Annotated in this window: 62 protein-coding genes and 1 pseudogene (1 of these 63 running past the window's edge); 33 read left to right on the top strand and 30 right to left on the bottom strand. The window is 55.7% G+C overall.

All coding sequences use genetic code 11. The features are described 5' to 3' along the window. Positions 1–436 precede the first annotated feature (436 nt). Positions 437–646, top strand: a complete 210-nt coding sequence (locus tag ACFQDM_RS12375; RefSeq protein WP_377379484.1) for a SlyX family protein — start codon at positions 437–439, stop codon at positions 644–646. Positions 647–659: 13 nt separating this feature from the next. Here ACFQDM_RS12375 and ACFQDM_RS12380 read toward each other — a convergent pair whose 3' ends face one another. Beyond that, entirely contained in the window at positions 660–2579 is a 1920-nt protein-coding gene (locus ACFQDM_RS12380) for an acyltransferase family protein (protein ID WP_377379808.1), read from the bottom strand. A gap of 165 nt (positions 2580–2744) precedes the next feature. After that, complete coding sequence (locus ACFQDM_RS12385; protein ID WP_377379486.1) at positions 2745–3014, bottom strand: DksA/TraR family C4-type zinc finger protein; 270 nt, start codon at positions 3012–3014, stop codon at positions 2745–2747. Positions 3015–3131: 117 nt separating this feature from the next. Between ACFQDM_RS12385 and ACFQDM_RS12390 the strand changes: the two genes are divergently transcribed. Both ACFQDM_RS12390 and ACFQDM_RS12395 read left to right on the top strand, forming a co-directional pair. Continuing rightward, the gene (locus ACFQDM_RS12390) at positions 3132–3461 is read left to right on the top strand and encodes a hypothetical protein (RefSeq protein WP_377379488.1); all 330 of its coding nucleotides are present in this window, start codon (positions 3132–3134) and stop codon (positions 3459–3461) included. 73 nt (positions 3462–3534) lie between these two features. Continuing rightward, positions 3535–4017: a DUF411 domain-containing protein gene (locus tag ACFQDM_RS12395; protein ID WP_377379490.1), complete on the top strand. Its 483-nt coding sequence runs from the start codon at positions 3535–3537 to the stop codon at positions 4015–4017. 12 nt (positions 4018–4029) lie between these two features. Here ACFQDM_RS12395 and ACFQDM_RS12400 read toward each other — a convergent pair whose 3' ends face one another. Continuing rightward, positions 4030–4656, bottom strand: coding sequence for a hypothetical protein (locus ACFQDM_RS12400; RefSeq protein WP_377379492.1), 627 nt, complete (start codon positions 4654–4656; stop codon positions 4030–4032). A gap of 205 nt (positions 4657–4861) precedes the next feature. On the opposite strand from ACFQDM_RS12400, the gene ACFQDM_RS12405 reads away from it, so the two are divergent. Next, on the top strand, positions 4862–5629 hold the full coding sequence (locus ACFQDM_RS12405) for a hypothetical protein (RefSeq protein ID WP_377379494.1): 768 nt from the start codon (positions 4862–4864) through the stop codon (positions 5627–5629). A 59-nt stretch (positions 5630–5688) separates the two neighbouring features. Here the strand turns inward: ACFQDM_RS12405 and ACFQDM_RS12410 are convergent, their stop codons facing one another. The 3 genes from ACFQDM_RS12410 to htpX all read right to left on the bottom strand — a co-directional run bounded on the left by ACFQDM_RS12410 (position 5689) and on the right by htpX (position 7682). Continuing rightward, complete coding sequence (locus tag ACFQDM_RS12410) at positions 5689–6063, bottom strand: DUF4168 domain-containing protein (RefSeq protein ID WP_377379496.1); 375 nt, start codon at positions 6061–6063, stop codon at positions 5689–5691. Between the two features lie 204 nt (positions 6064–6267). Beyond that, positions 6268–6636 (bottom strand): YkgJ family cysteine cluster protein, encoded by a 369-nt coding sequence (locus tag ACFQDM_RS12415; protein WP_377379498.1) that lies wholly within the window; start codon positions 6634–6636, stop codon positions 6268–6270. Between the two features lie 113 nt (positions 6637–6749). Continuing rightward, entirely contained in the window at positions 6750–7682 is a 933-nt protein-coding gene (gene htpX, locus ACFQDM_RS12420; RefSeq protein ID WP_377379810.1) for a zinc metalloprotease HtpX, read from the bottom strand. 273 nt (positions 7683–7955) lie between these two features. On the opposite strand from htpX, the gene ACFQDM_RS12425 reads away from it, so the two are divergent. Further along, positions 7956–8252: an acyl carrier protein gene (locus ACFQDM_RS12425; protein WP_377379500.1), complete on the top strand. Its 297-nt coding sequence runs from the start codon at positions 7956–7958 to the stop codon at positions 8250–8252. A gap of 29 nt (positions 8253–8281) precedes the next feature. Here the strand turns inward: ACFQDM_RS12425 and ACFQDM_RS12430 are convergent, their stop codons facing one another. Further along, on the bottom strand, positions 8282–9241 hold the full coding sequence (locus ACFQDM_RS12430; protein ID WP_377379502.1) for an AEC family transporter: 960 nt from the start codon (positions 9239–9241) through the stop codon (positions 8282–8284). Between the two features lie 217 nt (positions 9242–9458). Then, positions 9459–10013, bottom strand: coding sequence for a hypothetical protein (locus ACFQDM_RS12435; protein WP_377379504.1), 555 nt, complete (start codon positions 10011–10013; stop codon positions 9459–9461). A gap of 86 nt (positions 10014–10099) precedes the next feature. Here ACFQDM_RS12435 and ACFQDM_RS12440 point away from each other — a divergent pair, with 86 nt between their 5' ends. Both ACFQDM_RS12440 and ACFQDM_RS12445 read left to right on the top strand, forming a co-directional pair. Next, positions 10100–10879: a hypothetical protein gene (locus tag ACFQDM_RS12440; protein ID WP_377379506.1), complete on the top strand. Its 780-nt coding sequence runs from the start codon at positions 10100–10102 to the stop codon at positions 10877–10879. A 47-nt stretch (positions 10880–10926) separates the two neighbouring features. Continuing rightward, positions 10927–11373 (top strand): YaiI/YqxD family protein, encoded by a 447-nt coding sequence (locus ACFQDM_RS12445; RefSeq protein ID WP_377379508.1) that lies wholly within the window; start codon positions 10927–10929, stop codon positions 11371–11373. Positions 11374–11377: 4 nt separating this feature from the next. Here the strand turns inward: ACFQDM_RS12445 and ACFQDM_RS12450 are convergent, their stop codons facing one another. Continuing rightward, positions 11378–12208, bottom strand: coding sequence for a flagellin (locus ACFQDM_RS12450; RefSeq protein ID WP_377379510.1), 831 nt, complete (start codon positions 12206–12208; stop codon positions 11378–11380). 187 nt (positions 12209–12395) lie between these two features. Further along, positions 12396–13073 (bottom strand): nitroreductase, encoded by a 678-nt coding sequence (locus ACFQDM_RS12455; protein ID WP_377379512.1) that lies wholly within the window; start codon positions 13071–13073, stop codon positions 12396–12398. A gap of 177 nt (positions 13074–13250) precedes the next feature. Here ACFQDM_RS12455 and ACFQDM_RS12460 point away from each other — a divergent pair, with 177 nt between their 5' ends. The 3 genes from ACFQDM_RS12460 to ACFQDM_RS12470 all read left to right on the top strand — a co-directional run bounded on the left by ACFQDM_RS12460 (position 13251) and on the right by ACFQDM_RS12470 (position 15214). Continuing rightward, entirely contained in the window at positions 13251–13787 is a 537-nt protein-coding gene (locus ACFQDM_RS12460; protein WP_377379514.1) for a hypothetical protein, read from the top strand. A 4-nt stretch (positions 13788–13791) separates the two neighbouring features. Beyond that, complete coding sequence (locus tag ACFQDM_RS12465; protein WP_377379516.1) at positions 13792–14745, top strand: NAD(P)/FAD-dependent oxidoreductase; 954 nt, start codon at positions 13792–13794, stop codon at positions 14743–14745. Positions 14746–14833: 88 nt separating this feature from the next. Beyond that, positions 14834–15214 (top strand): RcnB family protein, encoded by a 381-nt coding sequence (locus ACFQDM_RS12470; protein WP_377379518.1) that lies wholly within the window; start codon positions 14834–14836, stop codon positions 15212–15214. Positions 15215–15351: 137 nt separating this feature from the next. Here the strand turns inward: ACFQDM_RS12470 and ACFQDM_RS12475 are convergent, their stop codons facing one another. Further along, entirely contained in the window at positions 15352–15681 is a 330-nt protein-coding gene (locus ACFQDM_RS12475) for a hypothetical protein (RefSeq protein WP_377379520.1), read from the bottom strand. A gap of 362 nt (positions 15682–16043) precedes the next feature. Next, positions 16044–16496, bottom strand: coding sequence for a DUF1573 domain-containing protein (locus ACFQDM_RS12480; protein WP_377379522.1), 453 nt, complete (start codon positions 16494–16496; stop codon positions 16044–16046). Between the two features lie 155 nt (positions 16497–16651). On the opposite strand from ACFQDM_RS12480, the gene ACFQDM_RS12485 reads away from it, so the two are divergent. Then, the gene (locus ACFQDM_RS12485; RefSeq protein WP_377379524.1) at positions 16652–17089 is read left to right on the top strand and encodes a hypothetical protein; all 438 of its coding nucleotides are present in this window, start codon (positions 16652–16654) and stop codon (positions 17087–17089) included. A gap of 50 nt (positions 17090–17139) precedes the next feature. Then, complete coding sequence (locus ACFQDM_RS12490) at positions 17140–17730, top strand: thymidine kinase (RefSeq protein ID WP_377379526.1); 591 nt, start codon at positions 17140–17142, stop codon at positions 17728–17730. 1 nt (position 17731) lies between these two features. Here ACFQDM_RS12490 and ACFQDM_RS12495 read toward each other — a convergent pair whose 3' ends face one another. Then, positions 17732–18715: an alpha/beta hydrolase gene (locus ACFQDM_RS12495; protein ID WP_377379528.1), complete on the bottom strand. Its 984-nt coding sequence runs from the start codon at positions 18713–18715 to the stop codon at positions 17732–17734. A gap of 75 nt (positions 18716–18790) precedes the next feature. On the opposite strand from ACFQDM_RS12495, the gene ACFQDM_RS12500 reads away from it, so the two are divergent. Then, the gene (locus ACFQDM_RS12500; protein ID WP_377379530.1) at positions 18791–19444 is read left to right on the top strand and encodes a 2-hydroxychromene-2-carboxylate isomerase; all 654 of its coding nucleotides are present in this window, start codon (positions 18791–18793) and stop codon (positions 19442–19444) included. On the opposite strand, the gene ACFQDM_RS12505 is transcribed toward ACFQDM_RS12500, so the two are convergent. The 4 genes from ACFQDM_RS12505 to ACFQDM_RS12520 form a co-directional block, all read right to left on the bottom strand. Next, entirely contained in the window at positions 19441–20157 is a 717-nt protein-coding gene (locus ACFQDM_RS12505; protein ID WP_377379532.1) for a helix-turn-helix transcriptional regulator, read from the bottom strand. The two genes, ACFQDM_RS12500 and ACFQDM_RS12505, sit on opposite strands and share 4 nt — an antisense overlap. Positions 20158–20283: 126 nt before the next feature. Continuing rightward, the gene (gene infC, locus ACFQDM_RS12510; protein WP_377379534.1) at positions 20284–20808 is read right to left on the bottom strand and encodes a translation initiation factor IF-3; all 525 of its coding nucleotides are present in this window, start codon (positions 20806–20808) and stop codon (positions 20284–20286) included. A 75-nt stretch (positions 20809–20883) separates the two neighbouring features. Beyond that, complete coding sequence (locus tag ACFQDM_RS12515; RefSeq protein ID WP_377379535.1) at positions 20884–21897, bottom strand: glycosyltransferase family 9 protein; 1014 nt, start codon at positions 21895–21897, stop codon at positions 20884–20886. 10 nt (positions 21898–21907) lie between these two features. Next, positions 21908–23056, bottom strand: a complete 1149-nt coding sequence (locus tag ACFQDM_RS12520; protein WP_377379537.1) for a glycosyltransferase family 4 protein — start codon at positions 23054–23056, stop codon at positions 21908–21910. 41 nt (positions 23057–23097) lie between these two features. On the opposite strand from ACFQDM_RS12520, the gene ACFQDM_RS12525 reads away from it, so the two are divergent. Beyond that, entirely contained in the window at positions 23098–23847 is a 750-nt protein-coding gene (locus ACFQDM_RS12525) for an alpha/beta hydrolase (RefSeq protein WP_377379539.1), read from the top strand. Between the two features lie 51 nt (positions 23848–23898). Here ACFQDM_RS12525 and ACFQDM_RS12530 read toward each other — a convergent pair whose 3' ends face one another. Then, a complete protein-coding gene (locus ACFQDM_RS12530; RefSeq protein ID WP_377379541.1) occupies positions 23899–24912 on the bottom strand; it encodes a lipid A deacylase LpxR family protein in 1014 nt (337 codons plus the stop codon). A 126-nt stretch (positions 24913–25038) separates the two neighbouring features. Beyond that, positions 25039–26205, bottom strand: a complete 1167-nt coding sequence (locus ACFQDM_RS12535; RefSeq protein WP_377379543.1) for an alpha/beta fold hydrolase — start codon at positions 26203–26205, stop codon at positions 25039–25041. 105 nt (positions 26206–26310) lie between these two features. Between ACFQDM_RS12535 and ACFQDM_RS12540 the strand changes: the two genes are divergently transcribed. Together ACFQDM_RS12540 and ACFQDM_RS12545 are read left to right on the top strand one after the other, a co-directional pair. Then, a complete protein-coding gene (locus ACFQDM_RS12540) occupies positions 26311–27276 on the top strand; it encodes a glutathione S-transferase family protein (protein WP_377379545.1) in 966 nt (321 codons plus the stop codon). Positions 27277–27278: 2 nt separating this feature from the next. Next, complete coding sequence (locus ACFQDM_RS12545) at positions 27279–28127, top strand: pirin family protein (protein ID WP_377379547.1); 849 nt, start codon at positions 27279–27281, stop codon at positions 28125–28127. Between the two features lie 5 nt (positions 28128–28132). Here the strand turns inward: ACFQDM_RS12545 and ACFQDM_RS12550 are convergent, their stop codons facing one another. The 3 genes and pseudogenes from ACFQDM_RS12550 to secA form a co-directional block, all read right to left on the bottom strand. Continuing rightward, a complete protein-coding gene (locus ACFQDM_RS12550) occupies positions 28133–28756 on the bottom strand; it encodes a DUF1989 domain-containing protein (protein WP_377379548.1) in 624 nt (207 codons plus the stop codon). Further along, positions 28753–29439, bottom strand: a complete 687-nt coding sequence (gene gntA / locus ACFQDM_RS12555; RefSeq protein WP_377379550.1) for a guanitoxin biosynthesis heme-dependent pre-guanitoxin N-hydroxylase GntA — start codon at positions 29437–29439, stop codon at positions 28753–28755. Before gntA ends, ACFQDM_RS12550 begins: the two co-directional genes overlap by 4 nt. 182 nt (positions 29440–29621) lie before the next feature. Next, positions 29622–32126, bottom strand: a pseudogene (gene secA / locus ACFQDM_RS12560) (preprotein translocase subunit SecA); the annotation flags it as partial. Positions 32127–32291: 165 nt separating this feature from the next. On the opposite strand from secA, the gene ACFQDM_RS12565 reads away from it, so the two are divergent. From ACFQDM_RS12565 to ACFQDM_RS12580, 4 genes are read left to right on the top strand one after another with little or no spacing between them, the layout of a single operon-like run. Continuing rightward, the gene (locus ACFQDM_RS12565) at positions 32292–33278 is read left to right on the top strand and encodes a peptidylprolyl isomerase (RefSeq protein WP_377379554.1); all 987 of its coding nucleotides are present in this window, start codon (positions 32292–32294) and stop codon (positions 33276–33278) included. Beyond that, complete coding sequence (gene argJ / locus ACFQDM_RS12570) at positions 33275–34510, top strand: bifunctional glutamate N-acetyltransferase/amino-acid acetyltransferase ArgJ (protein ID WP_377379556.1); 1236 nt, start codon at positions 33275–33277, stop codon at positions 34508–34510. Before ACFQDM_RS12565 ends, argJ begins: the two co-directional genes overlap by 4 nt. A 43-nt stretch (positions 34511–34553) precedes the next feature. Further along, the gene (locus tag ACFQDM_RS12575) at positions 34554–34979 is read left to right on the top strand and encodes a (deoxy)nucleoside triphosphate pyrophosphohydrolase (RefSeq protein ID WP_377379558.1); all 426 of its coding nucleotides are present in this window, start codon (positions 34554–34556) and stop codon (positions 34977–34979) included. Between the two features lie 3 nt (positions 34980–34982). After that, positions 34983–35177: a Flp family type IVb pilin gene (locus ACFQDM_RS12580; protein ID WP_377379560.1), complete on the top strand. Its 195-nt coding sequence runs from the start codon at positions 34983–34985 to the stop codon at positions 35175–35177. Between the two features lie 2 nt (positions 35178–35179). Here ACFQDM_RS12580 and ACFQDM_RS12585 read toward each other — a convergent pair whose 3' ends face one another. After that, positions 35180–36082, bottom strand: a complete 903-nt coding sequence (locus ACFQDM_RS12585) for a methyltransferase domain-containing protein (protein ID WP_377379562.1) — start codon at positions 36080–36082, stop codon at positions 35180–35182. Between the two features lie 54 nt (positions 36083–36136). Here ACFQDM_RS12585 and ACFQDM_RS12590 point away from each other — a divergent pair, with 54 nt between their 5' ends. The 4 genes from ACFQDM_RS12590 (at position 36137) to ACFQDM_RS12605 (ending at position 37857) form a co-directional block, all read left to right on the top strand. Next, positions 36137–36868, top strand: a complete 732-nt coding sequence (locus ACFQDM_RS12590; RefSeq protein ID WP_377379564.1) for a ComF family protein — start codon at positions 36137–36139, stop codon at positions 36866–36868. 22 nt (positions 36869–36890) lie between these two features. Beyond that, positions 36891–37151, top strand: a complete 261-nt coding sequence (gene grxC / locus ACFQDM_RS12595) for a glutaredoxin 3 (RefSeq protein ID WP_377379566.1) — start codon at positions 36891–36893, stop codon at positions 37149–37151. 9 nt (positions 37152–37160) lie between these two features. After that, positions 37161–37601: a DUF1178 family protein gene (locus ACFQDM_RS12600; protein ID WP_377379568.1), complete on the top strand. Its 441-nt coding sequence runs from the start codon at positions 37161–37163 to the stop codon at positions 37599–37601. Between the two features lie 130 nt (positions 37602–37731). Continuing rightward, positions 37732–37857 (top strand): entericidin A/B family lipoprotein, encoded by a 126-nt coding sequence (locus ACFQDM_RS12605; protein ID WP_377379812.1) that lies wholly within the window; start codon positions 37732–37734, stop codon positions 37855–37857. Positions 37858–37937: 80 nt separating this feature from the next. Here ACFQDM_RS12605 and ACFQDM_RS12610 read toward each other — a convergent pair whose 3' ends face one another. Together ACFQDM_RS12610 and ACFQDM_RS12615 are read right to left on the bottom strand one after the other, a co-directional pair. Beyond that, positions 37938–38129 (bottom strand): GcrA family cell cycle regulator, encoded by a 192-nt coding sequence (locus tag ACFQDM_RS12610; protein ID WP_377379814.1) that lies wholly within the window; start codon positions 38127–38129, stop codon positions 37938–37940. 500 nt (positions 38130–38629) lie between these two features. Beyond that, entirely contained in the window at positions 38630–39529 is a 900-nt protein-coding gene (locus ACFQDM_RS12615; protein WP_377379570.1) for a hypothetical protein, read from the bottom strand. Positions 39530–39681: 152 nt separating this feature from the next. Here ACFQDM_RS12615 and ACFQDM_RS12620 point away from each other — a divergent pair, with 152 nt between their 5' ends. Then, positions 39682–39804, top strand: a complete 123-nt coding sequence (locus ACFQDM_RS12620) for an entericidin A/B family lipoprotein (protein ID WP_377379572.1) — start codon at positions 39682–39684, stop codon at positions 39802–39804. Positions 39805–39885: 81 nt separating this feature from the next. Here the strand turns inward: ACFQDM_RS12620 and ACFQDM_RS12625 are convergent, their stop codons facing one another. Then, a complete protein-coding gene (locus ACFQDM_RS12625; RefSeq protein ID WP_377379574.1) occupies positions 39886–40425 on the bottom strand; it encodes a GcrA family cell cycle regulator in 540 nt (179 codons plus the stop codon). 270 nt (positions 40426–40695) lie between these two features. Here ACFQDM_RS12625 and ACFQDM_RS12630 point away from each other — a divergent pair, with 270 nt between their 5' ends. Further along, complete coding sequence (locus tag ACFQDM_RS12630; protein ID WP_377379576.1) at positions 40696–41535, top strand: ABC transporter permease; 840 nt, start codon at positions 40696–40698, stop codon at positions 41533–41535. A gap of 61 nt (positions 41536–41596) precedes the next feature. Here the strand turns inward: ACFQDM_RS12630 and ACFQDM_RS12635 are convergent, their stop codons facing one another. Next, a complete protein-coding gene (locus ACFQDM_RS12635) occupies positions 41597–42418 on the bottom strand; it encodes a crotonase/enoyl-CoA hydratase family protein (protein WP_377379578.1) in 822 nt (273 codons plus the stop codon). A 105-nt stretch (positions 42419–42523) separates the two neighbouring features. Further along, complete coding sequence (locus tag ACFQDM_RS12640; RefSeq protein ID WP_377379580.1) at positions 42524–42934, bottom strand: DUF805 domain-containing protein; 411 nt, start codon at positions 42932–42934, stop codon at positions 42524–42526. A 210-nt stretch (positions 42935–43144) separates the two neighbouring features. On the opposite strand from ACFQDM_RS12640, the gene ACFQDM_RS12645 reads away from it, so the two are divergent. Genes ACFQDM_RS12645 through hslO form a run of 3 tightly spaced genes read left to right on the top strand, consistent with a single transcriptional unit; the run spans position 43145 to position 46196 of the window. After that, complete coding sequence (locus ACFQDM_RS12645) at positions 43145–44335, top strand: aspartate aminotransferase family protein (protein WP_377379582.1); 1191 nt, start codon at positions 43145–43147, stop codon at positions 44333–44335. Beyond that, complete coding sequence (gene argF, locus ACFQDM_RS12650; protein WP_377379584.1) at positions 44332–45252, top strand: ornithine carbamoyltransferase; 921 nt, start codon at positions 44332–44334, stop codon at positions 45250–45252. Before ACFQDM_RS12645 ends, argF begins: the two co-directional genes overlap by 4 nt. Beyond that, positions 45234–46196, top strand: coding sequence for an Hsp33 family molecular chaperone HslO (gene hslO / locus ACFQDM_RS12655; RefSeq protein WP_377379585.1), 963 nt, complete (start codon positions 45234–45236; stop codon positions 46194–46196). Before argF ends, hslO begins: the two co-directional genes overlap by 19 nt. A gap of 55 nt (positions 46197–46251) precedes the next feature. Here hslO and ACFQDM_RS12660 read toward each other — a convergent pair whose 3' ends face one another. Next, positions 46252–47355, bottom strand: a complete 1104-nt coding sequence (locus ACFQDM_RS12660) for a sugar-transfer associated ATP-grasp domain-containing protein (RefSeq protein WP_377379587.1) — start codon at positions 47353–47355, stop codon at positions 46252–46254. A 165-nt stretch (positions 47356–47520) separates the two neighbouring features. Further along, positions 47521–48765 carry an FAD-dependent oxidoreductase gene (locus ACFQDM_RS12665; RefSeq protein WP_377379589.1) on the bottom strand — a complete coding sequence of 415 codons (1245 nt, stop codon included), beginning with the start codon at positions 48763–48765 and terminating at the stop codon, positions 47521–47523. 131 nt (positions 48766–48896) lie between these two features. On the opposite strand from ACFQDM_RS12665, the gene ACFQDM_RS12670 reads away from it, so the two are divergent. The 4 genes from ACFQDM_RS12670 to queG form a co-directional block, all read left to right on the top strand. Next, positions 48897–50162, top strand: a complete 1266-nt coding sequence (locus ACFQDM_RS12670; RefSeq protein WP_377379590.1) for a putative DNA modification/repair radical SAM protein — start codon at positions 48897–48899, stop codon at positions 50160–50162. Continuing rightward, on the top strand, positions 50159–51622 hold the full coding sequence (locus ACFQDM_RS12675) for a UdgX family uracil-DNA binding protein (protein ID WP_377379592.1): 1464 nt from the start codon (positions 50159–50161) through the stop codon (positions 51620–51622). The genes ACFQDM_RS12670 and ACFQDM_RS12675 overlap by 4 nt, the downstream gene beginning before the upstream one ends. A gap of 77 nt (positions 51623–51699) precedes the next feature. Beyond that, positions 51700–52377 carry a glutathione S-transferase family protein gene (locus tag ACFQDM_RS12680; RefSeq protein WP_377379594.1) on the top strand — a complete coding sequence of 226 codons (678 nt, stop codon included), beginning with the start codon at positions 51700–51702 and terminating at the stop codon, positions 52375–52377. Beyond that, positions 52358–53303: the 5' portion of a tRNA epoxyqueuosine(34) reductase QueG gene (gene queG / locus ACFQDM_RS12685; RefSeq protein WP_377379596.1), read on the top strand. The gene runs 173 nt beyond the window's last position; the window shows 946 of its 1119 coding nt (coding positions 1–946); the start codon lies at positions 52358–52360; its stop codon lies off the right edge, out of view. The genes ACFQDM_RS12680 and queG overlap by 20 nt, the downstream gene beginning before the upstream one ends.

Consider the following 53303-nt stretch of genomic DNA (forward strand, 5'->3'; position numbering starts at 1 on the left):
GGGCCCTGGCCCACCGGGATGGGGGTTGGTGGGCCAGGGCCCACCCGACTGGGCGCACAATCCCTGGCCGCCGCCGATACCTTCGGTCGGTAACCTTCTTCTCACGGCCTGAGCGCCCCAATCTTCTCCAGATCTACACACCCCCATTTGCGCGGCAGAGACCCCTCTGCGGCGATAATTGTGTTGGGGTTTTTGTGTTTTTTATTCTGCTCGCCTTTGCGATTCGCCTACCGCTCACCCCGGCTGCGCCCGACCTTTGGTCGTTGGGTGCGCCACACAACAGCCCTGAGCGGGTTCTATGTGAACCGAAGGTTCACGAGAACAAACAAAAATGACCGCGTAGGCGCAGCGCGACCGAACCGCAGGTGAGGACCAGGCGCGAGCAAAGCAAAACCAGACATTGCGTCCGTTCGTCGGCAGGCGTATTTCCCTCATCATGACCGATACATCTCGCATTGACGAACTTGAAATCCGCATGGCCCATCAGGAACAGACCATTGAGGATCTGAACGGTGCCATTACGGCGCAGTGGAAGATCATTGACCGGCTGGAACGTCAGGTGTCGCGGCTGATCGATCGCCTTGCCGAGGCAGAGGGCGCGATGGGCGAAGCCCCGCCTGCCCATCAGCCCCCGCCGCATTATTAGGTCTGGTTCGGGGCTACTCGGTTTCGCTGATTTCCTCTTCCAGCATGCCGTTCGCGCGCATGTTTTTCAGCATGAAAATGGCGCCGTCTTTCGTGAAGTGGCCATAGTCATGCTGCATCGGACTGTTTTCCGGCGTGACATAGGTGCAGCCGGTTCGCTCGCACATGAGGTCGAAAGGTGAGTAGTATTCACCGCCTGCCGCTGCGGTCTGTTCTGCGAGGATCTCATTGACGCGGGCAGAGCTGTTGCGGGCTTCTGTGGTTAGGATGATGCTCTCCCGGCCGCCTGCTTCAGCAGATTTGACGAGCAGAAGCGGCAGCTTGTCTTCATAAAGAGGCCCGCGTCCAAGGATGATGACCTTGTCGACGTATTGCTTCAGATACTCGACGGTTACCCCGACGCGTTCTGCAGATTCTTCATTCCAGCGAGCCGACAGGATCGCGATATCGAAGTTTCCATCCGGGATGCGTGTATCGAACAGGTCTTCATTGAACTGAACGCAATCGTCGCGTCCACGGATCGGCAGAACGGGAATGCAGCCGGAAGCGACCATGTGTGAGAACTGGATTTCCGGGAACACAGCTTCCAGTCCGCGCTCCCAATGCTGCGCGAAGCTGTCACCGAACACGATGGCGCGTGGTCGTCCATCCGAAGCCTTGAGGCAGTCTTCATAATTGAAGTCGGCGAGGACCGATGAGCTTCGTTGATAGCATTTGTTCGTGCCGCCGCGTTGTGAGCTGCTGGTGATGAAAGAGAGATAGTGTTCCGCATCGACTGAGATTTCTTTGCCGAAGCCGTTTGATTTTGTCAGCGCAAATCCGGCGCCGCTGCAGATCGCCATCGCGCCAACGGATATGGCAACGACTTTCAGATTGCTTCTACTGTCAGATGCGGTCGCTTTGGCCTGTCGTGCGCGCCGGAAGGGTTGTTCGATGATGAAATAGGAAATCGCTGACAGTGCGATTGAGGCGACAAGAATGACTGCCGACTCAAGATGATCAGGCGGCGCGCCGAAATTATAGCTTCGAAAGAAAACAATGACCGGCCAGTGGATCAGGTAAAGCGAATAGGACCATTTCCCGATCCAGACGAGTGGCGATAATGACAAGGCTCGGCCGACCAGCGACTGATCAGACTTTGCCCAGAGGAGAAGCGCCGTGCCGGCGCAGGGTACCATCGCGACCCAGCCCGGAAATGCCATGGCGCTCGTCAGGAAAAGAAAACTGAGACCGATCAGGGCAAGGCCGACAAGGTCCATGATCAGGGCTTTCACGCGTCCCATTGCAGGTGCGAAACCGACCAGCGCACCGAGCGCCAGTTCCCAGACGCGGGTCGGAAGCATGTAGAATGCGGCTGCGCTGTTCTGGGGTGTGAGATAAATGCTGAATCCGTAGCTGAGCAGGGCACCAATCGCGAGTACGATCAGGCTGGTGCTCAGGAATTTTCGCGGTGCAAATTTTGAAATCCCGAAAAGGAGAAGTGGCCAGAACAGATAAAACTGTTCTTCAACGGCCAGGGACCAAGTGTGCAACATGGGCTGAGTGTGAGCCGCTGGCGCAAAATAGTCTGAGTGCTGCAAAAAATAGAAGTTCGATAGCCCGAAGGCCGCAAACATGGACTGATCGCCAAGTCGAACAAGGTCATTCGGCGTGTAAATGAAATACCCCGCGACCAAGCCTGCGATCAGCGTAACCAGCAGGGCGGGAAGAATACGCCGGAAGCGCCGACTGTAAAAACCGACGAGGGAAAACGATTGCGTCTGAATATGCTTGACGAGAATTTTCGTGATCAGGAAGCCCGAGATCACAAAGAAAATATCGACGCCGACAAAACCTCCGGGGAGATAGTTTGCATTCAGATGATAAAGAAAAACAGATAAGACGGCGACGGATCTCAGGCCATCAATGTCACGCCGGTAGGTAATCGCGTTCATCAAATGAGTCTCAAAAAATTAAAAACCAGGGCAGCAAAAGACACACGCAGTAGATGTAAAGGTGCGCAGGCTGTTAACGCATGACCACTTTTGGTTTTCAAGCGTCGAGGTTCATAATCTTGAGAAACAGCAGATCAAATGACAAAGGTTGAGCGCTCTTTTTGCCTACTTCATCTGGCTGCCTTTGGAGCCGCGCCGGTTGATGCCGCCGCGGTCCATATCCGCGCCATCGCGGCCTTCCTGACAGGCGACGCAGAGTTTCACGCCGGGGACGAGCTCACGTCGCCGTTCCGGGATTTCTTCTTCGCATTCAATGCAGTATTTCGCACTCTCGCCGGTTGGGCCGCGGCGTGCTTTCAGCCGTGCCAGCTCATCGGCAATGCTAGCTTCGATTTGTTCACTTACCGCGCCATCGCGCGTCCAGCCACCAGCCATTGCTGTCGGCTCCTTTCAGATTTTGTCATTCGGGTTCAGCAAGAGACATAGAAAGCCATTGCGTGGATTTCAAACAGAGCGCGCGAAAGTCGCGCCTGAAGGATTGACGGATCGGCGATGAGCGCGTGCTATCTGATCATGTCAAAACTGCCTCTGATCTGTTCTGTGTTGATGGTCACCTCCCTGCTTGCGGCCTGTGAGGATCCGGGCATGCGGGTCGGCGGCCCATGTCGCTATGAAGAGAGCCTGGTCGAGGGGATTGTGGCGCGTCATGAAGGGGCTGGATTCGTTCTGCAAACGGCCGATGGCGAGCTCTTTGTCGCGGATGGCAATTTATACAACGTGCCAGAGGTCGGTGATAAGGTGACGCTTCGCCGTCAATTGATCGTCAGTGGCACCTGCACGCCGGAGATTTTCTCGGTCGTTGAGCCGGATGTGGCTGAGTAAACATCTGGACGGCGCGTCGGCGCGCTATTAGCGTTGCGCACGTCAAACAGGTTCAGAAAAACAAAGGTCTGTCATGTCTGTTTCATTCCTGCGCCGCGTCATCCTTGCGCCTTTTCTGGCAGCTCTGATCGCAGCTTCCAGCCCGCTTGCAGCTCTGGCGCAGACCGTCACCGTGCACAAAACGCCCTGGTGCGGCTGCTGTACGAAATGGGTCGATCATCTCCGTGATCATGGCTTTGACGTGATTGTGCGCGAGAAAGAAGACCTCGCGCCTGTTCGTGCCGAGCTGGGCGTTCCGGACGACTTGATGAGCTGTCATACCGGAGAGGTGGATGGCTATGCGCTGGAAGGACATGTTCCTGCCGATCAGGTGAAGCGATTGCTGGCGGAACGACCTGAGGCGCTGGGGCTTTCCGTACCGGGCATGCCCATGGGCTCGCCGGGGATGGAAACTCCTTATCCTCCGGATACCTATGATGTGGTCGTCTTCACCACCGATGGGGCTGAAACCTATGCCACCTATACAGGCGGCAATATGGTCAGTCTCGCAGACTAAGGTCGCTACCCGTCAGGCTGGCGCACAGGCAAAACCGCTTGTATGGCCCGCCGTCTTTGTGGTGCCGCGCAGAAGGTATCCTTCCTCCATTTCCTCGTCGGGTATGACATCAAAGGCCAGTTCGATCGGGCCTGGATCATTGATCTCCAGACCTTCCGGCAGATTGTCCGGTGGGTGAATGGCGCTGGCGCTCGAGATGACATTGAGCTCGCTGTCCGTCGCGTCGGTCATGACGCTGACCTTGTATTCGATGACGAGATTGATGACGTCATCGCCAACGGGAATTGGGGTGGTTTCCAGCAGAATGGCGCCTTCAGAGTCGGGATTTGCGATCAGATGGGAGGGAACAATGTCTTCATCCGCATCGTCGAGCCCATAGGTGAGGCAGTTCCAGCCCTCTTCGGAAAAGAGCGCTTCTGAGCGAAACTCTGCTTCCGTCGTGAAGAAATCGAATGCCGCGCCGAGGCCGATGATGTCATCAAGGCTGTCATCATCGGCAAACGGGTTTTCGAAGACATCGCTTTCGGCGAGCGGGTTTTCATAGTCTGCGAAAGGCTCAGCCTGTTGGGCCACAGCGGCTGGCAGTGCTGAAAGCAGCAGGCATGCGCCGGTGACAGCAAGTGTCCTGATCGTGAGCATTGTTTGTCCCCCATAATCCCCGGCCCCATAATCCTCGGCCAAGATTAGCATATTTCAAAAGTAAAGGGAGATGCCGCGAACGTCATCCCCGATTTGGGGGAAGGGCGGGCTGTGTGCTTGGGGCGTTTGTTGACAGAAAAGCGAAAACCAATTCTGGTTTTCAAAAAAGTATGCTGGCGCTGCCATTCACCCGGGGAGGTAGGTTTTGCTCAAGACGGTCATCAGTGTGTTGCTGGCAATGGCAATGCTCGCCATTGCGATTGTCATCTGGGCCTATATATCCCGATTTGGCATGACGCTGTCGTTAAGCCATCAGGAATGGTCTGAGTTTGGGGACTTTTTCGGCGGTACGATCGGAACAGTTCTGGCTTTTGTGTCTCTGCTGGCGCTGCTGGTGACGATCTATCTGCAGAATCTAGAATTGCGTGCCACGCGTGATGAACTGGCCGAAACCCGGCTGATACATGAGCAGCAGGCAGACAGCCTGAATGAACAGGTCGAAATCGCAAAGAATGAAGCGAAGGCCAATCTGACCTTTTCCATGCTGGAACGCTGGGCATCTGCAACGACGCGGGAATTGCGATCTGAAGCCTGGGATGAGCTGGAAGCGTCATACGGATTTGACGATACGCCGATTTCTCTGGCCGATCTTGGTGCCCGGAACCCGAAAGCGCTGACTGGATTGCTTGAGGTTTGTCAGTTCATCTCTGACCTCAACAAGATGATTCATCTCAAGCGGGTCGATGAAACGCTCGTCTTCACCATGTTCTTCAATTCCCTTTATCCCTGGTTTGAGTTCATACCGAGAATTGAGGTGTCAAAGCGCGCGGCATCGTCCAGGGCGCTGTCATATTCAAGCCGGGTGGAAGACTGGTACGAAACCTGGGTGTTCTCCTTGCAGCCATGGTTCGAACGTCTGGCTGCTGAACAGGGAGGTGAGGTGCGGTCGCCTTCAGATCACGGTCAGACATGAAAGCAGCTCCGCACAAGGCGGAGCTGCCTGGATGGAGGGCGATTTGGGATTCGGGGGAATTAGCCTTCCATCTCAGCCTGAAGCTTCTGGGCAAGGGCTGGATCAGCCTGCGCCAGACGGATGATCTCTGTATAGCGTTCCGGCGTCATGCCTTCATCCTGGATGGCCGAGACCATTTTTTTCTCGGTTTTCATCTGGATTTCGGCCTGTTTCTCTTTGGTATCGACACCCTGGAGTTCGCCTTGCATTTCGACCGCGATGACATTCACCTTGTCATTGGCTGCGACGAATTTCGTGATCTCTGCATCGGTCACCGGAGCGATCTGAGGCTGCATTTGTTCGGTCGGCGCCGTTTGTTGCGCGACAGCGGGGACGGTTGCGAGCGCAGCGACGGCGGAAACGGACGCGATGGCTTTAAGCATAAGGTTTTTCATAATATTCCTCTGTGTTTGCCAATAATTACTTTGTTAGACAAACATAAGGGTGGGGGTCATCTCAACCGATTCAAATTAAACCTGATACATGTGTCTCGTTTGTAATAAATGCATGAAGTATCATCATCGAATAATTTGTTTTATTCGCTGATTAATTTATCTAATACGAAATTAGCGTGATTTGATACTTTGTGTGAGCCGCACTTAGACCGCTGCGGTCGGTTGAATATCAGCTCCGGTCTGCAGGTCAGCCAAGGTCGCTCTGGCAAGAAAGGCTTCACCAAGAATGCCATTGGCGCGGCGCGCCTTGATGCATTCGAAACTGCCGGCCCGAAACGCGCGGCAGGCTTCTGGTCGGTCTTCGTAAACGCCGCATACGGCCTTTCCGGCACCAAGTTGCAAATGCGCGCAATGTCCGCAGTCAAACCGGACATAGGTGGCGTCATTTTCAGTGAAGAGGCTTTCGGCCGGGAGCGTGCGGTTGGCGTCCCAGTTGAGAAGCGACAGATATCGCGGGTTGCGGCTGAAGCAGCAAGCGCCGCAGGTCACGCAGTCAAACGAGGTGTTTGTCATGTCCAGAGAAGAGGCTCCGCCGCTCGGATACAAACGCATGTATCGGTCAGCGGCGGCGCTCAATAATGCGAGAATTCAGTTCTCGCAAGCAGAATTAAATGTCTGCGATCTGCCTAGCCCCAGGGGCCTTTCCGGCGTGACTGACGCGCAGCGGCCCAGGGCGAAACAACGGTTTCCGGTTCGGTGGCCATTGGGGTGGCTGACGTGCTGCCCTTGAGTGCCATCAGAGCCTCAATCCGGTTTTGCGTCGCCGGGTGGGTGGAGAACAGATTGTCTCCGCGTTGTCCGGCGAGCGGATTGACGATGAACATGTGTGCCATCGCCTGGTTCTCTTCGGTGTGCTGGTCGGGCATCAGCTCAGCCTGTCCGGAGATTTTGGCCAGCGCGCGTGCCAGTGGCTCCGGATCACCAAGGATCTCAGCGCCTGTCTTGTCTGCCTCGTATTCGCGGGCCCGGCTAATGGCCATCTGAACGACACTGGCCGCGATGGGGGCAAGAATGGCGATCAGAATGCCGACAATGAGCCCGCCGCGTTCGCGTCCGCCAAAGAAGAGCGCAAAGTTTGCGAGCAGGCCAATGGCACCGGCAATCGTTGCGGTCACCGTCATGGTCAGCGTGTCACGGTTCTTGATGTGGGCCAGCTCATGCGCCATCACGCCGGCAATCTCGTCGCGATTGAGCATATTCAGGAGGCCGGTCGTGGCGACAACCGCCGCATTGTCCGGGTTCCGGCCGGTCGCAAACGCGTTGGGCTGGTCCATTTCGACAATGTAGATTTTTGGTTCAGGCAATCCGGCACGCTGAGCAAGCGCGCGCGTATCCTGAAGATAGGCCGAGACTTTGGGATTGTTCTGAAAATCAGCCGCCGGTTTGGCGCGATAGCTTTTCAGAACAATGCTGTCAGAGTTCCAATAGCTGAAAACATTCAGGCCAACGGCAATCACAAACGCAATCGCCATGCCTGGTATGCCGCCGACCAGATAGCCAATCGCTCCGAAAAGCGCCGTCATGGCGGCGAGCAGCATGAAGGTCTTGGTATGGTTCAACAATGGCATTGGGGGTCTGTGCTCCTTTCAGCTGATCCCGCGAAAACACTTCAGAGCATGTAGGAACTTATTGAATAACGAAAAGAGGTGTTGCTGCGGATCTCAGGCAACGAACGCATCATCGGGCGCGTTAGCTGAGCTGGGAAGAATTTCCCGCTCATTGCATGTGCAGAAGAATGAAATGTTTTGTTATTTGCGTTTCACTGGGTGTTAATGCCTGTTTGTGCATGATTTTTTGAGTTGGGATGAATAGATCACGCAAAGGATCGAAACATGCAGTCCGTATTCAGAGTATCCGCATTCCTGGCGATCTGTGCAGTACTATCTCCATCGGTCACCGCTGATCCGATCGACAATGAAGTGATGGGCGTTATCGCGCAGGAGCTCAATCTGCCATCTGAATCCATCCTGCCTCTGGACGATCTGAAAGCAGATCTCGGTGCCGATGAGCTCGATCTCGTCGAAATTCATCAGGAACTGGAAGAGGTTTTCGGCATTTCCATTTCCAAACAGGAGTTCGAAAGCTGCGAAACGGTCGGTGATCTGGTCCACGTCATCACGGACATGTAGGGCTCGACCTGCTGATATTCTCGGGTTCTTCAGCCCGGAGAGATGCCAATCCAGCTGAGATAGGCCGAAATCGTCGCAATCGATAAAATGGTCGTCACAAGCACGGTCTGCCCGGTCAGCCTGGCTTCGCGTCCATAGAATTCTGCGAGCATGAAAGAGCCGGTCCCGGTCGGGAGCGCTGCGATCAGCACGGCGGCGTGCACAGCAAATTCAGGCAGGCCCAGCAGGGGGGCGGCAATCAACCAGGTGATCAGAGGCTGCCCGATCAGTTTCAGGCCTGACAAGGTCGCCATGACAGGCCATTGCTGTGCTGGTTTCTGACCGCCTGCCTCTGTCGTTCCGGCCAGAAACAGCCCGAGCGCGATCAGGGCACATGGAGACGCCGCACTGCCGAGGAAGTCCAGATAGACTTCAATCGGTGTTGGCAGGGTCCAGCCTGTGATCAGAACGATGGCGCCGGCAAAAGGTGCAATCAGCAAAGGATTGGTGAGGAGCGCGCGTGCGGTCTTGCGGGCGACATCCATTGGACCGGCACCTTCCTGAGTGCTGCTTTCAATCAGCACGATGGCGACGGCGAATATGGCGCAAACGGTAATGATGGTCGCGATCAGTGTCGGCGGCAAACCGGCCTCGCCAAACGCGGCAAGCATGAGCGGAAAGCCCATATAGCCGGTATTGGCGTAACTGGCGTTCAGGCCATCAATGGCGGCATCGGCAAGCCGGGCGCTCTGAACCAGACGGAGCGTCAGCGTGGCGAGATAGATGATCAGGCATCCGCCACCGAAGGCAAGAATAAAGCCGGGCTGCCATAGTTCATCGAAACTGGCATTGGCAACAATGTCGAACAGCAGGGCGGGGAGGGCGAGATAGACAACGAAACGGTTCAACTCCCGAGTAGCCTGTGGGCCTAACGCCCCCAGGCGCCTGGCAAGCCAGCCGGTGAAGATCAGTGCAAATATTGGAAGAACAATTGAGAGCGTTGCGAGCATAACTCAGTCCGAAACAGGTTTAGCTGCGCTTGTAAGGGATGAACTGAAATATATCCAATCAATGGCGGTATTTATTGTGCGCATTTGCATGAAATTGCCTGAGGCGAGCGCTCCGAAAATTAAACTTTTCGCGTTAGCGTGTTCAGACAGGGGGAAGACCGAAACAGATCCTGTGTGCTCACGCCCTGACTGCTGAGGTGGTCGGGGCGGGCACGTTTCACCGTGACATGCGAAACCCGAGGCTTGCCGCCAACCAGATGGTGGTGAAAACAGCCGTTGCGGCGAAGGTATCCCAGGGCCAGAGCGCGCCACCATCTCCGAGATTGAGGGCAATCGCCGTGGTCCCGATCCCTGTCTGAATGACGGCCATGATCAACAGTGTTGCGGACATTCCGCCCGCGCGGAAGCGGCTTGCAACCATGCCGACCAGACCGATCAGAAGCACAATACCAAACAACAGGTTTGCAGGGTTCCCGGCACTGCCAATCACACCAATCGCGCCATTGATCCATATCAGCAGAAGACTGCCAGCCAGGGTCAGAAGAAAGGCGGCTCGATAGAGCGGGTGCCGGTTTAACCGTATGGCCAGCCAGATACCCAGGACAAGTGTGCCGATCAGAGCGGCGGCAAAGGCGAAATCTGCTGTGGACCAGTTCATGGGATGGCTCTTCTTCTCGGCTGGCTGTGCGCCGATGGTGACGATATTTGCGCTCTGAAGAAAGCAATCAATTCCGGCTTTGCCTGTTCTGAGAGGACACTCGCCTTGTGACATTTCAGACATTGCGAATTCGTCTGAGCCATATCGGCTCGTTTCTGCGCCTTCCTTGTCAGGACACTTTCGTCTGAGAGGAGAGGGACATGAAGAAATCTTATCTAAGCGCAATCGCGCTATTGAGCAGCGTTTCGCTGGCGCCAGGCGCTCTGGCGGATGATGGCTGGTATGGTGCGTTCGGTGCGGGTGTCGGTCATCAGGAGCTCGATAGCGACGAGGACTCAATCGGCGTCGATACGTATTTTGGCGAGGCCGTGATCATCGCGCCGATCAGCGGAAATCTGGCGTTTCAGCTGGATGCAAATTATTCCAGCGTCTCTGACGACGATTTTACAGGAGATGTCTGGACGGCGAGTGGGCATCTGATCTGGCGCGGCGATGGCTATGCTGCCGGTGGTTATGTGGGTTTGATCGAGGCGGACGAGGTTTCAAGCTGGGTCGCGGGCGGTGAATATGCGGCGTTCTTTGGTCCTGCAACATTTGCGCTCGGCGCTGGCTATGGCCAGATCGACGTTGAGGAAGAGACCGCAGACCTTTATGGCGTCACAGGTGAAGTGCGATATTTCACGTATGAGAATTTGCGCTTCGATGGCCGACTTGGCTGGCAGCAAGCGTCTGAGGGCGGGCTGGATGAGACCATCCTGACCTATGGTGTTGGCGGCGAGTGGAAGCCGACAACAGGGCCGGTGAGCGTGTTCGCCAGCTATGATCGTCTGGATCTGCAGGACTTTGATGCAAGCGTGGACACTTACAGCATTGGTCTTCGGGTGCTCTTCGGGCCGGGTGACACACTCATGCTGCGAGACCGGGAAGGCACGACGTTCCGCCCATTCGGCGGGTTTGAGTCGATTGCGGGTAGTCTGTAGCGGCGTTTTTCATTCCCATGTTGCCCGCTCATGCTAAGAGCGGGCGCATGATCATTTATGTTGATGCTGATGCCTGTCCTGTAAAGGACGAGGTTTACAAGGTTGCCGAGCGCCATGGCGCGCAGGTGTTTGTCGTTTCGAACAGCTTCCTGCAGGTACCGCGCCTGCCTTTCATCCGTCAGCAGGTTGTTGAGGCAGGGCCGGATGAAGCTGACAACTGGATTGCCGAACGGGCCGATCCGCAATCAGTTGTGATCACGGCCGATATTCTGCTGGCGGAACGGTGTCTCGAAAACGATGCAAAAGTGCTGCAGCCAAATGGCAAGGCCTACACCGCGGCGAATATTGCATCTGCCATTGCGACCCGTGCTCTGATGGAGCAATTGCGGTCGACCGGAGAACAGGTTGGCGGTTCACGGCCCTTCAATGCGCGTGATCGGTCTGCCTTTCTGCAGGCCTTGCATGAAGTGTGCACACGGCTGAAAAAAGCCTGATCGCTTACTGACCGAACAGGCGGGCCGCGAAGGTCGGAATCTGGTTTGCGATGTTCAGAGCCTGTACGCGCAATTGCTGCTTGGTCTGAGCCGCCTGAAGGCGGGCGGCCTCTTTGCCGAGGTCAGCATCGACCAGATTGCCCAGATTTTTGGCCAGAACGTCAGAGGTGTTGACCGCCAGTGTGCGGGTTGTCTCCATTGTTCGGATGCGACCACCAAAATGGTTCGTGATCAGGTTCTGGGCATCAAGCGTATCCTTGATGCGTTCCAGCGCTTCTCTCGCGGCTTCGAGCGGATCGATCACGGTCGTGGCTGTGACCGAACTGTCCGAGCCGCCAACGCGTAGGTCAAACCCCTGCATGGAGACGGAATGGCCGCCATTCACATCGGTCACCGGATAGATGCCAGTCGCTGAGCCATCAATCAGGTTGATACCGTTGAATTGCGCATTGCGAACCACGGTGTCGATCTGGTTGCGCAGCACCGTAAAGTCCTCATTGAGGATGGAGCGGCCGCGCGAATCCATGGCTGGGTCTGCCGCTTCCAGTGCTTTCTCTTTCATCTCAAGGAGCAAGTCATTCAGAGCTTCGGTTGCGCTCAGGGCCACTTCACCGGTGGAGATTGCTGTATCGAGTGAGTCTGTCACGGCGCCCCAGCCGGAAATATCCGACCGCAGGGTCTGTGCCATACCGTAAATCGCGCCATTATCCCTGGCGCCATTGATCTTGCGGCCTGTGTTCATGCGCGCCTGAATGTCCTCAAGCTCTGGTTTGGAGCTGTTGAGCTGACGTAGCGCATGCATCGCCGAACGGTTCGTGATGACGCTGATGGACATGAGTCTCACCTGCACCTTTCTGGTCTTTTCGTCGCCTTCTGGCGTTTCTGATGAGCCCTGCTGGGCATTTATCGCGTCAGAATAGCGAAAGACTTTGAAAGCAAAATTTCTGGTGCAGGTGAAATATTGAATTCTGGATCAGCAAGCTGTTAGGGTTAACTGCCGACAACCATAATGAGGTGCCGGGTTAGTCCTCAAACCCCAGGAACACGGCCGCGTCATCGACGCTTTTGCGGTTGGAGACGACGGCATTTGCCGGGAAGCTGTCATCGGGCCAGCCCATGGCGACACAGGTCTGGATCACCTGGTCATCCGGGATTTTAGCGTGTTCGCGAACAACCGGGCTCTGCATGATGCCTTGTGAGTTGATGACGCAGCCAAGTCCTTTCGACCAGGCGGTGTTCACGAGACAGTTCACGACGCCGCCGCAATCGAACGGCGCAATGTCGCTTCCCTGAATGGATTTGTCATATGTCACAACGATGGAAACCGGGGCATCAAACTGACGGAAGCCGCGCAACACCCAATCGGTGCGCTTTTCCTTGTCATGTCGCTCAATACCCATGGCACCAAAGAGCTGCTTGGCGATCTCGATCTGACGTTCGCGATGTTCGCCTTCATAGCCGGGGCCCATGCGAAACTCTCTAGAATCCGGCACGCCTGCGAGGTTGCGTTCGACATTGCCGGCACGGATTTTGTCGAGCACATCACCCGCAACCACATAGAAGTTCCAGGGCTGTGTGTTCAGCGAGGTCGGCGCGCGCATGGCGATTTCCAGAATTTCGCGGATGAGCGCTTTCGGTACCGGCTTCTTCTGATACCCGCGAATGCTGCGTCGTGTCCGGACAACTTCTTCGAAATCCATAAGCGTTTCCTCTGCTCGAATTCTGTTTTGCGCGATTGTGCATTCTTCCACTCCATTGCCTAGCCGTCTCGTAACGAGATGCAGTGAGCTTTGTCCGGCTTTTCTTAGGCACGGCGTGAACATGTGCAGAGGCGCGGGCCGCATTCGGGCTGCGATAGAAAGTGGAAGGGAAAAACTATGTTCAAACACAAACGACGGACACTTCTAGTGGGGGCTGCCCTGCTGTCGGCTGGCACGGCATATGCGCAGGTGGAGATGAAAGCCCAGGGCGCGGTTCAGGTGCAGCTTAAAAACGCTGAAAAACTGGAAGGCATGACCGGTGAAAAGCTGCGTGCAGCGCTTCTCGAGAACCTGAGCATCACAGCGAAGGGTGATGTTGGAGTTGCGCGTCTGTATGTTGCGCGCGTCGCAGATGGAGAAATTGCGGATCTGTTTGCGTCCGACAAATTCAAGGCGTTTCCGGGTGATAACTTCTTTCCCGGCGACAGTTTCTTCCCGGGCGATATGTATTTTCCAGGTGAAATGCTATTTCCAGGCGAGATGCAGTTTCCGGGAGAAATGCTCTACCCGGGCAAGGACCGCAAAGGCGCTCTGGTCGAAGGGGCGATGAAAGCGGCCAAGCTTGCTGAAGTGAAGTCAGGCTGGTTCATCATCGTCATTGGCGAAGGCGAGCGCGCGACAGCGAGCGGCGTGATGTTGCCAGCGAAGGGCTGAACCCATGCCGGTTGCACTTGTGATAGGTGCCGGAATTGCCGGGCTGGCGACAGCCTGGCAATTTGTGGAAGCGGGATGGCAGGTGCGGGTTTTTGACCGGGCCATTGAGGCAAACCTGGCTGCGCGGCCAGCGTTTGAGCATGCGCATCTGATCGCTGCAGATCACATTCATGCACTGGTCGGGCAATTCCCGTGCGGTGGGCAGACTGGGGTGGTTTGCGCTCGGGCCGTTTATCAGCGCTTGCTGGCGCAATGCCGGGCTGCATCCATCGCGTTCCATGATTCGACACGCTTGCAGCATATTGACTGGGACGCGCGCTCCATCTGTGTGCAGCGGGATGTTTCTGTTCAGGATTACGGGTTTGATCTGCTGATTGATGCGAGTGGATCACGGCGGGCAACGCTCCGGCATTTGCCGCATAGCGCAGAGCCTGACCTTGAGAGCCTGGAGTCGCCAGCATTCTATATGTCTCTGAATGTGCGCGCGGATGATTTTACAGGACAATCTGTCATCGCGGACACGCCGGATGCCCGATATTTTCTGTATGAACAGGGAGGCGGTATCCGGCTGACAATCGCGCAGACATGTTCTGGTGGGGATCAAGCCGATGCGGCAGCTTTGGTGAAGCGGGCCGCTTCCGCTTTGGGCCAGCCAGTTGCGTGTGATCTTCTGGCGGGGCCAATTGCAAGGTTTGCTTTCAGGGATGTGACCCGCCTCAGCCTTGGTACGCAAAGCGAGCTTCCCTGGCTCTCCATCGGTGACGCGCACATGCAGACGTCACCAATGAACGGCGATGGTGTTCGTCAGATCTTTGACCAGCTGGGCGCTTTGGCGTCGGCCCTTGAGGGCGGGGTGATATTTGGGCGGTTTCATGACGCCATCGCGCAGGCAACGCAGCCGCTCTGGGAAGGAAACCTGCTGAAGGCTGCTTTACAGCAATTCGAGATCGCGTCCTGACTGGTTTTCTTACTTGATTGTCATGTCGGGAACAGCATCCGGCTTAACGCGTTTTTCAAGCGTAGACGCAATCAGGAAAGGAAACACCATGAAACTGTTTACGAAAACAGCTGGTGCAGCCCTGCTTTCACTTGGCATGATTGGTGGCACCGGCGCTGTTGCATTTGCTGACCCGCCACACTGTCCGCCAGGCCATGAGAAAAAAGGCTGGTGCAGCAATGACCGCTATGACTATCGCGACGACCGCCGCGATGAGCGTGAAGCTTACCGCGATGGCTATGAGGCCGGAAAGCGCGACGCGATAAGATATGGTGATCGTTACTATGACGATTATCGCCGGATTGATGACTATCGCCGGTATGGGCTCGATGCCCCGCCACGCGGCTATTACTACGCTCAGGTCGATAATGACGAGGTCGTGCTCGTGGCTGCAGCGACGCAGCTGATCACGGAATTCCTGTCTCGCTAGAGCGGAACAAATAAATATGCTGCGATGCAGCATTATGCCGAATAGGCAAACAAAAAAATGGCGCGCTGGTCTGACCAGCGCGCCAATTCATTTGAGCGACCCCATTCATGACAGGGTGCTCTGGGAGGAAACTGGAATTAGTTCAGCATCTCTTTGTAAGCAGCAACGCCAGCACCTTGTTCCAGAGACGCGAGCAGGCGACCTGAAGTGTCCTGAGCGAGCGCGTCGTCATAAGTCTTAGAGACGCATTCTTTTTTCAGAGATGGTGTGTAGAAGCGGCTGATGCCGACATATTCGACTTGATCACAGACTTCTTGCGCAGCAGCGAGCAGTGCAGTGTGCGTTGCTTCAGCTTGTGCTTCAGCAGTTGCTTCAACCGGAATCTCAACCGTTACGGAGATTTCTTCGGCCATAACCGGGCCTGTAAGGAAAGCAGCGATTGCGAGTGCAGAAATGAACTTTTTCATCAGTAGAGTGTCCTGTGTCTGATCCTTGACTGAAACTCCCTGCGGGGGCTCCGATCTCTAAGTCGTCGGATTTAGACCTAAGTATCATGCTGCATTGGCGAATGCAATTGCTGCGACGCGATAAATATAGGTCACTATCTGGCACCAGCCATGCGATAATGCATGGCGCTATGCGGTAACGTAAGGGAATATAGAGATAAACGCGTTCTCAGGCGCGTTACTGCATGTCCGCGTGAACGATATGGAAAACGTTCATTGTTTTATATAGGGTTTCTCGCGGTGCGAATACGCAATGTCAGCAAAATTGACCGTAACTCCGCATCTGAAGACGGTTTTGAGGCCCATAATTATGCTGCAACTGCTCAGTCGGCGCTGGATTCGGCCGTTTCGTCGACATTTATGGACAGATAGAGCACGGACGGTGCGTTGAAAGCATCTGAGTCGACGCGAATCTTGATGAGCTGTGGTCCGGGCATGTTTTCCGTGTTCACTTTCACCTGAATGGCGCCGAACTCTCCGGCAGGCACGGGTTCTCGCGACGAACCCACCGAGACATTCGCGGTTTCGGCCCAGGCATTCTTTATCGTGAGCGGCCCGGTCCCATTGTTCAGAAACTCGAATGCGTGGGAAACGACGTCACCTTGTGTGACATCTCCCAGATCGTATCGCGCTGACTGAAAGCCCAGAACACCCACATCCTGAGGGGCTTCGATCTTCACGGGCTCATTTGGCGGGGTCACATCATCTGTGTTCGCGCTAACAGCCGGAGCGAGAATGAGCCAGCCAGAGACAAGCGCGAAAACCGGTTTTGACATGATGTGATTCCCCAAATGCGGTTCAGACCGAAACAACCCGCTGACGCAATGCAAGATTGGCTCCAGCTGCGCGGGCAATCAATGCGGCATGTGAAGGTGATGAGACGCTTTCGCTGAGGAAAACACGGAATGACCTTTGCACTTTTCAAAAGAAAATGAGAGGTTTTCGTATGAATGCGCGTCTGTCCCGATTGTTTGCGACCCAGATTGATACACTGGCCGACCGTGGAACGCTTCAGTTCGAAGCAGGCCAGGTCTGGGAAATCGATGAAGGTGAGTTTTCCGGGGTCCAGCTTCTGGTCGTGAAGACGGAAATGGATGAGGATCTCGGCCAAATCGTGCATGTCACGGTCCGCGGCCCTTTGCAGACGCTTGGCGGATCAGAGCTGGACGGTATTCCGCACCTGCCTTTCCTGCATTCAGCGCTTGATCAGAGCGATCTGACACTTGCTGGACATGTCGAGCGCGTTCCGGGTGACTGGAGGCCTATGTATGACGACTGGGTTCAGGACGCCGAAGAAGATGAAGCGGGCGTTTTCAGCCTGTCAGCAGGCCGAGTGCTTGGTGACATCATGGCGCGTCTACCAATCTGAGCCGACTCCTCTAATGTGGACAGCGTTGGAACGAATAAACGCTGTCGGGCATGTCAAAACTCTATTTTACCTATTCGGCGATGAATGCCGGGAAATCGGCCATTCTGCTTCAGGCCGCGCATAACTATCGTGAGCGTGGCATGGAGGTCATGCTGTGGACGTCGTCGCACCATGGCCAGGAGGGCGAACTGCGGGGCAAGATTGAGTCCCGTATCGGCCTGAGCGCTGATGCGCACCTGTTCGGGCCTGACACCGAGCTTTTTGAGGCGATCAACACCCAGAAAACAACAGGTGCGCTCGATGCGGTCTTTGTTGATGAGGCGCAATTCCTGACAAAAGCTCAGGTCTGGCAGCTGGCAAAAGTGGGAGACGCGCTTGGTCTTCCGGTGCTTTGCTATGGTTTGCGTACTGATTTTCAGGGAGAGCTGTTTGAAGGCGCTGCGCATTTGCTGGCGATTGCCGATGATCTGCGTGAAGCGCGAACCATCTGCCATTGCGGTCGCAAGGCCATTATGACAGCGCGTCTGGATGGCGAGGGGCACATTACCAATCAGGGTGATCAGGTGCGCGTTGAGAAATCCGAATATGTCTCGCTCTGTCGCAGCCATTGGCGCGAAAGCGTTCGCGCCATTCCGGAATAGGTCAGAGGCTGCCGAGTGCCCGTCCGACAACGCGTCCGCTCTCTGCGATGGCGTCTCTTGCAGGTACTGAAATCGAGGTCAGGTTCATGAAGCCATGCACCATGCTCGAATATTCTTTCATCGTGACAGGCACACCAGCCGCAGCCAGCTTGTCCGCATAGGCTTTGCCTTCTGCGTTCAGCGGGTCCCAGCCACATAACACGACATGGGCAGGCGGCAGACCGGCGAAATCCTCAGGCGGGGCAAACAGAAGGGAAATCCGCTTGTCCATCGGGTCCACGTCATCTCCCAGATAGCTCTTCTTGAAGAAGTCAAAGAGACCGGGTGAGATGAAAAAGCCTTCCTGAAACTTCAGACCTCGTGACTTGATGTCGACGAATTGCACAAGCGGATAGAGCAGGAGCTGAAAAGCGGGCTCCGGGCCTTTCGTGCGCACCATTTCCTGACAGATATACGCCGCGAGATTTCCGCCAGCGCTGTCACCGGCCACGGCGATGCGGTCAGCGTCAATATTGAATTCCTTTGCGCGGCGCAGAAGCCAGTCATAGGCAGAAAGCGCATCTTCGTGCGCGCAGGGAAATTTGTGTTCCGGCGCGAGGCGGTAATCAATGGAAATGACCCGGCAGCGCGCGGCATGGGCGAGCCGGATGCAGATCATTTCATGGCCGTCCAGATCACCGACCACAAAGCCGCCGCCATGAAAGAACAGGATGGCCGGCTGAAGTCCGACGCCTGCTGCGAGCGGCGTATAGATCCGGGCTTTCAGGGGGCCTGTCGCGCCATCGACCAGAATATTGTCGATATTGGCCAGTTGCGGGGCGTCCTGCTCGATAGAGCGGGTGGCCCGGTAAAAGCTGGCGCGCAGGCGATCGACAGTCTGTTGCCAGTCTGCCTTTGAAAAATCTGTCAGGTTGAAATCAGTCTTGAGAAAGCTCGGGAGTTTCAGCCCATTCAGAAAATTCTGGAAGGAAGGATCGATTGCCATCTGCGCTGACCTGTCATTGTATCTGACCAACAGAATGTGGTTCTGCCACAGATAAACAAGGGGGAGATGTTCGAAATGCGGCAGGTTGACGTTTATTGGTCCTTCCGGAGTCCATATTCCTATCTGGCGACATCGCGACTACGCCAGATGTCGCAGTCCTGGGATGTGCCATTCGTGTTTCGTCCGGTTTATCCGATTGCCGTGCGCATTCCCGGCTTTTTCAAAACGGTGAACCCGCTCTGGCCGCCTTATCTGGTGCGCGATTGCTTGCGGATTGCGGAATATCAGGGGCTGCCCTTCGGACGACCGGATCCCGACCCGATTGTCATGGATATGCAAAGCGGGGAGGTGGAGGCTGACCAGCCCTATATTCATCGCCTGACCCGGCTGGGTGTGGTGGCCAGTCACACGCCGCAGGCCATGGCGTTCTTTGATGAGGTCTCCCGTCTGATCTGGGGTGGGCAGAAAAGCTGGATGGCAGATCGCAATCTGGAGATCGCTGTGGCGGATGCAGGTCTGAATCTCTCTGCGTTAGAGCGCGATGTGGCAGCGCGGACAGACGAGATTGAAGCAGAAATCGAAGCCAATGAGGCCGCCCAGAAGGCAGCGGGCCATTGGGGCGTTCCGCTTATGGTGTTTGAGGATGAGCCGTTTTTCGGTCAGGATCGGCTCGATCTGCTGGAATGGCGCCTGGGCAAAGCCGGTGTTGCCAAATCAGGGAACGCTTAGAAGCGTTCGATCAGATTGTGAGTCATCGCCATGGCGAGCGCTTCGGCGCGGCTGCGCACGCCAAGGCGGTTCTTCATCATTTCAACATGGCGGTTCACGGTCCGCTCGGCGATGTTCAGAACCTGGCTCATTTCCCAGTCGGTTTTGCCTTTGGCGATCCAGTAGAGAATTTCCTTCTGGCGCTTAGTCAGGGCGATGTCGCTGGCCAGCTCCGGCGCAGGCTGTGCTTTTTTCTGAGCGTAGCGATAGAAGGTCAGTCCGGCGAAGGTGAGAAGACGTTTGCTGGACGGTGAGTCGTCGATCTGGTCGCCCATATAGCTCGTCAGGCCAAATCCTCCCTTTGCGCCAAAATAAGGGACAACCCAGCCATCGGTGAAGCCGTGTTCAGCCGCGATCGCAAACACATTGTTCTGGTCCCGCGTTACGGCGCGGTTGCGGACATCAGACCATGAGAACGCATCTTCTGAGGCAGCAGCCTGTATGGCAGCCACGTCGTGCTTGCTGAGGCCTTCCTTGCGATAACGTGTGGTGTATTCCGTGTCGCGTTTGCCAAAGAGGCGACCGATGAACGGGGTCGCATTGACCGGCGCCCGCATTTCCATGCTGCCGACATTGGTAACGCCGAGCGGTCGGACAAGGTCCAGCAATGCCTGCTCAACCTCATCATAATCCGCATCCTGATCCACAAGATCCCAGAACTTGCCTTCGATCATAGATTACTTCCCCATTTATACTCAGGGTAGTGTAACTGGTTGAAGCGTCTAGCATCTTTTAGATGACGTTATAAAAAAACTCGCCCAGAGAGCGAGTTTTTCAGAAATTTGTTTGTGAACGACCGCTTAGCGGGGTGACATCACCATCACCATCTGGCGACCTTCGAGTTTCGGCTCGAGTTCCACCTTGGCGACTTCGTCAAACTCTGTCTTCACCTTCTGAAGAAGCTCAAAGCCCAGATGCTGGTGAGCCATTTCACGGCCACGGAAGCGCAGGGTGATCTTCACCTTGTCGCCTTCATCAAAGAAGCGCGTGATGGCTTTGGTTTTGACTTCGTAATCGTGCTTGTCGATGTTCGGACGCATTTTGATCTCTTTGAGATCAGCCGTCTTCTGCTTCTTACGAGCTTCAGCTTTTTTCTTCTGTTCCAGGAAGCGGAGCTTGCCGTAGTCCAGGATTTTACAGACCGGTGGTTCCGTGTTCGGGGAAACCTCTACCAGATCCAGGCCAGCATCACGGGCTGCATCCAGTGCAGCGGATGTCGGCATCTCACCCTGTTTCTCGCCGTTTTCATCAATGAGTAGGACTCGCGGTGCGCGGATATCCTCGTTAATCCGGGGGCCAGACTTTTGTGGCGGTTTAGCCGGCATTGGTCGACGTGCTATGGCTTTTGCTCCTTGGTACTATTTTGAGTGCTATAGATATGACGTATTTACGCGTTGAATTCAAGAAGTAGGGACTACGCCTAAAGCCTGAATCGCTTGTAAAACGTCCGGAACTGAGACCAGTTCCAGTGTTTCGGCCTGAACCACAACAACATTGCTGCCGCGGGGGCGCGCATGGTCGGGGTCAGATTCGCTGGTCGCGAAGAGCGCGACGCCTGGCGAACCGGACAGGGTTGCCATGTGCATCGGGCCCGTATCATTGCCCACAGCAAAGGTTGCGTGCTTGCCCAGCGCAGAGACCTGGAACAGATCCGTTCGTGTGCAAAGGGTTTTGGCGCGCGGTTCGGCGCGGATGACAGCATTGCCAATCGGGCTTTCCGATTTGCCGCCAATCACGACGGGCGTGATGCCCTGATCTGCAATCCAGCTTGCAAGCTCGATATAGTTTTCTTCCGGCCAGCGCTTGGCTTCGCGGTGTGCCGAGGAGCCTGGAATCAACAGCGCATAAGGTCCGTTCAGCGAGAAATACTGCGGCTGAAGGCGTGGCGGGTTGCGCAGGGCTTCCTCAATCCAGCTGAGATCCGGCATAGGCGCGCCGCCAAACGGATAGCCCTCTGCCGGCCCGACACCAGCCTGTGCCAGCTGCTCGCCAAGGCGTTCAATGGAGTGCATGCCCGAACGTTCCGGATTGGTGTGCGGGAAGGCACAGCCAGCTGCAATACCTGACCAGAGCGGCGGATTCGGGCGCAGGGCCTGAAAATAATTACTGGTTCGGCCGCTGGTCTGAAAATCATAAACAATGTCGTATTTTTCCGAACGCAGGCGTCGGAGCAGCGTGGTTGTGCTGCGTGTGTCCTTTGGCCGGCCATCAGTTTCGATGCGGTCGAAATACGGGCAGGCTTTGGCAAAGCCTTCGAAAGGCGGTGTCGTCAGCAGGGTGATCTGAGCCGAAGGATGAAATTCGCGCACGGCCTTCATCGCCCCCATGGCGAGGACGAAATCGCCCAGCGCGCTGAGCTTGATCACCAGCACCTTGCGGGCATCTTCTCCTGGATTGATCGCCTGTTTCGCCATGCTTCGTCAGTTACTCGCCCGATAGGAGGGATTGATAAACCTCCAGTGTTGCCCGTTGCAGTCCGGATTTGGTGAACTGCCTTTCTACATTGGTTCGCGCTTTGCGTCCCATATTCTGTCGCTCAGCCGTTGAGAGGCCGAGATAGGCGCCGATCGCCCGCGCGAGATCTGCCGGATCGCCTGGCTTGACCCGCCAGCCCGTTTCCCCGTCCACCACGGTTTCACGCTGCCCGCCATGGTCGGAAACGATCACAGGGCGCTGCATGGCACCGGCTTCGATGGCAATCCGCCCGAACGCTTCAGGCCGTGTGGAGGGTGCCAGCACCAGATCCGCTGCCGCGTAAAGGTTTACCATGTCTGAAGAATGGCCTGTAATTTTTACCAAATCGTCAAGCCCATTTTCGGCGATTCGTGAAGTCAGGGCGGCCAGATAATCGTCGCGGCCCTGTGCGTCGCCTATCAGTGCGACCTGAAAATGCGCTTTTTCCGCATCTGACAGCTCAGCCAGTGCGTCGATGAGCACCATCTGTCCTTTCCAGCTGGTCAGACGGCCGGGCAGGATGAAGAGAAGACGATCAGGCTTTCCGAGCTCGCTGCGAAGTGCGGAGACCCGCGCCGGGTCTGCCTTGATGGGATCAAAGATATGCGTGTCGACGCCGCGCGGAATGGTGATGAGGCGGGCTTCGGGCAGGCGGTAGGTGTTGCGAATATGGTCTGCAATATAGTCGGAGTTCGCGATCACCTTGTCACCGCGCGCCATCACGGAATTATAAAGCTTCTTCGGTGCGGACTTGCCGCCATAAGCGCCGTGATAGGTTGTCACGAAGGGAATGCCGGTGCGGCGTGCGGCCCACAAGGCGCTCCAGGCCGGTGCGCGTGAGCGGGCATGGATCAGGTCGACGCCTTCCTGCCGGATGATCTGCGCCAGGAGCCCGGCATGCTTGTGAATGGCGAGCGGGTTCTTCGTTTTGACGGGCATACGGATCAGCTCACCGCCGAACTGAGTGAGTTCGTCTTCCATGCGTCCGCCTTCGCTGACGACAAGGGCGCGTCCCCCTGCCGCCTTGAGCGCTTCGACAATCTCCAGTGTAGTGCGTTCTGCGCCGCCAGCCGCGAGCTCGGGAATGACTTGCAGGACGGTCAGGCCGGATTTAGCCAAGGGATAGACCTTTTAAAACACCAGAGGGAGGCACCAAGGACATGCAAACGCTGAAACGGGCCGATAACGAAACACTTGCCTACACGAAGATTGAGGCTCCTGCCAATAAGCCCACGCTGGTTTGGCTCTCTGGCTTCAATTCTGACATGAGCGGTTCCAAGGCGCTCGCCGTGAAGGATTGGGCCGAAGCCAATGGCTTTGGCTATCTCGCATTCGATTATTTCGGCCACGGACAAAGCAGTGGGGCTTTCAAGGACGGCACGATTTCGCGCTGGCGTGAGGATTGTCTGACTGCCATTGATGAACTGACGAGCGGCGATCTCATCCTGATTGGTTCGTCCATGGGTGGATGGATGGCATTGCTGACCGCACTTGCTCGCAAGGACCGCGTTCAGGGCATGGTGCTGATTGCGCCCGCTCCGGACTTTACCGAAAAACTGCTCTGGAAAGAGCTTTCAGGCGCAGCCCAGGAAGCCATTGCGCATGATGGTTTCTGGATGCGCCCAACCGATTATGGTGAGCCCTATCCGATCACGCGTGAGCTGATTTCCGATGGGAAGACATGGTCCATTCTGGACGGGCCGATCGACCTTTCGGTTCCGGTCACCATTCTGCAGGGAAAGATGGACCCGGATGTGCCCTGGACGCATGCGCTGAAGGTGCAGGAAAAGATTGTCTCACCGGACTGCGTCTTTCACCTCATCAAGGATGGGGAGCACCGGCTGTCGCGCGATGAGGACATCAAGCGCCTGCTGTTGGAAGTAAAGCTGATGACGGAAAAAGTCGGCTAGCAAAATTCCCCCTCATGCAGCCCCGTTGGGGGCTGCATGGGTGGCGCTCGATCAGGTTTTGAAGGAGAGGCTGACGGCGCCAAACCGTTGTGGTTCCTGTTGTTCCTCAAATTGCTTGGTCCGCTCCACATAGGTCAGGCCAAGCTGTATACCGTTATATTGAACGACCAGTCCGGCCTGCAGATCGAGGACTTCACGTTTTGTGGTGATGGAACGGAAATCATCGCGAAACAGGCTGCCATCCAGAATGTAGTCGTGCGCCACATAGCGGCCTTCAGCGCCTGCGAAGAGGTACCAGCTGAATTCACTGTCCGGTGCAAAATAGCCAGCGCCCGCGAGTGATGGACGGACACGTGGTGGCCCGAAATCGCTTTTCAGATCCTGCCCGATGCGCATGGTCAGGCCTGCGCGGGCATTGGTGTTCAGTGTGCCGAGCGTTGCGCCTATGTTTGGAATGACGTCGACGCCAAAGTCAGTATCGCCGAACTCAAGCAGGGCACGCAGGCGGCGGTCATAGATCACATCAATGCCGACTTCGTCGCGCACCTGATTGTCCCAGCCTTCCGGAATCTCGGCGCCGATCAGAGAGTGGAATTCGCGCTGGACCCATTCTCCGCCCGCTGAGGGCCCAATCAGGCCGAGACGAACGGAAATCTGGTCGAGTGAATCTTCGGTTTCCAGAACCGACGTGCCTTCGAAATACAGATACCCCGCATAAGGGTGCTGATCTGGCAGAAACTCTGTCTCATCAATATCGGTTGGCGTGTAAATCGAATGCCCGAGCGCAAAGCCTCGTCGGACCTGTCGATCCTGTTCGCTGTCGATCAGAATGTCCGCCAGAAAGTTATCAACGCTCTGGGCCGGGCGCGCTTTTGAAAGCCAGCCCATGCGGACACCATTGGTGTAGTTGCGATCCTGGTCTCCGAACCAGTCATTTTCCCAGACAAATGAGAAGGTTCCGCGCTCATCAGGCTGAGCGGTTTCAGCAGTTTGTGCCTGTGAGGGCATGGCGCAGGCCAGACCCAGGGCAAGAAGGGAAATTGCTGAAAGGCATTTGGTTTTCAAGGAAGCACTCCGTACTGACACGCTTGTCGATAAGCTTCTACGCTACGCATAGTCTTAAGCGGAGTTCCCTAACGAAACCGCCTTTTTCACCTGAACATGTGTAATTCTAAAGCGCTATCTCTGCGATCATGCGCCGACGGAACGCGCCCAGTTTCGAACGTCCTGAACATAAAGCTCTGGTTGCTCCATGGCTGCGAAATGTCCGCCTTTTTCCAGATCTGTCCAGTGCACGATATTATAGGCCCGCTCACACCAGGAACGGGGTGAAGCCGGATAGAGCGCCTCGCCGGGAAAGTTCGCAAAACCGGTCGGGATTTCAACGCGCTGGCCTTCTGGCAGAGAGGCGCCGCCTTCAAGAAAGAGTGCATTGTAATACCAGACGCTGGTCGCGAAAGCGTCGTTGACCAGATAGATCATGATGTTGGTGAGCAGCTGGTCTCGCGTATAGATGCTGAACAGGTCTCCGTTCTCTAGATCTGACCAGCCATGAAACTTCTCCAGAATCCATGCGGCCTGACCGACGGGGGAATCCATCAGGGCGAGCGCGAGTGTCTGTGGCTTGGTGGCCTGTTCCATCAGGTACGCGCCTTCGGCCTGTGTTGTGGCCTGAGTTTGCTGGATCCAGCGCGTCTCTGCGTCATTCTGAGGTGTGGCGGGGTTCGGACGAAGGCCGATCATGTTGAGGTGCATCGCCTTGCAGCCGCCATTCTTGTCGACGCCATGATCAAAGCCAAGCCACCCCGTTACAAGAGCGCCCCAGTCACCCCCCTGGGCGAGATAGGTCTCATAGCCGAGAACATCGCGCATCAGAGCGTTGAACAGTCTGGCGGTCGCGCGCTGGCCAAGTGGCTTGCTGGGCTTCTGGGAAAAGCCGTATCCGGGAAGGCTTGGTATGACGAGGTCAAACGCATCTTCGGCCTTGCCGCCGAAACGCGATGGAAAGGCAAGTGGTTCGATGGCCTGCCAGAATTCATAAATGGAGCCGGGCCAGCCATGCGTGATCAGTAAGGGGCGCTTGCCTTCCGCTTCGCCGACCACATGGACGAAATGAAGTTCGAAGCCATTCACGTCTGCCTTGAAATGCGCAAACCGGTTGAGGTCGCGTTCGGCGGCTCGCCAGTCATAGCTGTGCAGCCAGTGTTCGCGAATGTCGGCCAGCACGCTGGTTTTCATGCCGTATTGCCAGTTGTCATCCACCGGGGCGGGATGGAACTGATAGGCCTCAACGCGCTGATGGATCGTATCCAGTCGGGCCTGCGGAATCTCGATTGAAAACGGGGTTGGTTCGCTCATGGGATGAGAATAACGCCTTGCCCTAGCGAGAGCGCAAGCCATGTCTTTATAACGAGGAACCCGGCTCCTGCTGCGCCGTTCGTTTTTCGACAAAGGAGATGAAGTATGGGCATCCTGAAAGACGGGAAATGGTATTCTGACGAAAGCGGCTTTGCCGATGATGATGGCGCCTTCAAGCGCACGACCAGCAAGTTTCGTAGCTGGGTGACGAAAGACGGCTCGCCGGGGCCAAGCGGTGAGGGTGGTTTCAAGGCTGAAGCCGGACGGTATCATCTCTATGTGTCCTATGCCTGCCCATGGGCCCATCGCACGCTCATCATGCGTTCCCTCAAGGGCCTGGACGATATGATCGGTCTGTCGGCAACGCACTGGATCATGCGGGAGCGTGGCTGGACCTTTGATGACGGGCCGGGTGTTATCCCTGATCCTTTGATGAATGCCGGCACAATTCATGAAATCTATCAGGCAGCTGACCCGAAGGTGTCGGGCAAAGCGACTGTGCCGGTGCTCTGGGACAAGCAGAAGAAGACCATTGTCTCGAACGAGTCCGCCGAGATCATTCGTATGTTCAATTCGGCCTTTGATGAAATCGGCGCGCGCGAGGGCGATTATTATCCTGACGCCCTGCAGGCCGAAATCGATGAGGTGAATGACCGCGTCTATGACACCGTCAATAATGGCGTCTACAAGGCTGGCTTTGCCGAGCAGGCAGGACCTTATGAAGAGGCATTTGATGCTCTGTTCGAAAGTCTCGACTGGCTGGAAGCGCGTCTGTCGCAGCAGACCTGGCTGGTCGGCGATCAGATGACGGAAGCGGATATCCGTCTCTTCACCACCTTGCTGCGCTTTGATCCGATTTATCACAATCATTTCAAATGCAATAAGTACAAGATCCGTGAAAAGACCGCTCTGCAATCCTATCTGGCACGCATGATTGCGATCCCTGAAATTCGCAGCACAATCAATATGGATCACGCCAAGGGGCACTATTATCAGAGCCATCTTTTCATCAATCCGACCGGGATTGTGCCAAAAGGGCCGGAGATACCCGAACTGGGAGCAGAAGAATAAACATGACGAGATCAGTCACGGCCGTCTATCCGGCCATGCGAGATGATATTGGCGACCTGGTCACACGGCGCCCTCTGCCCAATCGGGAGCTGGAGCAGATCAGCCCGTTTCTGTTTCTCAACCATCACGGGCCGCAGGTTTACCCGCCGAACAATCGCGGCCTGCCATTCGGGCCACATCCGCATCGCGGGTTCGAGACCGTGACCTTTATTCTTGAGGGCAGCCTTTCGCATCTGGACACGGGCGGGCATGAAAGCGTGATCCATGCAGGCGGTGTGCAGTGGATGACGGCTGGTTCCGGCCTGGTACATGCTGAACTTTCACCGGATGTTTTCAAACGCCGGGGCGGGCCGCTCGAGATCCTGCAGCTCTGGGTGAACCTTCCGGCCGACAAGAAATTTTCGCCGCCGAATTATACCGGACTGCAAACAACCGAAATCCCGAAATTTGCCCTGTCCGATGGTGTGAATGTGGAGCTGACGTCCGGCGAGATGGCCGGGCATACCGGGCCGATTGAGAATCTGACAGGCCTGATGATGAGCGTTGTTCGCGCCGAAGCAGGCAAGACGTTCGAGCTGCCAGCGCCTCAGGGCCGGTCGGTCTTTTTCTACATGGTGACTGGCAATGCCAGCGTCGCAGGGAAGGATGTGCCGGAGCATCATCTGGCAAAATTCGATGACAAGGATGGGCATATCACATGCGAGGCGCAAACGGATTGCGTGATCCTGTTTGGTCATGGCGCGCCCATTGATGAGCCAATGGTCGCGCACGGCCCATTCGTCATGAATACGGTCGATGAAATCCGGGATGCGATTGTCGACTATCAGGCTGGTAAGTTCGGCAATTTCTGAACCGCTCAGGCGTGGACACCAGCACGCTGTTCCAGATTTTCCGGTAAGGAATCCAGGATTTCAAAGTCGATTGGCTTGTAGGTGAAATTGTTGGATTCCCCGGCAGAGCACGCCGTAAGGGCCATGATCATGTCCATTTCCGCGCGGAAAATGGTTGATTGACCCGCTTTGCTCATTGGAGGGTCGACACGAATTTTCCCGGTCTTTCCGTCGACATCCACATTCATGAAGACATTGAACGCAATCGGAATGTCGTCAGGTTCAATACCGAAGGGCGCGAGCGCTTTTTCGAAATTTCCCTGGCAGCCATGATGAGGCTCGGTGTGTCCATACAGAATGCGAAACGTCGCTTCAGAACAGGGCGTCAGGGTGAAATCATGACGACCGACCTCATCGTGAACAATGGTGAGCATCACGTTCGAACGATTTGAGTAGAGCGGATCTCCGGTCGTGAGGAGCAGTCGCCCTGCGAAATCGATTGACCGGCCAGACGAGATGTATTCGCGCGTGTCCTCTGCATTGTATGCGAGCATGTCAGAGACTTGCTGGCCCTCCGGGTCGGTCACCTTCAGGAACTGACCCTTTTTGATTTTGAATGCCTGTCCGGTTCGCGGTGAGATACGTGTCATGGGTCGAGTGGCTCCATTTTCTGAAACGGGCATTTCCAGTCGGCGGTCAGTCGACGCCCGGAGTATTGAAGTGCTTCGGAGGCCTCTCCGAAGTCTGAAAGCATCGGGTTGATTTTACCGTCGAGCTCAGCGTCTCGTTTGCGGATGATGTCTTTCATTTTATCGAACCGCCCATCTTCCCGCAGGTGATCGAATTGCAGGTGCGAATTGAAAACGAGCGCGGGGTAAGCAAAGCGCCGTGCCTGGCGCGAGGCGTTTGGGTGCAGGCCAACAACGAAGAAGGGGTGATTGGCGATCGACATGGAAAAGTGTGCATCATCCGGATCAGAGGCCACATCATCGCGCCAGTCATTTCCTGCGGCAGCGTCCATATTGTGAAAGCACTGCAGGCGATCCCAGAGCGCATCTTCGAATGCGCGTTCGCTCAACTTGTCCGGACCTTCAAAGATCAGGACGAAGGAGCGTACTCTTGGGTCATCGGGCGCAATCTGATTTCCGAACTCACGTAGTTCGCGGAATGCCGGAAGATCATCCTGTGAGTGCGTTATGTCGCTTGCGACGAAAAAGGTAATGCATTCGCGCGCCAGCGCCGCTTTCGCGCCGACACAGGGGAAGTCATCTGCTTCTATGAACTCATGAAAAGCAGTCACCGGGTCTGTTTGAATGTCGATCGTGTCGGACATGTTTGTGTATCCAGGGTTTCAACGGTCCAACAGCAATGCCCGCTTCGAGCGTTCGTTCCGTTGTGTTTCCTGGCGGTGCACACAAAAACGCCGCCGGTTCAGGAAAACCGACGGCGCATTGATTGAAATCAAATCAGGAAGGTTTCTCAGACCTGTTCCTGTTGAGGCTGTGGTCGCTGTTGCGGTTCCTGCGGTGCGACCTGGATCTGAATGTTCATCAGGGTTCCGGTGACCGTTTCACGCAGGCTTGAGAGCAGGTTCTCAAACAGAGCGAATGCCTCGGACTTGAATTCGTTGAGTGGATCACGCTGGCCATAGCTGCGCAGGTGAATGACAGAACGGAGCTGATCAAGCTGCTGCAGGTGTTCGCGCCACTCTTTGTCGAGCAGCTGAAGAAGGACCTGCTTTTCAAACCAGCGCATACGGTCCGGACCGATTTCCGTCGCTTTCTGGGCGAAAGCTTTGTCGGCCGCTTCGGTCATGCGTTCGATGATCTCGGTGTTGGCAACACCTTCTTCGCTCGCCCATTCCTTGATCGGCAGATCAAGGCCAAGCACTTGCTGGGTTTTGTCGATCAGGCCATCGGTGTCCCACTGGTCGGCATAGGTTTTGGCCGGCATGGCCGCCTGAACCATATCCTCAACCACATCATGACGCATTTCGGTGATGATTTCGGTCACGTCATTGGATTGCATGAATTCAATGCGCTGCTCGAAGATTGCCTTACGCTGATTGTTGATGACATCATCATATTTGAGCAGGTTCTTACGCATTTCGAAGTTGCGCTGCTCAACTTTTTTCTGTGATGTTTCAAGTGCCTTGCTCATCCACGGGTGAACAATGGCTTCGCCTTCCTTGATGCCAAGGCGGCGCATGATGGTATCGAGACGCTCTGCTGCGAAGATGCGCAGAAGGTCGTCCTCGAGCGACACATAGAATTTCGAACGACCAGGGTCACCCTGACGACCTGTCCGGCCACGCAGCTGGTTGTCGATGCGTCGGCTTTCATGGCGTTCGGTACCGAGAACGAAGAGACCACCAGCATCAAGTGCCTTCTGGCGGGCCTCAGCAATTTCCGCTTTCAGCTCGGTTTCGAGCTCTGTGACTTCTTCCGGTGTCAGTTCGCGACCCATACGTTCCTGTCGGCGCTGGGTCTCTTCTTCCATCCGCATTTCCAGATTGCCGCCGAGCTGAATGTCGGTACCGCGGCCAGCCATGTTGGTTGCAACGGTGATGGCGCCTGGCACACCGGCCTGAGCGATGATCTGGGCTTCGCGCTCGTGGTGACGGGCGTTCAGCACCTGGTGCGGAATTTTTGCCTGAGCGAGCAGGGTGGAGAGGAGTTCTGACTTCTCAATGGAAGCCGTGCCGAGCAGGACCGGCTGGCCTTTTTCGTGCGCTTCCTTGAGCTCATCAATGATGGCGTGGTATTTTTCTTTCGCTGTGCGATAGACCACATCATCATCGTCGATCCGCTGGATCGGACGGTTGGTCGGAATGGTGAAGACCTTCAGACCATAAGTGTCCTGGAACTCTGCCGCTTCGGTATCGGCCGTACCCGTCATACCAGACATTTTCTCGTAGAGACGGAAATAGTTCTGGAAGGTGATGGATGCGAGCGTCTGGTTTTCCGGCTTGATGTCGACGCGTTCTTTTGCCTCGATGGCCTGGTGCAGGCCTTCGGACAGACGGCGGCCGGCCATCATGCGACCCGTGAATTCGTCGATGAGCATGACCTCACCATCCTTCACGATATAGTCCTTGTCGCGCTGGAAGAGCTTGTGCGCACGCAGTGCCTGGTTGGCATGGTGTACGATGGAGATGTTCTCCGGATCGTACATGGAGCCTTCCATCATGCCAGCTTCTGCGAGCAGGGTTTCGATCTTCTCATTGCCTTCTTCTGTGTAAACACAGGAGCGCTGCTTTTCGTCGATCTCGTAATCTTCGTCGCTCAGCTGCGGAATGAGCGCATCAATCGTCTTGTAAAGCTCGGAGCGATCATCGGTCGGACCGGAGATGATCAGCGGTGTACGCGCTTCGTCGATCAGGATGGAGTCGACTTCGTCCACGAGACAGTAATTGTGTCCGCGCTGAACCATATCGCCGAGCGAATATTTCATATTGTCGCGCAGATAATCGAAGCCGAACTCATTGTTCGTGCCGTAGGTGATGTCTGCAGCATAGGCCTTGCGGCGGGCCTGATCGTCCGGGCCATGCACGACAACGCCGGTCGTCAGGCCGAGAAAGCCGTAAAGCTGTCCCATCCATTCGGCGTCACGTTGCGCCAGATAGTCGTTCACGGTGATGACGTGGACGCCCTTGCCGCTCAGTGCATTCAGATAGGCTGCAAGCGTTGCGACCAGCGTTTTACCTTCACCGGTCCGCATCTCGGCAATATTGCCGGAATGGAGGACCATGCCGCCGATCAGTTGAACATCAAAGTGCCGCATGCCGAGGACGCGCTTGGAGCCTTCACGGACAACCGCAAAGGCTTCTTCCAGAAGGCTGTCCAGACTTGCGCCATTTGCGATGGCTGTCTTGAATTCCAGTGTTTTGGCGCGAAGGGCTTCGTCGGAAAGAGCTTCGAACTCCGGCTCCAGCGCGTTGATACGATTGACGCGAGCTAGGAAAGGGCGAAGCTGGCGTTCATTAGATGAACCTAGAAATTTCTTTGCGAATTTTAACATAACTCGACCATTCATGCGTGCCGAAGATCATAATTCGCACACATTATTTAAATACTCGCAGCTCTCAAAAGGGAAAGCCGCTCGACCCTTGGGTCGGACTGACTTAAGAAGAGGGCTTATCAGTGTCAATCCACAGAACTGGCGAGTGCAGGACTGAATACAAATATGCAGCGGATTCTATCATTATTATTGGGCAGTGTGGCGCTGATGTCTCTGGCGGCATGCGAAAAAGAAGAACCGCCGGTCAAGGAGACGCCACTTCGTGTGAATGCTGCCATCGCCGCTGTGGTAAATGGTGAATACATCCTCGCTTCAGAAGTCGAACTGGAAGCTGCCGCTCAGGGACTGATGGAACCCGGCGATACGCTGGAAATCGAAGATCCCGTCTTTCAGCAGATACTCGATCAGTTGATCGATCAGAAGCTGCTGGCCCAGGAGGCCATGAATCTGGGGCTTGATCAGGAAGAAAGCTCGCGCCATCGCCTGCAGGCGGCACGCGAACGCATTCTTGGAAATCTGCTCGTTGAAAACCTTGTCGCGCAGCAGGTTGATGAAGCGGCTATCATGGAAATGTACAATGCCCAGACCGAGCTGCAGCAGCTCGGTGAAGAGGTGCTTGTCCGTCAGATCCTCGTCAGTTCGCAGGAAGAAGCGCAGGGCCTTTATCAGCAGTTGCAGGATGGCGCGGAGTTCGCCGCGCTGGCGTTCAACCATTCGCTCGACCGCGTCACGAGCGCGGAAGGTGGTCTGATCGGCTATGTCTTGCCCGAAGCGATGAGCGAGCCTTATCGCAGCGTGATTTCGCGAACCTCGGTTGGCCGGGTATCCCAGCCCTTCGAGACTCAGGTTGGCTGGGTGATTGTGAAGGTCGAGGACCGGCGCCAGGAAGAGCCGCCGACGCTTGATGAAACCCGTCCGAAAATCGTTCAGTTTCTAACGTTGTCAGAGATCAGCAAAGTGCTGAAACGTCTGCGCACGCGCGCTGAAATTCAGACCATTACAGGCGAAGATACGATTTCGGCTTTTGAAGATGGGACGCTGGAAGGGCTGCCAGAAGCTGACCCGGAAGATGGCGAGCCAGCAGATACTGAGGCCAACGACACCGAGACCGGCGAAAGTCCGGCGACCGAAACAGAGGAACCAACTGAGTGAAACTGAAACGCTCACCACTCGCGCCTGCCGCGTTTCCTGAACTGCCCCAGATTGAGGGCATGGTATCGACCACGCATTCTCTTGGCATGTACAAGTATGAGCGCGACGACCTGATGGTTGTGGCGTTTCCGGACGGTGCAAATTGTGGCGGCGTGTTCACGCGCTCGCTGACACGCTCTTGCGATGTGGACTGGTGTCGCCAGGCTCTAGAAGAGACGGGCGGCAAAGCCTCTTCGCTGGTGGTGAACGCAGGCAATTCGAACGCTTTCACGTTTCAGAATGGCATCGACAAGAACAATGCGACCCTGGATGCGGTCGCCAAAGCCGCAGGCAAGCCACGCACGGAATGCTATCTGGCGGCGACAGGCGTGATTGGCGTGCCGGTTGCACCGGACCTGATCGCGCAGCACATTCCGGCGATCTGGCCAAACCTGACGCCTGAAACGCCCTGGTTGACGCTGGCGTCTGCCTTCATGACGACGGACACGTTTCCGAAGGGTGCGGGCAAGACCATTGAGATTGATGGAAAGCCGGTGTCGTTCGCAGGCATCGCAAAAGGCTCCGGTATGATTGCGCCGAACATGGCGACAATGCTGGCCTATGTCTTCACGGACGCGCCGCTGACCGCGCAACAATGCCAGTATCTGACATCGCGTCATGCCGATGCGACCTTTAACTGTGTCACTGTGGATGGCGACACGTCGACCAGCGACACGCTGATGATGTTTGCGACCGGCAAGGCAGAGCTGACAGAAGAGCAGGTCGATGCGAATTTCGACAAGATTTCAGATGCGATGCACGAAGTCTTCCTCGATCTGGCGCAACAATTGGTGCGCGATGGTGAGGGCGCGACCAAATTCATCGAAATCACGGTGGAGGGCGCAATCTCCGATAAGTCGGCCAAGACGGTTGCCTGCTCGATTGCCAACTCTCCGCTGGTGAAAACAGCTCTGGCCGCCAATGACGCGAACTGGGGCCGGATTGTCATGGCCATTGGTAAGGCATTGGAGCCGATGAATCGCGACGGCCTGACCGTGAATATCGGAGATGTGCGCGTGGCCGAAGGTGGCGCTCGAGCCGCCAGTTATGATGAGGAAAAGGCAACGGCTGCCGTTTCCAAACCAGAAATTTCGATCTCTGCTGATCTGGGTGTGGGGTCTGGTCGCGCGACCGTTTGGACCTGTGATCTCACTCATGGTTATGTTGAAATTAACGGGGCCTATCGAACCTGATAGGGTTTCTTCAATCAATCCTTCACATCGGCTTGTTACAGAAATGTCTGAAACACGGATCATCTATGTGTCTGCTGGCGTCCTGCTGCGACCTGACAATTCTCTCCTTCTGGCAACACGACCAAGTGGGAAGTCGATGGCAGGTCTCTGGGAGCTTCCGGGCGGAAAGATTGAGCCGGGTGAGACACCGGAATCTGCGTTGATCCGGGAGATGGGAGAGGAACTCGCTGTGACACTGAAACGAGACGATTTGTCACCGCTGACGTTCGCTTCCCATGGCTATGACAGCTTCCACCTCGTTATGCCTGTTTTTCTGGCGCGCAATTGGGAAGGTGAGCCCGTTCCGCAAGAAGGTCAGGACCTGGCCTGGGTCAAACCTGGCGCGCTGAAAACCATGCCAGCACCTGCTGCTGATGTGCCGCTTTTTGACTTCCTGGAACGTCATCTGACCAAGCATGTGGGGGCCTGATCCATGTCATTCCTCCAGAATTTCTGGCTGAACACACGCGGCGGTCAGGTCGTTGAATACGCTCTGATTGGCGGCCTCATTGTCATTCTGCTGCTGAGTGCGCTCAACGCGATCGGTTCATCTACCAAGGCTATGTACGACAATCTCGACAGCAAATGGGATGCCGCGTCAGGCGGTGGCGATGGCGGGGACGGCTAGCTTCAGCCTGCCTTTTCGCCAGTGCTTTGCTCTTCCACACCCAATGCGTCGGCCAGTCTGACGGTGGCCGAACCGGGGCGCTTGGCTTTCGGCTGATCCGGGTGCGGCGCCCAGCCTGTCATCCAGACAATATCAATGGTTGCGCGAATGCGGCCGTCCGGATCGGCAAACTGCTCCTGATAGATATCAGCGGCTCGCATCAGAACGCGACGCGTCAGTGGCTTGCGGGTCAGATTAAACGGCGCGTGTGTTTCGCCGCTCGCTTGCAGGTCCCGGAATAGAGCAAAAATGTTATCGTATCGAAGTGTCAGGCGGTCGCGATCGCTGACAGGAAGTGTGAAGCCAGCGCGTTGCAGCAGCTGAGACATGTCGAGCGCGTCAGCAAATGGGGAGACCCGCATCTCCGCGCCGCCGGTAAGCTCGGTCTCAGCCTGTAGCAAGGCCTGACGCAGTTCCATCAGGCTCGCACCGCCGAGCATGGCACCAACGAAAAAGCCGTCTGGTTTCAGCGAGCGTCGGATCTGGATCAATGTGCCCGGAAGGTCGTTCACCCAGTGCAGAGCAAGCGAAGACACAATGAGATCGAGCGACTCCTGTTTGAACGGCAGCCATTCCTCGTCGACACATAAAGCTGGTGGCGTCAGCGTCGACGCCAGAGCCGGTGAGCTGTCGCACAGCACGATTGTGCCTGTATGGGGGGCCAGAACCTCTCGAAGGTCTGACAGGCCAGCTCCCAGCTCAACGGCCAGATCAAACTGGCGGCGCGTGACGGAAATCCGATCTTCTATGTCCTCTGCGACTCGCTTTTTCAGAAAGTCGACGCTTTCATAGGATGCGCGCGCACGTTGCCGGCGACGGTTGAGCTGCTTGCGGTTGAAGACCAATGGATTGGCTGGCGTGTTCATGAGGGGGATATGGACGTAACACCGCAAAACACCAAGCCGCCGAGGCGGAAATTTTTGTCTGGACGCTGGTTGCCGGACTGGCTGTTTCCGGGGCAGTCGCTTTTGTCACGTCAGCCTTTGCTTCGCGGCGGCTTTCTGACGGCAGAGGATTTTGCGCGGCTTCAGTTTGTTCAGCCACCCTTCTGCGATCATTGCGGTCAGCCATATGATAGCCCCGAGCATGCGGGCATGATCTGCGCGGCCTGTCTTGCGTCGCCGCCTTTGTATGGTCGGGCCAGATCTGCCTTTGTTTATAATGATGCGTCGGCGCAAATGGTGCTGTCCCTGAAGCGACAGGGGCGGCGCGCAGCACTGGTCTGGTATGGTCAGTTAATGGCGAGCGCGGGTGCGGAGCTCCTGTCAGATGCGGATCTGATCATACCCGTTCCGCTGCACTATCGCCGCCTCGCCAGCCGAGGCTTTAATCAGGCGGGATGGCTTGCCAGCGCTGTATCTCAACAGGTGGGTATGCCTGTGTCCCTGATGGCTCTGAGGCGGAGGAAGGCATCGCGGAGCCAGGGGCGGCTCTCTCCCTTGCAGCGGCAACGCAACGTCGCTGGTGCCTTTGATATTCGGCATGGGTATGCGGATCGATTGTCGGGCAAGCGTGTTGTTCTGGTGGATGATGTTCTGACCACGGGCGCAACGCTTCAGGCTTGTGTGCGTGCGCTTCGGAAAGGGCGGGTTCAGAATGTCGACGTGTTGACGCTCGCACGCGTTGTCGCGCCCAAAAATCCGCTTATATAGAAAGCGATCTGGAGAAAATTGAATGGCCAAAGTCGAAATCTACACGCGCGAATTCTGTCCTTACTGCACACGGGCTCTGCAATTGCTCGAGAATAAGGGCGTGAAATATACGCATGTTGATGCCGGTATGGACCCGGACAAGAAGGCTGAAATGATCCAGCGCTCGAATGGCGCCCGGACGTTTCCGCAGATCTTCATTAACGATCAGCATATCGGCGGATGTGACGACATGTTCGAACTGGAATATGACGGCAAGCTCGACGGTCTGCTGAACGCTGGCTGATGTTTTGCCATGGTAAAGTACGCACTCGCCTGTGATACGTGTGAAACGCATTTCGAGGGCTGGTTTTCCAGCTCCGATGCCTTTGACGCGCAAAAAGAAGCCGGTGAGCTGACCTGTCCGCAGTGTGGAGCGAGTAGCGTCAGCAAGCGGATTATGGCGCCGGCTGTTTCGGGTACGAAGAAGCAGGAAATCTCGAAAGAAAACCGCGCTCGCGTGGCGCAGATGGCAAAAGCCGTCCGCGAACATGTGTCCAGCACACATGAGTATGTGGGCGAGAATTTCGCGGATACTGCGCGCGCCATGTATTATGGCGAGACCGAGTCTCGCCCGGTCTGGGGACAGACGAGCCTGGAAGAGGCCAAAACACTGGTCGATGAAGGTGTGCCGGCTCTGCCATTGCCGGGGCCTTTCGCGCCGGAAAAGCCTGTGGATCAGAAAAAGCTCAACTAGTCGTGGCGGCGGCCTGGAATGTCAGCCTGCTATACGTTTCAAAAGTGCGATTAGCCAATTGTCTGAATGAAAATTTCGCAGCAAACTACAGCATCGTGATTTGGGAAAAGGACCCGAAATGAAAAACTGGATGAAGATTGTTGGTATCAGCCTGGTCGCTTTGACGGTTTCGGCGTGCAACACGATTGAAGGTATGGGCCGCGATATTGAATCGGCTGGCGGTGCGATCGAAAAGACGGCGAACGAGAACAAGTAAGCCTTTTCAGATATGCCAAGTTAAAGAAAATCCCGCATGGCAGGACCATGCGGGATTTTTTGTTCCGAGCGGCGATGCCGTTAGCCTGCAGCGCGGCGGAAGTTTGAGACCGTGTTCTCTTTGCGCACGCGGGACTTCTTCGGCTGGAACGCGACCTTTGCGTGTTCCTTACAGTATGGTCCGTCAGCCGCTGCGCGACCGCAGAAAGCAAAGTCCTTGTCCATCGGGTCACCGATTGGCCATTTACACATGCTCTCACGCAGGTTCAGCACGTTCGCCAAGTGGAAACTTGGGGCCAGAGACGCAAAAAGCCCCACGCATGGCAGGACTTTGAAGTCGTTGTCCCGACAAGGAATAAATCCCGAAAAGCGGTTCCCTAGTATCGTCAAGCTTCCTGAGACTTATGTTGTTCGTCGTTTTTATAGGAGTCGTAAGTCACATCCTTGAGCGAGGCTCCGCATCGATCGCAGAAGGAACCAATACCGCCCCCGTATTCATCAAACCTACGATATATCGGCAGCTTACAAGCGTTGCATCGATAATGCCGATGTACCAACAGAAACATTACCAGATAGGCAAGGTATCCAACCACAAAGCCGACGATTTTTTTCAATTCTAAGTCGCCAATGAGGCTCCAAATTAAAATAATTGGTGGCGGCAAAGTACCCGTTAGGCGAAGAATAAGAAACTTCAATGGCACGTCACTTGATGACTCGTTTTGCGAGAAGATTCAGGCTCAATGCCGAATTATCCTCTCGCTTATGCGAATGCATCAGTCGGCCAAAGCGCACTTAAGCACAGCTGACTTTGCCTTAGTGTATCGGTCCGCGTTTTCCAAAGTATCGTCAAGAATTGCCTTCTCTGAACCAGTTAAACCCGCTGCTGCATCGCCGAGATTTTCTAGCTCTTGCTCCTGCTCAACCTCCTTTTTCGTTGCTTCGGTTATGGAGGCCAGTAGAGTGTCATATGCTTGATATTGCGCTCCAGACTCGGCTTCCCACGAGCGCACAATGGAGCGATACACGTCGATCACAATGACAAATCTGTCGCGATATGCACGCTTCTCGTTAGTGTGTATTTTTGACAGCAGTGCTGAATGCTCGTCGAAGCTTCCAACAGCGCCGACAAACCCTTGGTGCTTTTGGTTTTTGTTGAGGTCGATATGATCGTAAATGTCGTTGTACGACGTCTTTTCGGCTAAGCCATCGAAGCCGTCGAAACTTGGATCAGAAAAAGGCCGCGACTCTCGAACCAAGCAGTTGAGGCGTCTTCCCGCCCTCCTGGCGGCTTCTTTGTTTTCGTCCGCGTTCACGTATCCTCGAATACCCAACAAGGATGCAGCAAAAAAAGCTGCCTCGGGTATGTCTTTGGCGCCCGTAAATGTGGAGGTATAACCACCGAATATGGCTGCACCGACCGTGGCCAATCCAAATGCTTGTTCAGCTATATCCATTTCATTGCCAGCACTTGAAGCGTAAATTTCGTCTTTACGAATGGCCAGTATTAGATCGTTAAAATCCGAAGTGTCGCCGCTTCCTGAGTAGTACTTTGCAAAAGTATTTGGATCTGACTTTCCATCAGCACTCTTAGGGTCCAGCGCTTGTAAACCGCTCGTCGGCACACAAGCACTCAACGACAGAACTGAAATAGCGACAGTGATTTGCTTAAACATGACTTCCCCCAAAACCCGGATGGAGTTTCGCGGCAAAGTTGATGGTAAGTCAACCTTCTAATAATCTAATCGCAAGAGCGCTTGGTTGTATCACCCCTTCATTGACGTCGTGATGGCATGTACGCGCCGCACTCAGACTCGCTCGGTCGATAATGCTGAGTCAGCGCGTGGATGATCTTCACACGGTAAAAGCGTGCAACACGATTGAAGGTATGGGCCGCGATATTGAATCGGCTGGCGGTGCGATCGAAAAGACGGCGAACGAAAACAAGTAAGCCTGTTCAGATATGCCAAGTTAAAGAAAAGCCCGCATGGCAGGACCATGCGGGCTTTTTTTGTTTCGATCGGCGATGCCGTTAGCCTGCAGCGCGGCGGAAGTTTGAGACCGTGTTCTCTTTGCGCACGCGGGACTTCTTCGGCTGGAACGCGACCTTTGCGTGTTCCTTACAGTATGGTCCGTCAGCCGCTGCGCGACCGCAGAAAGCAAAGTCCTTGTCCATCGGGTCGCCGATTGGCCATTTGCACATGCTTTCACGCAGGTTCAGCACGTTGGCGTGCTCGCCATTTGAAAGCGTTGCCGGTGCCAGAACCTCGTCGCCGCGCGGCGCGACCGTTGGCAGAGCCGGTGTGGCGGCTGTCTCTTCCACAGCTTCCGGTTCCACTTTTGCTTTGACCGGCTGCTCGACTCGTTGCGGTGTTGGCTTCGGACGTGCAAGACGCGGTGGGCGCTTGACCGGACGAGAGGGCGTTGCGCGGCCAGACAGCCCAAGACGGTGTACTTTGCCGATGACGGCGTTACGGGTGACACCGCCAAGCTGGTTGGCAATTTGACTGGCACTATGGCCCTCGGTCCAGAGCTTCTTCAGCGCCTCGACGCGTTCTTCAGTCCAGCTCATATCCACCTCCTGATAATCCCAGCGTATTAATCTATATTTAGTTAATGTAAGGCCGCGTTAACGATCCTTTCACCCATATATCGTACTCATGCAAGCCCGGGACACAATATACTGATCTGTGGAGAAGTGGAGTAATCCACATCTAGTAGGTCAAATTAACCAATTGGATGTGGAAAACTGTTTGTGGAGGACTGGTCTTTTTGCGCGAATTCCGACTTGACCAGTTAATTCGGGTTTGAGTGTCCGCTCAGATGCTACTAAATGCAGGTCATGACTGATTTGACAGAAGCGACGTCGCAAAACAGCTATCGGGAGCCGCGCCGGTTTCCGGGGCTCAACACTCTGGGTCTTTGGACATTATACAAGCGAGAAGTAGGTCGCTTCATCAAGGTCGGGATGCAGACCTTGCTGGCACCAGCCGTCTCGACCTTGCTGCTGATGACGGTGTTTCGACTGGCGTTCGGCAATCGCGGCGAGTTGACAGGCGATTTCGCAGGCGTTGCCTATCAGGACTTCCTGGCGCCCGGTCTTGTGATCATGACCGTTCTGCAGAACGCTTTCCAGAATACGTCGTCTTCGCTGACCATCGCAAAAGTTCAGGGGTCCACGGTCGACTTTCTGATGCCGCCGCTCTCACCTTTGGAGCTTACGCTGGGGTTTGTTGCCGGTGCCGCAACGCGCGGCGTGTTTGTCGGACTGATCACCGGCATCGCCATTCAACTGATCGGACTGGCTGATCTAAACCTCACGCATATCTGGGCGATCATCTGGTTCTCTCTGACTGCGAGCATCATCCTGGGGGCAATTGGCGCGATTGGCGGCATCTGGGCCGAGAAGTTCGATCACCTGGCAGCTGTGACCAATTTCGTGATCGTGCCTCTGACTTTCCTGTCTGGTACGTTTTACGATGTGAAGGTTCTGGCTGAGCCGTTCCAGACACTGGCGCACTGGGACCCGTTCTTCTATCTGATTGATGGCTTCCGTTATGGCTTTCTGGGTGTTGCTAATTCGGACATTGGCGTGGGCGTCGCCGTGACGGGTGGTCTGTCTGTTGTGACGTGCGCCATTGTCTGGGCATGTTTCCGGTCTGGCTGGAAGCTCAAAGCCTAGATATAAGCAAGGCGGGCCAGGGCCCGCCTTTTTTGTGTCTGTTCGTGTGCTTCGGGCACCCTCAGTCCTTGAAGTTTGCCGGGCGCTTTTCGAGGCCCGCCATTGCCGCTTCGATCTGGTTTGGCTTGCCCATGATTTCGAGCTGGATCGTCGACTCGGCAAGCAGGGTTTCTGCTTCGGTCGCATCCGGGAGCTGATTATAAAGGCGCTTGGCGGCCTGAACGGAATCCGGGCTCTGGCTTGCGATGGTTTTCGCCAGCGCCATGGCGTCGTCGTACGGTGTCTCGGAGAGGTGCGTGACGAAGCCGTATTCCTTGCCCTCAACTGCGGTGAAGATCCGGCCGGTATAGGTGAGCTCACGCAGGATATCTTCGCGAACCAGATTTCGAACGATAGGCGTGAGGGCCATGTCAGGGATAAGGCCCCATTTCACTTCCATGATGCAGAGCTTGGTTTCCGGGTGTGCGATCCGGATATCGGAGCCCAGAAAGACCTGAAAGCCACCGCCAAACGCCACGCCATGGGCCGCATTGATGACCGGCACGCGAAGCTGACGCCAGCCCCAGGCGGCCTGTTGGGCGCGATTGGCGATGCCATATGTGCGCGTGGCCAGACTTTCAGAGCTCGTGGCGGACGATTTTTCGGACTTGTCACTGCCAGCAGACGCCATTTTGGCGAAATTGCCCATGTCGAGCCCTGCGCAGAAGGCGCGGCCTTCACCAGACAGGACGACGCATCGGACAGATTTTTCAGAATTGAGTTTCTCGGCGGTCGAGACAAGCGCCTCAAACATGGCGTCATCGAGCGCGTTCATTTTGTCTGTGCGGACGAGTTTGACGTCTGCAATGCCATCCTTGATATCGACGGTAATCCGTTCGCTCATAGGTATCTCCCCGGTTATCTGCTTGCCCTTTTGTGGACGCGCATGGGGAGGCTGGCAAGTCGTCACGTAGCGGGAAGGTGGCTCCCCGCTACACAACAAAATCGCTTAGAAGGTGTCGACTTGCGCGCCACCTTTTGGATCAGAACCGAACTTGTTCGGGCCTTTGGTGCCTTCCTGAACAAAGAAAATGATCAGGACGATTGCGCCGATGAATGGGATGAGGCCAATAAGCAGCCACCATCCGCTTTTATCAAGATCGTGCAGGCGACGAATGCCCACTGCAATCGATGGAATGATTGTTGCGAGTGAAAAAAGCATCAGCAGCAACGAAACCAGACCAGCAATCATAACGCCGACATCGCCCAAAGCGGCAGCAAAGATGCCTGCGAGTATGTTTCCTGCTACGCTTATCAGCATCAGGAAAAGTACTGGCCACCAATATTCGGCGCGGCGCGAGCGCCCGTCAAACTTTACGTAATTTTTGAAATAGAGCCGTACGGCTTCGCCAAATCCCATAAGAATCTCCCAGCTTGGCGTTGAAAAAATGTCCCTCAACGTCTGTTTAACTTTGAGAAATGTTTTTGCCAAGTCGCAAGATGTCAGCAGTTGTATTTCGATATCTGTCTCAGAATGGCGAATTCGTTGACCAAAGCCCCTTAATTAAGGTAATGGCTCGGCTTTCTTTAACCGGGCAAACAGCCCTTCGACAGCAAAGAGAGAACTGCCATGCGTGAAGCCATGCTTCCCGTTTACGCCCCGCCGACGGAAGTCTTTGAGCGAGGCGAAGGCATGCGCCTCTTCACTACCGAAGGTGATGCCTATCTCGACTTTATCTCGGGCATTGCGGTCAATGCGCTCGGCCATGCGCACCCCAGGATGATTGAGGCGCTGAATGATCAGGCGCACAAGCTCTGGCACACATCCAACATGTTCCGTGTGCCTGCTGGCGAACAGCTCGCGGAAAAATATTGCGCGAAAACCTTTGCAGATCAGGTCTTTTTCACCAACTCGGGCACTGAAGCGATCGAGTGTGCGCTGAAAACGGCACGCAAGTATCACTATGTGAATGGCGAGCCGCATCGTCAGGAATTCATTACCTTTACCGGTGCATTCCACGGGCGCTCGTTTGGTGCGATCAACGCTGGTGGCAATCCGGCCTATCTGGAAGGTTTTGGCGAACCGATGGCGGGTTTCCGCCAACTGGAATTTGGCAACATGGAAGCTGTTCGCAACGCCATCACCAAAGACACATGCGCTGTTCTGATCGAGCCTGTTCAGGGTGAGGGCGGCGTTCGCGAAGTGCCTGTTGAAGAGCTGATTGAGCTTCGCAAGCTTTGTGATGAAACCGGCACGCTGCTCATCTATGATGAAGTGCAGTGCGGAGCAGGCCGTACCGGCAAACTGTTTGCTCACCAATGGGCAGACGGCAAGGCCGACCCTGATATCATGGCCGTTGCCAAAGGTGTTGGCGGTGGTTTCCCGCTGGGTGCCTGCCTCGTCACGGAAGAAGCTGGCAAAGGCATGAAGCCTGGCTCGCACGGTTCGACCTATGGCGGTAACCCGCTGGCCATGGCCGTTGGCAATGTGGTTTTCGATACATTGTGTGAAGACGGTTTCCTGGAGCAGGTGCAACAGGTTGCCGGTACACTGAAGCAAGGGCTTGCCAGCCTGAAGGATCGCTATCCGGAACTGGTGGAAGATGTACGCGGCAAAGGCCTTCTGACAGGCATCAAGCTGAAAACACCGAACAAGGCGCTGCAGGTCAAAGCACGTGATCACAAACTGCTGTGCGGTGTCGCAGGCGACAATGTGTTGCGTCTTGCTCCGCCTCTGATCGCGACGGACGAAGACATTCGCGAAGCCATCAACATTCTGGATGCCTGCCTGGCAGACACCTCACCGGAGGATACCGCGTGAAGCATTTCCTAGACCTTTGCGATATCCCGGCAAGCGAACTCCGGGCGATCCTTGACGATGCGAAGGCGACAAAGGCCGCTCGTAAGGGCTGGCCGAAAGGAAAGGTCGATGCGGGGGCGCCCCTCGCTGATCACGTCCTGGCCATGATCTTCGAGAAGAGCTCGACACGAACGCGCACAAGCTTCGATATGGGAATGCGCCAGCTCGGTGGCACGACCATGGTCATGACGGCGGGTGACATGCAGCTCGGACGCGGTGAAACCGTCGAAGATACGGCTCACGTGCTGTCGCGTTATGTGGATGCCATCATGATCCGGGCCAACAGCCATAGCGATGTGGAAGCGCTTGCGGCAACGGCGACTGTTCCGGTGATTAATGGTCTGACGGACAAATCGCATCCTTGTCAGATCATGGCAGACCTGCAGACGCTCGAAGAGCAGGGCCTTGACCTGAAGGGCGCACGTATCGCCTGGGTCGGTGATGGCAACAATGTCTGTGCGAGCTTTATCGATGCGGCGCCGAAGTTCGGCTTCTCCATGGCGATCGGGACACCTGATGGTTATGAGGCGCCAATCGACCGAGTGGAACAGGCGCGGGAATCGCAAGGCCGGATCGAGCTTTATACCGATGCAGCGGACGCGGTCGCCGGGGCAGATGTCGTCGTCGCGGATACGTTCGTTTCCATGGGCGATACAGATGCAGAAAAACGCCTCGCAGACCTTGCACCCTTCATGGTGGATGACAATCTGATGGGCAAGGCGAATGGTAGCGCGGTATTCCTGCACTGCCTGCCTGCTCACCGCGGCGAAGAAGTGACGGCTAGTGTCATTGATGGGCCGCAATCGCTCGTTTTTGACGAGGCGGAAAACCGTCTCCATGCGCAGAAAGCAATTTTGAAATGGTGTCTGGCAACCTGACAGGCCTTGCCGATGATTTAGGCGCTGACGGCAATCGTGTCGCCAGCTTTCAACTCGATAAACAGGCCGTCCGCGGCCGTATTACGCGTCTGGATGCAGATGTGATCGGCGCCATTCTGGCCCGGCACGACTATCCTCAGGAAGCAGCCCGCTTTCTGGGAGAAGCGCTGACGCTTGCGGTTCTGGTTGGGGCGGCCTTGAAAGTGGATGGCCGTGTCGCCGTGCAGGCGCAGGGTGAAGGCCCGGTCAGCCTGATGGTTGCGGAATATCACACCAGCGGTGCGCTGCGCGGCATGATGAATATCGACGCCGAAAAGTGGGCACGTCTGGATCGCGTCAACAAAGGTGATCTGCCGCACCCGCGTCAGGTGTTCGGCAATGGTGCGCTCGCCATTACCGTCATTCAGGACAATGAGTATGTGCAGCCCTATCAGGGCATTGTGCCGCTTGATGGCACAACGCTGGCTCAGTGCGCCGAACACTACTTCATGAATTCAGAGCAGGTTCCGACACGCGTGCGTCTGGCCGTCGGTCAGATCCAGAAGGCTGGCGAAGCGCCGGCCTGGCAGGCGGGCGGCTCTCTGATCCAACGGATCGCGGGTGACGAGAATCGCGGTGATACCGAAGAGGACTGGAACACCGCCTCCATTCTGTTCGAAAGTGTCACGGATGAAGAGTTGCTTGATCCCGATATTTCCATGGGTCGCGTTCTGTTCCGACTGTTCCATGAGAACGGGGTTCGGATGGAAGCGCCAACGCAGATTAGAGATGAATGCACCTGTTCTGAAGAGCGCTTGCTGACAACCCTCAAAAATATGCCGGATGATGAGCTGATCGATTTGGCGCAGGAAACGGGCAAGGACTATTTCGAGGCTGACTGCCAGTTTTGTGGTCGGAAATATGACATACCTCTCAAAGAGGTCATCACGTCGACAGAACACTGATCAAAAAAGCCCCTCAGATATCTGAGGGGCTTTTTTATGGCATGTCTGAAACGGATCAGGCGGCGCTGTAGGTGTCGAAAAAGTCTTTCAGTTCATCGTCCAGCATGCCTTTGCCCGTTGCCGTTTGCGGCAGGACAAACGATGACCCAGCATTGATTTCAATCACGAGCGGGCCTTCGGCCGTCAATGCGATATCGAGCGACTGATAGCGGACCGGGGTGAAGTTATGCGCGCACATGTCGTTCAGCTCGAGTGCTTCCTTGAAGAATGGGAGCTGAAAACCGATCAGTGGCTCGCCGGTGACAGGATGGTTCTCGTGTTGAACCGTCTCAAATCCTTCGCGAGACACGACGCGAGCAATCTTGCCGGTCTCTTTGTCGATCAGGGCCAGAAGGTTGCCGGATCGCCAGAAATTGTCAGCGACGTTGTTTCCGACAGGGATTTTGAACAGGATGTAAGGCGTTGAAATCACGTCATCTTTGACGAGGTTCACCGTGCGCATGGTTGCCACATGGCTGGTGAGTTTCTGAATGTCCGGGTGACAGGTCACGCGGCGTTGGAAGAGATAAATCGTTTTGGAGATCTTCTCTGCATAGAGTTCAGCAAGGTCTATGCGGTCACCGCCATTCACGATCAACTCGCCATTGTCATAGCCTTCAATCAACAGCGCGCCATAGCTGCCAAGTTCGCCATTCGGTTTTGCGAAGATCGGGAACTCGGTCTGATTTTCGAGAAAGCTGACAAGCTCATCCAGCGTGGCGAGTTTCTGTGAGTCACCAAAGCGACGAAGGCTTGTGTCTGCGACGGCCAGCGTGGTCGGTACAGCTGCACCAAGCGAAGACAGGATCTTGTAAGAGAGCCATTTGTCTTCCGTGGTTGCGCGCCAGTGGAGGTCGGAAACCTTGTCGGTGACGGGCCAGTGCAGGCGCTCTGAAATGAAGGTCTGCTTTCCTGATGCTTCGAGGTCGGTCTTGTAGAGCTCGTACTGAAGGTATTCGAAGATAGAAAGTTTGCCGGGCTGCTTTGAAATCTTCCACCATTCGCTGAGCAGAGAAAGTGGGCTACGGCCTGTCTCTGCTGCCACGTCTTTCAGGCGTGTGACCGTCTGGGTCATATCGAAGGTTTGATCGTTTTTCAGTTTCAAGGATGCCAGCGACATCAACCACTCCTTTTGACCGCGTCTGAAGATTTCGCAGTCACCACCCAATTGATATTTTCAATCTGTGTAGAAGAGATGATTTAAAGAAAGATCAAAGCTGTGCAGATTTTCAGGAAAGCAAACCCGATTTGTTTATCTGCGCTTTACCATGAAGCCTTTTACTTTTCAGAAACTTTCAGGATTTGGATCAATCAGTCTGGCGACACGCTCACCGCATCCCATGGCCATGGTCCAGCCAAGCATGCCGTGGCCGAGATTGTAGATCAGCGATGGGTGAGGGCGTCCGAGACGTGGCACGGAATCGGGTGTCATTGGGCGTAGGCCCGCCCATTGATCGTGTGCCTGAGAATAGTCCGCAGCTTCCGGGAATGAATGCTGGGCATTGCTCATCAGAACCTCGAGACGCTTGGGATCTACATCCCAGTTGGTCCAGCCAAGGTCCGCCATTCCGCCAATCCGGATCTTGTCACCGAGCGGAGTGAAGACCAGCCGACGTTTTGAGTCCGTAATACTGATATCAGGGGCGGCAGCGCCACGCGGGGCGGTTATCGAATACCCTTTCATGGAGAAAATCGGCAGCTTCAGGCCAAGTTTCCGCATCAGGGCTTTGTCAGGCCCGGTGCAGAGAACAACGAGATCTGTTTCGAGTTTGAGACCTGTCTCCAATGTTACCGTTGGCTTAGACGCGTTTAAATCGACGTCAGATACCCGATGCCCCATATGCGTGGTGACATCATATTCGGTGGTGAGCAGGTCCAGCATGCCCATGGCGAATTTCCGCGCGTCGCCAACGGCCTCGCTTGGCGTGAACAGGCCTGCCATTGGTTTTTCGCCAGCGCGCTTGATTGCAGGCTCGAGCTTTTCAAGCGCGGGCAGGTCCATCAGCGACTGGTCTGCGTCGGTCAGACCTTTCAGCGAAAAGTTCTCCTCGATCGCGTTGATGGCCTTCTTTGTGTAGAGGAGCTGGATCTTGCCTTTGACCTGATAGTCAAAATCCAGAGCGTGCTTCTGCAGAAAGCTAAGCATCGCAGCCTGGGACTCCAGCGCGATTTCAAGGCTTGCCCGACTGTTGCGCTGATAGCGCGCGCGGGTGCAGTTTCGCAGAAAAGATAGCAGCCAGGCGATGAAATCCGGGTCCGGACTGATGCGAATGCGGAAGGCTGGATTCATGCCGAGAGCGAGTTCCGGCAATTCACTGCGAATACGGTGGTTCGCGAGGGAGCCGGTGTAGAGATAGCTCAGCTGCCCGCCATTTGCGTATGATGTGCCATGAGCTGCCTTATCGCGCGCATCGATGATCGTCACCTGCATGCCGCGTCTTGCCAATGAATAGGCCGTTGCGGTGCCAACGACGCCAGCGCCGATAACGATGGCAGATTGTGGTTTGGTCGAAGTGGAAGCAGTGCTCATGAAAATCAGATGGTCCGAATGCCGGGGTGAAATCGCCTTCTAACGCGGGTGCCTGGGCCGCGACAATGCGCAGAAGATCGCAGGTGTGAAATCAGCTTGAATTGCTAAAATGTTCTTATAATGTTCTCCTCATGAGAGACGGAACACCACGCACAAAAACGACCTTCGACAAACTCGCCATTCTGGCCGATGCGGCCAAGTATGATGCCTCCTGCGCGTCATCTGGCAGCACGCGTCGAAACTCGGTTTCCGGGCGCGGAGTTGGTTCGAGCGAAGGTATGGGGATTTGCCATGCCTATGCACCCGACGGACGTTGTATTTCGCTCCTGAAAGTCCTGCTGACCAATTTTTGTGTCTTCGACTGCAAGTATTGCGTGAACCGTGTCTCTTCAAACGTTGAGAGAGCCCGGTTCAAGCCGGATGAGCTGGCCCGGCTGACGCTCGATTTCTACAAGCGCAATTACATTGAAGGGCTGTTTCTTTCCTCCGGGATTATCCGCTCGCCCGATTACACGATGGAGCAAATCGTCGAGGTCGCGCGTATCCTGCGAGAGGAGCATGATTTTCGTGGCTATATCCATCTGAAGACCATTCCTGAGGCGGACCCTGAACTAATCCGGCAGGCAGGTGTGCATGCAGACCGGTTGTCTATCAATATCGAATTGCCGACGGAAACCGGTCTTCGAAATCTGGCGCCCGAGAAGTCAGGCCAGACGATACGCAAAGCCATGGCCAATGTCCGACACGGCATTGATGATCTGGCTGATGCCCGCAAATCCTCACTGATCAGAAAGGCGAAATCGCCCCGGTTCGCACCGGCTGGTCAGTCCACACAGATGATCGTTGGCGCAGATGCGGCGCGCGACAGCGACATCATGCAGACCGCGAACAAGCTTTATGCAGGTTATGGCCTGCGCCGAGTGTACTATTCGGCCTTTAGTCCCATTCCCGATGCGTCGGGTGATCTGCCGCCTCTCGCGCCACCGCTCGTTCGTGAGCACCGACTGTATCAGGCCGACTGGATGGTGCGGTTTTATGGCTATCAGACCGAAGATGTCGTCTCGGCCACGCAGGACGGCATGCTGGACCTTTCGGTTGACCCAAAACTTGCCTGGGCTTTGAAGCATCGCGCCTGGTTCCCGGTGGATATCAACCGGGCGAGCCGTGAACAGCTTCTGCGCGTGCCAGGGCTTGGGCCCAAAACCGTCGCCCGTATTCTGACGGCCCGGCGTCACGCCTGGCTCAGCCTTGGGGATTTGCAGCGTATGCGGGTGTCTCTCTCCAAAGTGCGGCCCTTCGTGGTGACGCGCGACTATTCACCCGGCAGGCTCACAGACACCGAGAATCTGAAAGCCCGCTTTGCGCCTCCACCCGAGCAGCTCAGTCTTTTCGCATGACCCTGATCTATCTGGCTTCTGAAACAGACTTTGAGGGCTGGCGTGAACATGCCCGGGCCCTTTGCCTGAAAGGGGTTGAACCGCATTATGTGGAATGGCGCACGCCGAGCGAGGGCAAAAGCCTGTTCGATAGGGATATGTCGGATGATCGCCTTTTGCCGAGACTGATGCCGTTCCCTACGGTTCGGGTACCAAAGGCGTTCCTTGAACTGGGGCGACGCGTGAGCTGTCATGTCGATCGCAGCCGCTTTCATCGTTTGTATCGTTTGCTCTGGCGATTGCAGACGAAAAAGCATCTGCTGGACAATGTCATGGATGATGATGTGGCGTGGCTGAATGCCTGTGAGAAGAATATCCGGCGCGACATTCACAAAATGCATGCCTTTGTGCGCTTTCGCAAGGCAGGGGAAACGCCTGATGGGCGTGAGTGCTTTGCCGCCTGGTTTGAACCGAACTATCGGATTGTGGAACTCGCAACACCGTTTTTTCAGCGCCGGTTTGCCAATATGAATTGGGTGATTGTCACGCCTGAGGCGAGCGCCCACTGGGATGGGGAAGCGCTGACATTCGGCCCTGGTGGCTCGAAAGACGATGTGCCCTCAGAAGACTGTCTTGAAGACGGCTGGAAGACGTATTTCCGCTCCATCTTCAACCCATCCCGCGTGAAGATTTCGGCCATGACGTCTGAAATGCCGAAAAAGTACTGGAAGAATCTTCCGGAAGCCGCGCTGATCCCTGAGCTGCTTCAAAGCGCTGAAAAGCGCAGCCGCGAAATGGTGGCAAACAGCGTGACGGAGGAGCATCCGCTCGCAGCCAGACTGGATGCGCGAAAATCAGTCGCCATTTCCCAGGATGAAGAGGGCGCTCGCACGCTGAAAGACTTGTCCCAGCTCGCTGCTGGATGTGAAAAATGTCCCCTGTATCAGGATGCAAGTCAGACCGTGTTTGGCGAGGGGCGCGCTGATGCGCGGTTGATGATTGTCGGCGAGCAGCCAGGTGATCAGGAAGATATTGCGGGCGCGCCTTTTGTCGGACCGGCAGGCCAATTGCTGGATGAGTGTCTCTCTGCTGCAGACATTGCGCGGGACGAAGCCTATGTCACCAATGCGGTCAAGCACTTCAAGTTCGAACTGCGTGGCAAGCGGCGCATTCATCAGTCGCCCCGGGTCAGTGAAATTGATCATTGCCGCTGGTGGCTGAATGAGGAGCGTCGTCTGGTTCAGCCCGATCTCATCATCGCGCTCGGGGCGAGTGCCGCGCGCAGCGTTCTGGGACGTTCGGTTCGCATTGCAGATGTGCGGGGTGAGATTCTATCCACAGGAGATGGCACACGGGTTCTGGTCACTGTGCATCCGTCATTTCTTCTGCGTTTACAGGACAGACAGGCGCAGCAAAGGGAAGTCGCCCGCTTTGTTGAGGATTTGAGACTGGCCCAAAGTCATCTCAATGCGAGCTGTTAACCTGTGACTAACCAAATATACATTTCTGGCTGATAAGGTGGTTTCAGCGGTGATGGTAACACGTTAGAAGTCACAAAATGCGAAAGCTCTTTCACTGGCCACTCGACCCGGCCGGGCGTCTCGTGCGTCTTGTTCTTGCAGAAAAACAGCTGGATGTGGATCTGGTTGTTTCCCCACCCTGGAAGCCGGCTGAAGAGGTGAAGCGGCTGATGGGGGATTCGCTGGGCCCTGTTCTGCTTGATCAGGGTATGCATGGCCGTGTCATCGCCAATCAGACCCACGCCATTATTGAGTTTCTCGAAGAGACCTATACGGATGTGAAGCTTTTACCGCCTCTCCCGGCGGATCGGGCAGAGGCCCGCCGGATCTGGCGACGTGTCGAGAACCGCTTTGATTCCGATATCAATGGCTCCATTCTTGCCGAGCGTATCGCGCAGGCTGTCCAGCGCGCCAGCTCACCGGATAGTGGCGCGCTGCGGACCGGCGCCCATGCGCTGCGCGGCATGCTGACTTTGCTCAATGGTTTGTGTGAGCAGCGTTCCTTCCTTGCCGGTCGACAGATGAGCATTGCTGACTTCGCGGCCGCCGCGCAGTTGTCATCGCTCGATTATTTCGGTGATGTTCCATGGGACAGCGTGCCAGAACTTCGCAGCTGGTATTCCCGTATCAAATCCCGCCCGTGTTTCCGCGGCCTTCTTGCCGACCGGCTGACCGGGACGCAACCTGTTCGCCACTATGCCGACCTGGACTTCTGATCACGTCAAAACCGTCGCCCTTGAGATTGGGTTTGATGTTTGCCGGATTACGACGATCCGTCCCGAATGGCTGGCGTCAGAGCGCCTGAAACAGTTCGTCTCGGCTGGCTATCATGGCGACATGGGCTGGATGGAAGAGACGCTGGAGCGACGTCTGCATCCAAATGCCATGTGGGATGGTGCGAGGTCTGCAATCATGCTGGGCCTGAATTACGGACCGGACACAGACCCGTTAGCCGTGCTCGACAAGCCAGAGCAGGCCGGAATCTCCGTTTACGCCAAGGGCCGTGACTATCACGACGTGATCAAGAAACGCCTGAAGCGACTGGCGCGCAGTTTCGCAGAAGAGACGGGGGAGCAGGTCAAAGTCTTTGTTGATACGGCGCCTTTGATGGAAAAGCCGCTCGCCGAGCAGGCGGGACTTGGCTGGCAGGGCAAGCATACCAATCTCGTCAGCCGTGAGTTCGGGTCGTGGATGTTTCTTGGCGTGGTGCTAACGAGCGCCGCGCTTGAAGAAGACGGAGCGGAAGCTGATCATTGCGGCTCTTGCCGTGCCTGCCTTGATGTGTGTCCAACGAAGGCTTTTCCTGCACCTTATCAGCTCGATGCGCGGCGATGTATCTCCTATCTGACCATCGAATATGATGGGCCGATCCCGAGCGAATTTCGCAAGGCGATGGGAAATCGCATCTATGGCTGCGATGATTGTCTGGCGGTTTGCCCCTGGAACAAATTTGCCAGCCATTCAAACGAGCTGAAGTTTGAAGCGCAGCGCTATACGGACGCGCCGGACCTTTCCATGCTGTCACAGCTGGACGACGAGGCATTTCGCACTGCCTATTCCGGCTCTCCGATCAAGCGGATCAAGCGGCATAAATTCCTGCGAAATGTGCTGACGGCTATTGGTAATTCGGGTGCAAAGAGGT

The sequence above is a fragment of the Ponticaulis profundi genome (assembly GCF_042659465.1).
GTDB classification, from domain to species: Bacteria; Pseudomonadota; Alphaproteobacteria; order Caulobacterales; family Hyphomonadaceae; genus Ponticaulis; species Ponticaulis profundi.

What these genes read in the sequence shown, in the direction of transcription:
- ACFQDM_RS12375 (WP_377379484.1), top strand. Translation starts at nt 437, where the DNA reads ATGACCGATACATCTCGCATTGACGAACTTGAAATCCGCATGGCCCAT.
- ACFQDM_RS12380 (WP_377379808.1), bottom strand. Translation starts at nt 2,579, where the DNA reads ATGAACGCGATTACCTACCGGCGTGACATTGATGGCCTGAGATCCGTC.
- ACFQDM_RS12385 (WP_377379486.1), bottom strand. Translation starts at nt 3,014, where the DNA reads ATGGCTGGTGGCTGGACGCGCGATGGCGCGGTAAGTGAACAAATCGAA.
- ACFQDM_RS12390 (WP_377379488.1), top strand. Translation starts at nt 3,132, where the DNA reads ATGAGCGCGTGCTATCTGATCATGTCAAAACTGCCTCTGATCTGTTCT.
- ACFQDM_RS12395 (WP_377379490.1), top strand. Translation starts at nt 3,535, where the DNA reads ATGTCTGTTTCATTCCTGCGCCGCGTCATCCTTGCGCCTTTTCTGGCA.
- ACFQDM_RS12400 (WP_377379492.1), bottom strand. Translation starts at nt 4,656, where the DNA reads ATGCTCACGATCAGGACACTTGCTGTCACCGGCGCATGCCTGCTGCTT.
- ACFQDM_RS12410 (WP_377379496.1), bottom strand. Translation starts at nt 6,063, where the DNA reads ATGAAAAACCTTATGCTTAAAGCCATCGCGTCCGTTTCCGCCGTCGCT.
- ACFQDM_RS12415 (WP_377379498.1), bottom strand. Translation starts at nt 6,636, where the DNA reads ATGACAAACACCTCGTTTGACTGCGTGACCTGCGGCGCTTGCTGCTTC.
- ACFQDM_RS12425 (WP_377379500.1), top strand. Translation starts at nt 7,956, where the DNA reads ATGCAGTCCGTATTCAGAGTATCCGCATTCCTGGCGATCTGTGCAGTA.
- ACFQDM_RS12430 (WP_377379502.1), bottom strand. Translation starts at nt 9,241, where the DNA reads ATGCTCGCAACGCTCTCAATTGTTCTTCCAATATTTGCACTGATCTTC.
- ACFQDM_RS12435 (WP_377379504.1), bottom strand. Translation starts at nt 10,013, where the DNA reads ATGTCACAAGGCGAGTGTCCTCTCAGAACAGGCAAAGCCGGAATTGAT.
- ACFQDM_RS12440 (WP_377379506.1), top strand. Translation starts at nt 10,100, where the DNA reads ATGAAGAAATCTTATCTAAGCGCAATCGCGCTATTGAGCAGCGTTTCG.
- ACFQDM_RS12445 (WP_377379508.1), top strand. Translation starts at nt 10,927, where the DNA reads ATGATCATTTATGTTGATGCTGATGCCTGTCCTGTAAAGGACGAGGTT.
- ACFQDM_RS12450 (WP_377379510.1), bottom strand. Translation starts at nt 12,208, where the DNA reads ATGTCCATCAGCGTCATCACGAACCGTTCGGCGATGCATGCGCTACGT.
- ACFQDM_RS12455 (WP_377379512.1), bottom strand. Translation starts at nt 13,073, where the DNA reads ATGGATTTCGAAGAAGTTGTCCGGACACGACGCAGCATTCGCGGGTAT.
- ACFQDM_RS12460 (WP_377379514.1), top strand. Translation starts at nt 13,251, where the DNA reads ATGTTCAAACACAAACGACGGACACTTCTAGTGGGGGCTGCCCTGCTG.
- ACFQDM_RS12465 (WP_377379516.1), top strand. Translation starts at nt 13,792, where the DNA reads ATGCCGGTTGCACTTGTGATAGGTGCCGGAATTGCCGGGCTGGCGACA.
- ACFQDM_RS12470 (WP_377379518.1), top strand. Translation starts at nt 14,834, where the DNA reads ATGAAACTGTTTACGAAAACAGCTGGTGCAGCCCTGCTTTCACTTGGC.
- ACFQDM_RS12475 (WP_377379520.1), bottom strand. Translation starts at nt 15,681, where the DNA reads ATGAAAAAGTTCATTTCTGCACTCGCAATCGCTGCTTTCCTTACAGGC.
- ACFQDM_RS12480 (WP_377379522.1), bottom strand. Translation starts at nt 16,496, where the DNA reads ATGTCAAAACCGGTTTTCGCGCTTGTCTCTGGCTGGCTCATTCTCGCT.
- ACFQDM_RS12485 (WP_377379524.1), top strand. Translation starts at nt 16,652, where the DNA reads ATGAGAGGTTTTCGTATGAATGCGCGTCTGTCCCGATTGTTTGCGACC.
- ACFQDM_RS12490 (WP_377379526.1), top strand. Translation starts at nt 17,140, where the DNA reads ATGTCAAAACTCTATTTTACCTATTCGGCGATGAATGCCGGGAAATCG.
- ACFQDM_RS12495 (WP_377379528.1), bottom strand. Translation starts at nt 18,715, where the DNA reads ATGGCAATCGATCCTTCCTTCCAGAATTTTCTGAATGGGCTGAAACTC.
- ACFQDM_RS12500 (WP_377379530.1), top strand. Translation starts at nt 18,791, where the DNA reads ATGCGGCAGGTTGACGTTTATTGGTCCTTCCGGAGTCCATATTCCTAT.
- ACFQDM_RS12505 (WP_377379532.1), bottom strand. Translation starts at nt 20,157, where the DNA reads ATGATCGAAGGCAAGTTCTGGGATCTTGTGGATCAGGATGCGGATTAT.
- infC (WP_377379534.1), bottom strand. Translation starts at nt 20,808, where the DNA reads ATGCCGGCTAAACCGCCACAAAAGTCTGGCCCCCGGATTAACGAGGAT.
- ACFQDM_RS12515 (WP_377379535.1), bottom strand. Translation starts at nt 21,897, where the DNA reads ATGGCGAAACAGGCGATCAATCCAGGAGAAGATGCCCGCAAGGTGCTG.
- ACFQDM_RS12525 (WP_377379539.1), top strand. Translation starts at nt 23,098, where the DNA reads ATGCAAACGCTGAAACGGGCCGATAACGAAACACTTGCCTACACGAAG.
- ACFQDM_RS12535 (WP_377379543.1), bottom strand. Translation starts at nt 26,205, where the DNA reads ATGAGCGAACCAACCCCGTTTTCAATCGAGATTCCGCAGGCCCGACTG.
- ACFQDM_RS12540 (WP_377379545.1), top strand. Translation starts at nt 26,311, where the DNA reads ATGGGCATCCTGAAAGACGGGAAATGGTATTCTGACGAAAGCGGCTTT.
- ACFQDM_RS12545 (WP_377379547.1), top strand. Translation starts at nt 27,279, where the DNA reads ATGACGAGATCAGTCACGGCCGTCTATCCGGCCATGCGAGATGATATT.
- ACFQDM_RS12550 (WP_377379548.1), bottom strand. Translation starts at nt 28,756, where the DNA reads ATGACACGTATCTCACCGCGAACCGGACAGGCATTCAAAATCAAAAAG.
- gntA (WP_377379550.1), bottom strand. Translation starts at nt 29,439, where the DNA reads ATGTCCGACACGATCGACATTCAAACAGACCCGGTGACTGCTTTTCAT.
- ACFQDM_RS12565 (WP_377379554.1), top strand. Translation starts at nt 32,292, where the DNA reads ATGCAGCGGATTCTATCATTATTATTGGGCAGTGTGGCGCTGATGTCT.
- ACFQDM_RS12575 (WP_377379558.1), top strand. Translation starts at nt 34,554, where the DNA reads ATGTCTGAAACACGGATCATCTATGTGTCTGCTGGCGTCCTGCTGCGA.
- ACFQDM_RS12580 (WP_377379560.1), top strand. Translation starts at nt 34,983, where the DNA reads ATGTCATTCCTCCAGAATTTCTGGCTGAACACACGCGGCGGTCAGGTC.
- ACFQDM_RS12585 (WP_377379562.1), bottom strand. Translation starts at nt 36,082, where the DNA reads ATGAACACGCCAGCCAATCCATTGGTCTTCAACCGCAAGCAGCTCAAC.
- grxC (WP_377379566.1), top strand. Translation starts at nt 36,891, where the DNA reads ATGGCCAAAGTCGAAATCTACACGCGCGAATTCTGTCCTTACTGCACA.
- ACFQDM_RS12600 (WP_377379568.1), top strand. Translation starts at nt 37,161, where the DNA reads ATGGTAAAGTACGCACTCGCCTGTGATACGTGTGAAACGCATTTCGAG.
- ACFQDM_RS12605 (WP_377379812.1), top strand. Translation starts at nt 37,732, where the DNA reads ATGAAGATTGTTGGTATCAGCCTGGTCGCTTTGACGGTTTCGGCGTGC.
- ACFQDM_RS12615 (WP_377379570.1), bottom strand. Translation starts at nt 39,529, where the DNA reads ATGTTTAAGCAAATCACTGTCGCTATTTCAGTTCTGTCGTTGAGTGCT.
- ACFQDM_RS12620 (WP_377379572.1), top strand. Translation starts at nt 39,682, where the DNA reads ATGCTGAGTCAGCGCGTGGATGATCTTCACACGGTAAAAGCGTGCAAC.
- ACFQDM_RS12625 (WP_377379574.1), bottom strand. Translation starts at nt 40,425, where the DNA reads ATGAGCTGGACTGAAGAACGCGTCGAGGCGCTGAAGAAGCTCTGGACC.
- ACFQDM_RS12630 (WP_377379576.1), top strand. Translation starts at nt 40,696, where the DNA reads ATGACTGATTTGACAGAAGCGACGTCGCAAAACAGCTATCGGGAGCCG.
- ACFQDM_RS12635 (WP_377379578.1), bottom strand. Translation starts at nt 42,418, where the DNA reads ATGAGCGAACGGATTACCGTCGATATCAAGGATGGCATTGCAGACGTC.
- ACFQDM_RS12640 (WP_377379580.1), bottom strand. Translation starts at nt 42,934, where the DNA reads ATGGGATTTGGCGAAGCCGTACGGCTCTATTTCAAAAATTACGTAAAG.
- ACFQDM_RS12645 (WP_377379582.1), top strand. Translation starts at nt 43,145, where the DNA reads ATGCGTGAAGCCATGCTTCCCGTTTACGCCCCGCCGACGGAAGTCTTT.
- hslO (WP_377379585.1), top strand. Translation starts at nt 45,234, where the DNA reads ATGGTGTCTGGCAACCTGACAGGCCTTGCCGATGATTTAGGCGCTGAC.
- ACFQDM_RS12660 (WP_377379587.1), bottom strand. Translation starts at nt 47,355, where the DNA reads ATGTCGCTGGCATCCTTGAAACTGAAAAACGATCAAACCTTCGATATG.
- ACFQDM_RS12665 (WP_377379589.1), bottom strand. Translation starts at nt 48,765, where the DNA reads ATGAGCACTGCTTCCACTTCGACCAAACCACAATCTGCCATCGTTATC.
- ACFQDM_RS12670 (WP_377379590.1), top strand. Translation starts at nt 48,897, where the DNA reads ATGAGAGACGGAACACCACGCACAAAAACGACCTTCGACAAACTCGCC.
- ACFQDM_RS12675 (WP_377379592.1), top strand. Translation starts at nt 50,159, where the DNA reads ATGACCCTGATCTATCTGGCTTCTGAAACAGACTTTGAGGGCTGGCGT.
- ACFQDM_RS12680 (WP_377379594.1), top strand. Translation starts at nt 51,700, where the DNA reads ATGCGAAAGCTCTTTCACTGGCCACTCGACCCGGCCGGGCGTCTCGTG.